Genomic DNA, 57,671 nt, shown 5'->3' with positions numbered 1-57,671 from the left:
TCCAAATTTCGGAGATGAAAGAGGAATTGCCGATACCTTACACCTAGCGGACCTGAAAGTACCCGTACTTATCCAAGGCTATCCAGATGAACTTAATAAGCTTAATGTAGCAAATCGCCGAGATTCTTGGTGTGGCAAGATTTCCGTTTGTAACAACCTCTATCAATACGGCATCAAATATTCAATCACTACCAAGCATGTCGTCCATCCTACCGACCCTTCGTTTTTGGCGGATCTAAAGCAGTTTCTGGGTGTCTGCCGTGTGGTAAAAGGAATGAAAAATGTGCGTATCGGAGCAATTGGAGCAAGACCAACTGCCTTTAATACTGTACGATACAGCGAAAAAATCCTTCAGAAAAATGGCATCTCTGTAGTTACCTGCGACCTGTCTGAGATACTAGGTTATGCCAATAAATTGGACAAATCTGATCAACGCGTAAAAGATCATTTGGAGAAAATCCACAACTACGCTTCCACAGGTAAAACTCCTAGCGAATCTCTAATTCAAATGGCCAAGCTGGATGTTGTACTGAATGATTTTATGACCGAAAATCAACTGGATGCTAATGCCATTCAGTGTTGGACTTCTTTGCAGCAAAATTTTGGATGTAATGTCTGCACCAGCTCCAGCATGTTTAGCGAGGGAATGATTCCTAGCGCCTGCGAGGTAGATGTCACAGGAACGCTCAGTATGTATGCCATGCAATTGGCATCTGGCTCCCCTAGTGCATTAGTGGATTGGAACAATAACTACGCAGATGATGATGAGAAATGTGTGCTTTTCCACTGTGGAAATTGGGCAAAATCATTTCTGCCAGACATTGAAATTAGCAATGCCCCTATCCTAGGCACTACTGTAGGAGTGGAAAATACCTACGGAGCTTTGGATGGACGCACCCCGGCTTCCCCATTGACTTTTGGTAGAATCAGCACGGACGATACCAGTGGAATCATGAAAGCTTATGTTGGTGATGGGGTATTAACCGATGATGAATTGAAAACATTCGGAAACCGGGCTGTGGCCAAAATTCCTAATCTTCAAGGTTTGATGAAACACATCTGTAGAAATGGCTTTGAACATCACGTCGTAATGAATGCATCACACACATCCGAAGCACTTAAGGAAGCATTTGAAAACTATATGGGATGGGAAGTATACCATCACGAAGGGTAGTTTATCATCCAAGAATCCTTCCTTCAATTGAGACCAAACTTTTCATACTAATGAAAACCAGTTTAGCACAAACTGCTAATTAATAAGAACCGAACATGACAGATAAAGATTTGAAACTGAAGTCTGTATTTCTGAGAAAAAACCTTCTCAAGTACATTTATAAAGCAAAGGCTGGACATACAGGCGGAAGCTTGTCTTGTGTGGACATCCTGAATGTACTATACAACAGAGTGCTTAATGTAAAGCCAAACGACTTCAAAAACCCAGATCGGGATCGCTATATCCAAAGTAAGGGACATTGTGTAGAGGCTCTCTTTGTGACCTTGGCAGATCGTGGTTTTTTTCCAGAATCTGATTTGGAAACCCTATGTCAATATCGATCCCATTACATCGGCCACCCCACCAAAAAGGTGAATGGTGTAGAGCAAAATACCGGAGCATTGGGGCATGGATTACCTATTTGTGTGGGAGAAGCAATAGCAGCTAAACTGGATAAAAAAACGCATAGAATATTTACGCTTTTAGGAGATGGGGAATTGCCTGAGGGCTCAAACTGGGAAGCATTTCTATCCGCTTCCCATTACAAGCTGGATAATTTATACGCCATTCTGGACAACAACAAACAGCAGATTACCGGGTCCAATCAAGAGGTGATGAATACAGATTCCCTCCGGGACAAATTGGAAGCTTTCGGTTGGTCAGTACGGGAAGTAGACGGACATAACTTAGCTGAACTGGAGGAGGCGTTAAATACCGGTCCTTTCGAAGTTGGTAAGCCCAATTTCATAATTGCCCATACCATTAAAGGTAAAGGAATCAGCTACATGGAACGCGTACTAAAATGGCACCATGGTGTACCAAGCCCGGAGCAGTACGACTTAGCATTATCAGAATTAGACGCGGCTGAAGCATTAATCTAGCGAATCATGGAATTAGATAAAATAATAGAGACTGACCTGAAAATGGGAAGCGCAAACCAGGAGGTTTTCGCTGATACATTGGAATCATTAGCCGTCATAGATAAATCGATCATCGTGGTGACAAGTGACTCTCGTGGTTCAGGAAAACTCGTTCCCTTCGGTCAAAAATTCCCTGAGCAGATTGTAGAAGTAGGTATTGCTGAGCAAAATCTTGTGGGCGTAGCTGCTGGCTTGGCATCTGCAGGAAAGAAAACATTTGCCATTTCTCCTGCTTGTTTTCTTACAGCGCGGGCTTTAGAACAGATCAAAAACGACGTAGCCTATTCCGACAACCCAGTCAAACTGGTCGGAATCAGTGCAGGAGTAAGCTACGGGGCACTAGGAACTACTCACCACAGTCTACATGATTTTGCCGTGCTTCGAGCGATCAATAATATAATCATTGTCGTACCTGCTGACAATTTCGAAACGGAACAAGCTGTACTATTAGCCGCGAAGCTAGATCAACCGATTTATCTCCGATTTGGCAAAAAACTCATGCCTTTTCTATCTGAGGAAAACCAAGAGTTTGAATTTGGAAAAGGTCGAATTGTACGTGAAGGAAATGATCTCACCATCATCGCAAACGGTGAAACTGTCTACCCTGCATGGCAGGCTGCAAAAGCTTTAGAAGAAAAGCATGATGTCGCTGCCAAAGTAGTAAGTATGCATACAATTAAGCCATTAGACACAGCACTTTTGGATGAATTGGCTGCTGAAGGCAAACCGATTATCACGGTGGAAGAACATATGGTAAACGGAGGATTGGGTGAAGCCTGCGCTTCCTACCTTTTCCAAAAAGGAGCCAGAAACCGATTCCATATCATCGGAATACCAGATGAATACACCGTAACAGGTTCACAGGGAGAAATCTTCAAGCACTACGGCATATCCCGAGATGGTATTTTGGCAAAGGCCGAAGCACTTCTGAAATAACAACAACCCACCCAAAATGACCTATTTCAAACCCATAAAAATTGTATGCCTGCTTCTCCTCACCACTATGTTATTCAGCTGCAAAGAACAGAAGTCTGAAAAGCAGGATCAGCGTAAAAAAGTGGCCGTAATCGTATCCTCACTCAATAACCCATGGTTTGTAGTGCTGGCAGAAACTGCTGCCAACCATGCCATAGAGCTAGGATTTGAGGCTACTATTTTTGATTCCCAAAATAATACCGCACTGGAGACAGATCACTTCGAAAATGCGATCTCTTCAGGCTACGACGCTATACTTTTCAATCCCACAGATGCGGATGGCTCGATCGCAAATGTGAGAATTGCCAAAAAGGCTGAAATCCCTGTGTTCTGCATGGATCGGGAAATAAACGCTACGGACGCAGCAACCAGTCAAATTCTCTCAGACAGCTATGCGGGATGCGTAGCTATAGGCAAATACTTCGTGGAGAAGCTGAATAAAAGTGGAAAGTACGTAGAAATCTTAGGCTTGGTCGGAGACAATAATACCTGGAGTCGCTCGAAAGGATTTCACTCTGTAGTCGATAACTATCCTGACCTACAAATGGTCGCTCAGCAAAATGCTGACTTCGACAGAAACAAAGCCATGGAAGTAATGGAATCTATTTTACAGGTACACCCAGATATCAAGGGAGTCTTCTGCGGAAATGACGGAATGGCCATGGGAGCTTACCAGGCTTTGGTGGCTGCAGGAAAAGCAGAGCAAGTCATGGTTTTTGGCTTTGACGGAGCAAGCGATGTGATCACCTCCATCGAGCAGAAAAAAATCCTTGCTACGGGAATGCAATTCCCAAAGCTAATCGCTAGAACAGCCGCCAATTATGCATTGGAGTACTTCAATGGCAAACGGGATTTCGCACAAAAAGTCCCTGTGACTGTAGAAATGGTCAATCAAGAAAATGTACATGAGTACGAAGCCTACGGAAGCGATGAATAATAAAGCTATAAAATATGGCATTGGAGTAGTTGCATTGGCTCTTGTGGGTTATAATTCAATCTATATCCAGCCCTTGGACCAAAAACTGGCAGAAAATCAGCAAACGGTTTTCAATGCGAAAGCCTATGTTGATGGCATCTGGAATCAGGATCTCGCAAAGGCTTACCAAGATTGCTCTGATATATCGCAACTAATTGACAGTTTCAATCAGGACGTTAATAGCACATTTGAGAAAAATAGTCATGCCTTAGGTATTGGCAATATTGGCTATTTCCGGGTGAAAGGAGAAGGCATAGTCAGCGCTGTAAATGAAAACAATGTGCTGCTTCAAGTAGGCAGTTCTAGAATAGAAATTGAAACGGAATTCATTTTTGGAAATGCGCTCCGTGATGCTTCAGGATTGGTCAAAATCAATGATTACGAAGATACTGCGGATTTCAACAGCATCTCTGAGGCAATGAACGACAGGATTCGCCAAGAAGTAATACCAAGTTTCAGATCCAAAGTAAAAGAGGGAGATTCAGTGAAATTTGAAGGAGCTATTGAACTCAACAAAGTTCATTTGAATCTAGATCAACTCGAGGTTATTCCATTTACTCTCCAAATCTCCTCATAGCATGACGGCACTACTGGAAGTAAAAGAAATAACCAAAAAGTTCTCTGGAGTTACTGCCCTCAGTAATGTCAATCTCCGTCTGGAAGGTGGAAAAGTAACCGCATTAATCGGTGAAAACGGCGCAGGAAAATCTACCCTTTTGAAAATCATGTCAGGTATTTACACTGATTTTGAGGGACAAATTCTCTTTAAAGGCCAAGAAATTAAATTCTCCAGACCTAAGGACGCTCAGGAAATGGGAATTGGAATTATTCACCAAGAGTTAAATCTGATTCCTTACCTGACGGTAGCTCAAAACATCTTCTTAGGAAGAGAGTTGGTCAATGCATTTGGCTTTTTGGAGCGCGAGAAAATGATCAACAAGACTAAAGCTTTACTTAACAGACTCAAACTGGAAGTAGAACCAACAGCCTTGGTAGGCACTCTGAAAGTTGGCCAACAGCAAATCGTAGAAATCGCCAAAGCCCTGCTCACTGAATCTGAGGTAGTTTTTATGGATGAGCCTACTTCAGCCATCGGGGAAAGCGAAGTGGAAGTTCTCTTCGAAATCATCAATAAACTAAAAGCAGAGGGTAAAGCCATTGTCTATATCTCACACAAACTGGATGAGCTTTTTGCGTTAGCAGATGATTTTGTGGTTCTGAGGGATGGGAAAGTGGTCGGTCAAGGGGGAGTTTCAGAAATATCCCGTTCCCAACTCATCAATATGATGGCAGGGCGTGAAGTGAAAGTGGTCAAAAAATCCACCAAAAACTGTACAGAAGAAAAAGTCTTAGAAGTCAAAAACCTTGGCTTACTCAATCCTGAAAATCCCCAACGTCCTTTACTAAAAGACATTAGTTTCGATTTATGCAAAGGAGAAGTCCTGGGAGTTTATGGATTGATGGGAGCAGGACGGACAGAGCTCTGCGAAAGTCTCTTTGGGCTTAACCACCGCAAATTGACAGGCTCTATCCTACTTAATGGCCAGAAAACAGGCTTCAAAAGTCCCATTGAAGCAATTGATGCGGGTATGGCTCTGGTACCTGAAGACCGCAAAAAAGATGGGATTGTAGCAGGAATGTCGGTTTCAAAAAACCTAAGCCTTACCGTGATCGAGAAGGTCAGCAAATTCGGATTTCTGAGCGATGCCTTACATACCAAACTCTATGATAAACATGTCGCTTCCCTGAAAATCAAAGTTCACAACGAAGATCAAGCAATCAAAAATCTGAGTGGCGGAAATCAGCAAAAAGTAATATTAGGTAAGTGGATAGAGCGAAACCCCACCGTGCTCATGCTGGACGAACCTACGCGTGGAATAGACATAAATGCCAAAAATGAAATCTATGAACTTATCGCCCGACTAAGTGCCTCTGGCATTTCCATCCTAGTTATTTCTTCTGAAATCCCCGAAATACTGGCTATTTCAGACAGAATATTAGTCATGTCTGAAGGAGAAATCACCGCCGAGTTTTCGAGTGAAGAAGCCACCGAAACTAACATAATGAATGCCTGCATCCCTGAAAACATGAATCAATGATCTCTTTGAAGAAAAACTTTAACATAGCCCAGTTTCAGTCACTTATCGCATTATTCGTATTATGCTTGGCTTTGGCATTGCTTACAGACAATTTCATGTCTACCGACAATTTTTGGAATGTCATGCGCCAAATCTCTGTGAACGTATGCATCTCGGTGGGAATGACACTGGTTGTTTTAACTGCCGGAATTGACCTTTCTGTAGGTTCTATCTTGGCATTTTGCGGAGCAGTGACGGCAGGTTTATTGAAAAATGGACTCAGCATTCCCTCATTAAATCTGTTTATTGGATTCACAGTTTTAGGTGCAATAGTAGCCGGATTTTTAATCGGCGGAGGCTTAGGATTTGTTAATGGATATGCGGTCACCAAATTCAAAGTTCCTCCTTTTGTCGCTACGCTAGCCATGCTCACCATGGCCCGTGGATTCACCATGCTCTGGACAAAAGGCCATCCCATCACAGGACTGGGAGGTAGTTTCGGTTTCTTAGGGACGGGATGGTTCTTAGGAATACCTATGCCGGTATGGATCTCAGGTCTAGTGGTAATCACAGCAGTTATTCTTACGAGCAAAACCCGATTTGGAAGATACATCTACGCTATAGGTGGAAATGAAAATGCTTCCCGACTCTCTGGAATTCCGATTAACAAAGTCAAAATCTGGGTGTATTCCATTGCTGGATTGCTTGCAGCCGTTGGTGGGGTGCTGGTAACAGCTCGACTGGATTCCGCACAGCCAAATGCCGGAATAAGTTATGAATTGGATGCAATTGCCGCAGTGGTGATTGGTGGTACTTCACTTTCCGGAGGCAGAGGAACAATCTGGGGAACAGTCCTCGGCGCAATCATTATAGGCGTGCTGAACAATGGTCTGATCCTCATGAATGTTTCTCCTTTTTGGCAGCAGGTAATCAAAGGGATGGTGATACTACTAGCTGTCATTATCGACAAGTCGAATCAAAAGAGTGAGTAATCGTCCATATAGGTCAGATTATGAAACGGTTTAACAACAGAAATTAGAAACATGTCTTTCATATTAGCAATAGATCAAGGAACCAGCAGTACCAAAACCATCATCTTCGATGAGCATGGTAATGCTGTGCACAAGGAGACAGAACTTCTCAAAACCCACTACTTGGAAGGAAACCGTGTAGAGCAAGATCCTGAGGAGATCTACCAAAACATTTTAACCTCAGTGGGTAAATGTCTGGGTGGCTTTGTATCCAAAAAAGGAGATTTGAGCAAAATTAAAGCCTGTGGGATTTCCAATCAGCGAGAGACCTTTGTGCTTTGGGACAAAACAGGCAAACCACTCTATAATGCAATTGTATGGCAGTGCAAGCGTTCGGTAGCCATCTGTGAAAGCTTGGAAAAAGAAGGGTTGGGACCAAAAATCAACGAGAAAACCGGATTGATCATTGATCCTTATTTCTCGGGAAGCAAAGTAATCTGGCTCTATGACAATGAGCCTAAAATCAAAGAAGCAATCGATAAAGGAGAAGCCTATTTTGGAACGATTGACACTTGGTTGCTTTATAAATTAACCAAAGGTCAATCTTACCTAACAGATTATACAAATGCTTCCAGAACCCAGTTTTTCAATCTAAAAGAGCTTTGCTGGGATCAGGAGTTATTGGCGGATTTCGGTTTATCCAAACTGAATTTACCAGAATTAAAACCCTCCTCTTTTCACTTTGGCACCACCAATTTGGAAGGCCTATTGGATCATCAAATCAGCATTTCGGCAATGATTGGGGATTCTCATGCCGCTGCATTTGGGGAAGGATGTTTTGAACCAGGCAGTGCCAAAGCCACGCTGGGAACGGGCAGTTCAATTCTGATGAATATTGGAAAGGAACCAAAAACTTCTCAGAATGGAATGGTCACTACGATATGCTGGAGCACAGAAAATCGAGTGGATTATGCGCTGGAGGGAATAATAGTCTCTGCCGGTGCCACGATAGAATGGATAAAAAATCAACTGGGTCTTTTTGAAAACGCATCAGAACTGGAGCAAATATGCCTTTCCCTTTCCGACAATGGAGGCGTCTATATTGTTCCGGCCTTCTCGGGATTGGGAGCACCTCATTGGGACATGAATCGCAAGGCAACCATTGAAGGCCTATCCTTCGAATCATCCAAAAACCATGTAATCCGTGCAGCTGTGGAATCTGTTCCTTACCAGATCAAAGATGTGATCGTAGCCATGGAAGCCGATTCCGGCACACCCCTCACAGAGCTAAAAATAGATGGAGGGATCACTTCAAACAAGTTTGTGGTACAATTCCTAGCTGACATACTTCACCGCAAAGTTTCCAACATCGCGATTGCCGATGTATCGGCTTTGGGTGCCGCTTATTTGGCAGGCCTAAACTCCAAAGTCTATGAAAGTATAGACCAGCTTAAATCCTTTAATCAAAGTTCTACTAGCACTTTACCTGGAGAAAACTCGGAGAAAGTAGCTGGCTATTATGAGGGATGGAAAAAAATAATTGGCAAAAAAAACTCCCAAACCTGAAATCCCCATGAAATACCTAGCCAAAATACCTTTTCTACTTATTGCCTTACTCCTCCTTGGTTTTTATGAAGGAATGGCTCAAAAAAAGAAATTTGAGAAAACTCGGGTTTTGGTTACCAGTGATGGAGAAATAGATGATCAATGTTCTATCGTCCGTTTCCTGTATTATGTGAATGAATGGGATGTAGAAGGCATAATTACCTCCAGTTCACAATATCATGCGCATGACCACAATTGGCCTGGAGATAATTGGATTGATCCTTATTTGGATGCCTACGCCAAGGATTATCCAAACCTGGTAGAGCATGACCCTGATTTTCCGAGCCCAGAATTTTTACGCGAAAGAACGCTCTTAGGCAACGTGAAAACTGAAGGTGAAATGACTGAAATCACTCCCGGTTCAGAGCTTATAGTGAAAGTTTTGTTGGATGAAACAGATGATCGCCCTATTTGGATTCAAGCTTGGGGCGGGACGAATACACTAGCCAGAGCTTTGAAAAGCATCGAAGAAAACCATCCTGACAAAATGGAATATGTAGCTAACAAGATGCGTCTGTATCTGATCTGGGAGCAGGATGTGACTTATCAGGAATACATTCGTCCGAATTGGGGGAAATATAATATCCCGACCATCATCGCGGATCAGTTTGAGGCAATTGCCTATCGATGGGCTCAGGTGCAGCCTACAGAAATGATTCCTTATTTTGAAGGACCATGGATGATAGACAATATTCTTCAAAACCACGGTGCTTTAGCTGCACTTTATCCCGCTATGGAAAACGGTGACTTCCGCTCTGAAGTTGATTCCCCAGCGTTTTTACATACCATTCCTACAGGCTTGAGAAGTTTGGAATCACCAAACTTTGGAGGTTGGGGAGGGAGATTTGTAAAAGTCCGTGACAATACCTGGTTGGATTCAGTACCAGTCTCTGGCTATGAGTATCCAGAAGGCAGATGGTACGGAAGTAATGGTTGGGGAAGAGCAAGTTTACGTGAAGGGTCCAACTCTACGGCAGCACAGCGCAGCACTTATTTCAAACCTATGTGGCGCTGGTCTGATGCGATGCAGAATGACTTTGCCGCTCGGGCAGACTGGAGCGTAAAGTCCTACGCTGAAGCAAATCATCCTCCAATCGTCTACACTAAAAGCAAGCTGAATCAGAGCGCCAAACCTGGTGACACCATCAAACTAAGTGTAGCTGGAAGCAAAGATCCAGACGGAGATAAACTCAGCTATCATTGGTATGTTCATACCGAGCCAAGCACTCTTGCAAATGCAGGCGGGCAGGTAAAACTGACAGACGCTGATCAAGCGCAATCTTCTTTTAAAGTACCACAAGGAACTGGAACCATCCATTTAATCTGTGCAGTGACTGATAACGGTAGTCCAGCACTGACGCGATATACCCGAGTAATAGTAACTGTGAAACCTTAAAACCTAATGTACCAGCAGCTTAAATGTGAAACATAACAGCCATGAACCTACTTATCCATTTTCCTAAATCCATACTCCTAGCTATTCTAATCAGCAGTTTAGGTTCTGATCTTATTGCTCAGGAAAAGACAGAAAAACCACGTGTCATCGTAACAAGTGATGGGGAAATAGATGATGAGTGCTCTTTGGTTCGCTTTCTCCTTTATGCCAATGAATGGGATATTGAGGGGATCATAACTTCAAGTTCCCAATACCACTGGCATGGACACAAATGGGCTGGAGATGACTGGGCTGTACCCTACTTGGATGCTTACGCCAAAGTACAACCCAATTTACTTAAGCATGATAAGGATTATCCTACAGCAGAATTCCTCAAGTCCAGAACCTTTCTAGGCAATGTAGAGACAGAAGGCGAAATGGAAAAAATCACAGCGGGATCTCAGCATATCGTAAAAGTATTGTTGGATGAATCTGACGCAAGACCTATTTGGATACAGGCATGGGGTGGGACAAATACTATTGCTCGAGCATTGAAAACTATAGAGGAAGATCATCCAGAAAAAATGGATGCCGTAGCCAGTAAAATCCGATTTTATTTTATCTGGGAACAAGACGATACTTTTCAGAAATACATTCGCCCTGTCTGGGGCAAATACAATATTCCCACGATTATCTCAGATCAGTTTATTGCCATTTTCTATCATTGGAAAAAGTATTTGCCAGAGGCAGAGCAGAAACACCTTGCTGCAGATTGGATGAATGAAAATATCCTGGAAGCACACGGCCCACTTTTGTCCATGTATCCTGCTCATGAAGAAGGTGATAAGGGATTTGACAAGGGAGATTTTAGATCTGAGGGAGATTCTCCAGCTTTTTTACACATCATACCTACAGGCTTGCGCAGCATGGAATCTCCAGACTATGGCGGATGGGGTGGTAGATATGTGAAAGTCCGAGAAAATACTTGGCTAGATCCCGTGTCGGATTCCTCATATACTTACCCTGAAGGCAGATGGTATGGAAACTCAGCATGGGGAAGAGAGCGACTCAAAGAAGAAATCCCCAACGATCAAGAACTCACAGACTATCTGGAACCACTCTGGCGATGGACTGCTGCGATGCAAAATGATTTTGCAGCACGTGCAGACTGGACTATTAAGTCCTATGATGAAGCCAATCATGAGCCCATAGTTAAGCTGGCTCACAGTGAAGACTTGCTTCTAAAAGCAGGATCAAATGTAAAACTTAGCGCAACGGGATCATACGACCCAGACGGAGATAAACTTAACTACAGCTGGTGGCAGTATCAAGATCCAGGAACTTACTCAGGAAAGGTGTCAATCAATCAGTCAAATGAGCAAGACGCAAAACTAACAGTACCAAAAGATGCCAAACCGGGACAAACGATCCATGTGATCTGTGAAGTCACGGACAATGGAAGCCCTGCTTTAACTAGGTATAGACGAGTGATTATTAAAGTAAAATGAAGAAAGAAGAGACCCTAGAGATCCAATTAAAAGCCAATTCGGCTCAGAGATATTTTCCTTTTTAACTAATAACCCAAACCTAAATAACCATGAAAAGACAGTTGATTTTTACGCTAGTCCTACTTCTATTTTCGGTAAATATTTTTGCCCAAGCACCATGGGATAGCCATGGCAAACTCCAGGTTGCAGGAAACGGTCACTATATAGAACACAAAGACGGCACGCCATTTCTTTGGATGGCTGATACTGGATGGGGTATGTTTCAGCAATTAACTCGCGAAGAAGTAGATCGATATCTTGATAACCGACAGCAACTCGGCTTCAATGTCATCCAATCTGTGGCGTTCTGGTATCCTCACGGAGGTGGGTTAAAAAATGGCCCGCACAATGCTGCAAATGCTTATGGTCATCGTCCATTCACCGGTGGAGAAGACAACCCCAACACTGCGAAACCGCTAGTGGTGTCTGGGGGATCTCCTGACGCACCAAACGATTATTGGGATCATGTAGACTATATCATCGAGGGGATCAAAAAAAGAAATATGTATGTAGCCCTCCTCCCAAACTGGGGACGTGCCTATATCACAGATCAATTTAGCGGTGCTCATCAAGAGTTTACAGCGCAGGAGGCTAAAGAATACGGTGTTTTTTTAGGAAAAAGATATAAGACAGAACCTCACATGTTGTGGGTTCTGGGTGGAGATGCGAAAGGAAAATATTTTGCAGTTTCAGATACGATCTCAGATAAAAATGTGGACAGACGTTCCATTTTCCGGGCAATGGCAGAAGGGATAGCCAATGGGGTCACTGGCAAAACAGTTCAATGGAACAAAGCTGATCAAGCATGGAAGGACGTTTTTTTCACATATCACCCTGATGGGGACCCAAGTGACAACTCATCTACTTGGTTTCATGAAGATGCTTGGATCACAGCCAATGGGGTGGAAGTATGGACACAGGTCAATGAAGTATATCCAACTATGGCAAGGGAATACAATCTGGACAATCCTAAGAAGCCAAGTCTATTCCTGGAGGGTTCCTACGAATTTGGAGCTTACGGTCAAGAGTGCGGATATATTACACCTCTCCGTTTGCGTCGACAAGTATACCATACATTTTTTGCTGGAGGAGCTGGTCACACTTATGGAGCAGGCCCTATTTGGGCAATGCGCGGCACTCAAGGGAACTACAATTGTGGCTTTACCTGGGAACAGGCTTTGAATTTCCCTGGAGCAGTTCAGTTTGCGCAGCTGGCAAAAAACTTACTTATCGAAAATAATTGGTTTGAATGGATTCCTGACCAAAGAATCCTACAAGGAACTGAAAGTGACAACGAAAGCCTAAAAGCAGCGGTCAGACTCTCTTCCGGCAAGAAAATTCTGGTCTATTTCTCTGACAATTCAGAGGCAACAGTCAAAAACACCCTAGATAAAGATGCTGAAGCAAATTGGTTTGATCCGATGGAAGGGCGTGAAAGTACGGCTGAATCATTCCAAACTGGTGAATCTCGAATAATCACGCCACCAACTGGTTGGGAGGACGCAATCCTCATTCTAACATCAAACTAAGCCTCATCAAAGCATCAAACCCATAAAATAATGAAGAAGTATTTTAGATATTGGACGATTTTAGTCGGAATCCTACTCCACGGACAGATCGATCTTTTTGCCCAAAGAAGCACAGAAAAAGAACGAATCATCGTCCTGACAGATATAGAAAATGAACCTGACGATGCGATGTCCTTGGTTCGCTTTCTTACATACTCCAATCAATGGGATGTGGAAGGACTAGTGGCCACCACTTCCATTCATCAGCAAAATGAGATTGCAACCTGGAGAATACTTGAAATCTTGGATGCTTACGGCAAAGTGCGAGACAACTTAGAAAAACATGAAGAAGGCTATCCCACCGCTAACTACCTAAGAACAATCGTGAAAGAAGGCATCCCAAAATATGGAATGGAAGCAGTAGGTGAAGGAATGGACTCCGATGGGTCTGAACTAATCATCAGGACTGTGGATAAGGAGGATGACCGACCTGTTTGGGTTCTTGTTTGGGGAGGACCAAATTGTCTCGCTCAAGCTCTATGGAAAATCAAAGAAACCAGAAGTTCTGAAGACCTCGCAAAATTTGTAGCGAAACTCCGTGTCTACACGATATCCGACCAAGACAATAGCGGCCCTTGGCTGAGAAAGACTTTCCCTAACCTGTTTTATATAGCAAGTCCTGGGATCCACGCACTGGGAGCTTATCATTTCGCAACTTGGTCAGGCATAAGCGGAGACAAATTCCACGGCAGGTTTGCTGGGGGAAACTTTGAGATAGTTGACAACCCTTGGTTGGATGAGCATATTCGAAATAAAGGACCATTAGGAAAAGAATATCCTCATATGGAATTCCTCATGGAGGGAGATTCCCCGAGTTTTATGCATTTGATTCATACCGGCATGGAAAATCCGGAGCGACCAGATTACGGAAACTGGGGAGGTCGATATGAATTTTACCAGCCAAGAACAGAAAGTTGGTTTTCTGAGCCGGAAACACGTCCACTTTGGACAGATGCCATGGATGAAGTGTACGGTGCAGATGGAAATTGGCATACGACGAATAAAGCAACAATCTGGCGCTGGAGAGAGGCCTACCAAAATGATTTCGAAGCTAGAATGGACTGGACAATCAAGGACTACAAGGATGCCAATCATCCACCAGTAGTCAAACTGAAAACTCCAGAATTCATATTGGCAAAAGTTGGCGATAGAATCGAACTCAGTGCCGATGAGAGCAGCGATCCAGATGGGGACGGTTTAAACTACCACTGGTTTCACTATGGTGAACCTGGAGAGTACACGCTAGCGAGCGGGCGAACTGCTACTCCCTTAAAAATTGAAAATGCAGATACGGCAAATGCATTCTTCATAGTTCCTAAGCCTGGGAAATTTGGAGAAATGCACATTATTCTGGCAGTGACAGACCAAGGGTCCCCTGCCCTAACGCGCTATAAAAGGATAATTGTCAAAGTGAATCCTTAGGTGTGTCACACATCAAAATGCCTAACTATTAAACCTATTGAAATTTAAAAGCAGTGAGAGCTGGACACAGTAAAAAACCACTTTCGATTTGTAGTCAATTAATAATTAACCCAAACCTATTTTACATGAAGCCTAACCAATTGATTTTCTGTGTGGCAATGGTTGCACTACTTTTTTATTCTCCCCATAAAACTAGGGCCGAACAACAGGAAAATGAAAGTAATTCATACAAACCTAGAATAATCAATACCACCGACCTAGGAGCTGATCCAGATGACGAGCAATCTTTAGTTCGTCAGCTGGTCGCTTCAAATGAATTTGACATTGAAGGACTAATTGTAGCTACAGGATGCTGGAAAAAAACGCAGGACAATACAGCTATGTTAGATGTGATTTTGGATGCTTATGAAGAAACTTATCCAAACCTTTCTATTCATGCTGCTGGTTTCCCAACACCTGAATACCTTAAATCCATTGCTGTAATGGGGCAAGATGGCTATGGTATGAGCGACGTGGGTGCAGGCAAAGACAGCCCAGGATCTGAACTCATCATAGTAGCAGCAGACAAGGATGATCCTAGACCTCTCTGGCTGATGGGATGGGGCGGAATGAATACCATTGCTCAAGCGATTTGGAAAGTAAGTGAAACCCGTAGCCCAGCAGAATTGAAGAAGTTTTTGTCAAAGCTCAGATTGTATGATGTCTTAGGGCAAGACGATGCCGGTGCTTGGATTGCCAAAAACTTCCCGGATGTATTCTATATCCGAGCAACGGGTGTCTATGGCTGGCAGCCTCCGAAAAATGGTGATTATCAACGCAATGACATCCAAAGTCACGGCCCTTTAGGTAGTGTCTATCCAGATACACAATGGGCAATGGAAGGAGACACGCCTGCATTCATGCATGTCTACCCCAATGGACTCAATGACCCTGAGCAGATTGATCAAGGTGGCTGGGGAGGTCGTTTCAGTTTCACGAAAAAAGCTGGGATACGAAGTATGTCAGAGGTTCCTAAAATTCAGGAAGACGGAGAAACACAATATGACCCTTACTTGATGTATGGAAATACAGATGAAAAAGCCGAAGCCATCAAAAAATGGAACAAAGGATATAACAATGATTTTGCGGCTCGGATGGACTGGAGCATCAGTAGTAACTATGCAGACGCTAACCACCATCCCACAGCCATACTCAATGGAGATAAATCCCGAAAGGTGCTGAGCATGTCAGCTTCTTCAGGAGAAAAAATCACATTGAGTGCTGAAGGCTCGCGAGATCCTGACGGTGATACTTTGAGCTACAAATGGTCATTCTATGCTGAGCCAAGTACGTATAAAGAGTCAGTGGAAATTCAGAATAGCACTTCTTCCAAAGCTACTGTCCAGATTCCCGCGAATGCCTCCGGAAGATCTATTCATGTAATCTTGGAAGTCTATGACGATGGAGAGCCTAATTTATACGCCTACAGAAGGATGATTATCGAGGTGGCAGGTTCGCCTACTACTGAAAACCTAGAACCAGATACAGGTAGTCCTTATTTTCCATTCCCACATACGGTGTTGGTGACTAAAGTTCGCCATTTCGACAACATGTGTTGGAAAATCGCCGCTGCAGGTGGCACTTGGTATTTTGAGAATGGCGAGACCGAAGGCAAAACAGGTTTTAGTAGTGCTTTTGATCAGGCAGGAAACGACTGGATAGGCAATGATGCCGATCGAGGATACAACAAGTCCTCCAATGCAGGTGGTAAACACGAATACCGAGGCTGGCCAAATTTCGGCGAGGGAAACTTTAATCATCCACAGCGTAAAAGCAACTCCACCTCATGGTGGGTGGATGAAAGTGGAAAGAAAATAGCTTTTGAGGACAGCCTTTCTGGTGATCACCTGATCATGAGAAGCTCCAATCCTTCCTATGAACTGGAGTATCATTTTTTCCCATCTCATGCAGCAATCAAAATCATCAGAGCTGATGATAAGTATGCATTTCTATTTGAAGGGCCAGTTGGGGGAGAGCAAGAAGCCTCTGTGGAGAAAGACTATTACGTATTAAAAGATGGCGTACACCGAGAAATCAAATCAGGAGGTCTAGGCTACTTAGAACCTGAATTTGGAAATAAATTCCCCTCTCCATTTTTCTACTTAGCAGACAGCGACTCTAAGGACAAGCAAGTATTCTATGCCGGAGTTCGCGACGTAGGACCAATTACGGCAGGTGATGAAGGATGGAGACAGGGAGAAAACATGGTGATTTTCAGTTTTGGAAGAGATGAAGACAAGCGTGCATACTCAGGCACAGAAGCTATATGTGTTTTTGGTTTTACTGAAAAAACAGAACACAAGGAAATCAGCAGTTTTATCGAGTCAAAAATTAAATCTCCTTTCAATTAAAGATCATAAATCCATCTTGGAAATAGATCAAACATGAATGAATACAAATTTTAACCATCCCAATAACCTTTAATATTAACAACAAACCCAACAAACCTATGAAATCAACCCAGACTATGAAGGCTAACTTCTTTGTTATCCTTCTCACATCATTGATCGTGATTGCCCCGCTCAAGCACTCACAGGCAGAAATTCAACAGAAAGATAAATTAATTCTGGCTGATTGGTTACGAGACTACATTCCTTCTCAATACCCTGGAGTAGAAATAATAGACAACAAAGATTGGTACCAGGCAGTGATCCCAGCAGTAGATGTTACTATTAGTTGGGCGTTTTTGCCGCAGGAACAATTGAAGCTGAAAGGAGTGACAGGCCACTACGAAGGTAAAGCGCTTTACGTTTCAGAGTCAATCAATGACAATTGGACTACAATCCCGACCATGGAATTGACAGAAGGCGCAGGCTATTTCATCCCAGGCTATACTGAAGCTAGCATGGGGGATCTCGAAGTGGCCAAGCTTTCAGTTCTGCAGTTTAGAGGTACAGGTGCCAGAAAATTTGTGGAAAGGATGCAGAAAGATTGGTTGTTTGAAAATACTCCAGAGTACGAATCATCCATGACTAGGTGGTTAAAAGACTACACAAAATCAGAATTTCCTCAAAATGATTTCCTGCAGCACCATGGTTGGTATCATGTAGAAATACCAGAATATGACATTAAATTAAGTTGGGGACAAATGCTTCAGGATCACATGGATCTAGGTGTTAGTGAGGGACTTAATGAGAACCAGACCATATTTATAGCCAAAGAGGATAAAACTGATTGGGTAAAGAATACTTCCATTCAATATTACGAGGGCGTTGGTTACTATGTTCCTAATTACAAGTCTGCGAGCATGGGCAAATTTGATGTAGGACGTCTGGCAGTTATCCATTTTAACGGAGCGAACACGCGTCCATTTGTAGAAAAAATGCAAGAAGTGTACTCAAAAACGCCTGACAAATCAGAGTTGAACTTCGCTCTTTGGCTAGTGGACTATGTGAAGGCAAAACACCCAAACAATCCTATCACCTATCATGGAGCTTGGTATCAAAGCGTATTTCCTAATGATGAACTGACGGTAACCTGGGGCTCTATGTCCAATTCTCAAATGGAGTTGAAAGAACTTCACGGACTTTTTAAAGGCAAATCTATATTCATAGAACAACCTAAAAGCCAAGGCTGGGAGTCCATTCCCAATGTTAACTTTATTAGCGGAGTGGGATATAGTATACCCAGCTATGATGAAGCCACGATGGGACACTTTGAGGTGGGCCTAGTAGCGGTTATTCAATACAGTGGTGGAAAATCTGATGATTTCACTAAAAAGATGGCAGAGGCTTGGCGGGCAAAAAAGGTCGCAGATATACCAAATCTACCATTCAGACAGTGGCTCTATGAATATATCCCTACTCAATATGCCAGTGCTAAAATGATTGATCATAAGTACTGGTTACAAGGCCATATAGGTGGAGGTCTAGTGGCAAGCTGGGCACTTTTTGATCAGGAAAATGTAACCCTCAAGGACATTGAAGATCACAATTTGACAGAAGGGAAAACCATTTTTATAGAGAAAAGAGGTAAAAATGAATGGGCGAAAAACCCTGAGGTAACCTACTACGACAATGCAGGCTATTTAATCTCAGGATATAACTCGGCTACGATGAGCAGCTGGAATGTCCAAGATTGCAATATAATTCAGTTTGACGGTGAGCCTGGGAAATTCACCGCACAAATGGCCAAAGCCTGGGGAAAAACCCACTGACCCTGTTCAAAACAACAGGTTTTGCATAGGGTAATTTTACCGCAAAAATGATAGGTATAGAAGAGATATTATTATCCGCAATAATTCCAGCATCCATTAATTCTTTGTTCACCTGACCGGAAGACCGAAAACAGGTGACCGAAGTAGCCTAAAATCTAGAGTTTAGCTTATCTTAATATTATTTAATCTCTTTATGCTGAAATAGCACATATACATAAGACAGACATCAAAATTAAAAATACACAGTCCAAAAATATCCTAGTTCAACACAACGATCATTAACATCAACTTAAAAAAAATAAATAGTGACTGGATGAATAACATAAAACAAAACCGATCAGTCCACCGAGCACTATTTACATTTAAACATAAATAAATTTAAAACAATCAAATCAAACCAAGAACACCATAATAATTAGTTGTTAGGTAATAGAATAAGTAAAAAAAAGGAAGACATGAATCATTTTATATGTCTATTTAATAATAATATAGCACTAGAAAAAGTGATTTAATTATGCACTTATCAGCAGCCAACAGATGCCTCATTGTCCATTTAAATATCATCATGAAACGCTAGCGGAAGTCGATCGATTTCCACACATAGTAGAATTTGGATTGAGAAATAATAATTCTGTCACCTTAGATTCCTTTGAGGTGAGAAAGGCTAACTATTTACAACTCTATTATATAGTAGACGGAAAATTTGATTGGATTATTAATGGCAAAAATGAGACACTATACCCAGGTGATTCTGCACTAATTTTACCAGGTCAAGAAATAGGCGGAGCACATGGGTATTTTGGCATTGGCACACTTTATTGGATCTACCTTAAGGTAGAAAAAATTGATTCGGAGGGGTGTTTGGTTCTAGGAAAATGGAGCAGAATAAAAAAAAGTGAATGGCAAATTATTGGTAAAATTCTCGAATCAAATCAAAAACCTGTGATGCGAGCAGGTGAATTTTCCTCTATGTTTCAGGTAATGCAGTCAGAGATTGAAAACAGTGAAATAGGTAGTTTTACACGGGTGAATTACATCTTAGATTCTGTCCTAATCCTACTCTGCAGACAGGTCACTAGACAGGCAGTATCTAGACGTGATTTCCCAAAATCCTTCACCAACTTAGAAGAAAGTTTGAGAAAAGATCTTTCTCATAAATGGACCGTTGAGGAGATGGCGGCTTTGATGGGATTAGGCACGACTACCTTTACAGAAAAGGTTAAAAATTACACCGGATTCCCTCCTTTAAACTATTTAATCAATATTCGAATTTCAGAAGCCATTCGCTTGTTGAAACTGAAGGATATAAACATTACAGATATAGCATTGGAGACGGGCTTTTATTCTTCTCAGCATTTTTCTACCACATTTAAGAAGCTTACGGGCCATACACCCAAAGAATACCGGAAGAGATATACATCCAACTAACCACACTATCCCACGACTATGGAATGTATTATTACGATAGAAATCGGAACAAACGCAGTTCGGATCCTGGCAATAGATCTGAAAGGCAATGTCATTGCTAAATCTAAGGGCTCTTACCCTACTTTTCACCGGGAGCCAGACTATAGCGAGCAGGACCCTGACCAGATGTTCATCACCATGCTATATGTGTTGAAAAACCTCCTAAGCGAGCAGATTCACCCTAAAAATCATACCGTGATTTCTATCTGTTTCAGCGCCTCCATGCATAGTGTATTGCCGGTAGATAGACATGGAGTTCCAATAGGATATGCAATTACCTGGGCTGACAATAGAGGTAAAAACGAGGCGCTTGAGTTAAAAAATTCCGGAATAGGACAGAAAATATACGAAGCCACAGGAACTCCTATTCATCCTATGTCACCTATGATAAAAATAGCCTGGATGAAGCGATACGACTCCAAGCGATTCGAAAAAACCGACAAATTCATCACCATCAAAAGCTACATAATTCAGCAACTTACTCAAGACTATCTGCTTGATTATAGCTTAGCATCTGCAACTGGCTTATTGAACATCCACACGCGAAAATGGGAAAATAACGCGCTGGATTTTGCTGGGATAAAGGCAAAACAGTTACCAGATTTGGTCCCTGTTTTTCATCCACTCAACAGACTACGAAGTGAATATCAAAAATCACTGGGGTTGCCCAAAGGAGTTAAAATCATCATTGGTTCGAGCGATGGGTGCCTCGCAACTTTGGGAGGTGGAATATGGGAAGAAGAGAAAGCAACCATTACAATTGAAGATAGCGGTGCAGTGCGAGTTGTCGGAAAAAAGCCTTTAAATGATCCTCAACAACGAATTTTTAGCTACTTGCTGACTGGCAAATACTACGTTTCGGGTGGACCTACTAATAATGGAGGTATTGCTTTCGAATGGTTCACCAAACATTTTGGAGATTTCAAAGAAGCCTATGATATAGAATATGCCATGAAAGGACTGATCACGGAAGCATCCAGAATAAAGCCTGGTTCCGATGGGTTGCTTTTCCTTCCCTATCTTCTAGGTGAGCGAGCTCCGATTTGGAATGCAAACGCTAGGGGCTCCTACTTCGGAATTAACATCAAGCATGAGCGTCAGCACTTTATTCGAGCTACTCTCGAAGGAATTTTGTATGAGATTTACAGTATTGGAAAAACCCTAGAAGACCATAAAAACTTCAATTCCCTGACTACAAATGGCAGCTTTGCCTCTATTCCATTTTGTACACAAATACTGGCAGATCTTTTCAACAAGCCTGTAAGTGTAGGCAAAAATCCAGATAGCATTGCCCAAGGCGCATTTTTACTTAGCGCTACAGACCTAGGAATTTTCAGCGACTTGGAAGACGCCGCCAAGTCAGTAGTAATGTCCACTACTTTTGAACCAAACTACCAAAACAATACGGCTTACATGAAATATTTTTCAATTTTTGAGCGCTTAAGTTCCAAATTACATGAGGAGTTCGCAGATATCGCAAGATTACAAAGTGAACTTTAGCCAACATATTATTCCAACGCACTATATAATTTACTGTAAACAAAAAACTATGTTTTGAATTCATAATTTCAATCAACTGTATTACCTAGTTTTTACCCCCCCCCAAGGCATCTATAATGTTTATTTAAATAGCTTCATTCACCTATTGTGGATGAAGCTATTTTTTTGTTCAAAATCCTACGGAGGTTATTTTTGGAAGTATCGATAAATAGTAATTTTTAACTTGTTATCAATAAGAATAACTCAACCTATTAAACCTAGTTACAGAAGTTATTTTATTAAATACAATAAAATATACTTCTGTAACTACTTGGTCAATGGAAGAAGTTAATTATCACTAACCAAAACCCATAATAATGAAAAAAAATTACCTGATATTCGGTATAGCGATATTTTTGCATACCGGAGGTATAACTCATGCACATGAGATGTATACCTCACTCGGAACACCTACAGGAACTGCCTTAAATAGCATTGAATTATACTCAGAAACTCCCACTTCTATAATAGTCACGGGTATTGTATTTGATGAAACAGGCATGCCTCTTCCTGGAGTTTCAGTTATTGTAAAAGGTTCGTCTACAGGAACGGTAACTAATGCAGATGGAAAATATTCTGTAGAGGTTGAAGATGAAAACAGTATACTTACTTTCTCATTTATAGGCTATTCTACTACAGAAGTCATCGTCGGGAACAGAGCTGAAATCAATGTAAATCTAGAAGTAGATGAAAAATCGTTGGAAGAGGTTGTAGTTACAGCTCTTGGTATCAAAAAGGAATCCAAGAAATTAGGCTATTCTGCGACCTCTGTTAACACAGATGAATTGGTTAAAAACAGAACTACCAACGTGATGGAATCACTGGAAGGCAAGGTAGCAGGACTAAATATCACTCCTCCTGCAGCAGGTGCAGGGTCTAGTACACAAATCAGACTTCGAGGACAATCTGCCTTTGCAGGAGCTAATAATGCTCCCCTCATCGTAATCAATGGCCTACCTATGGATCAAGGTGCGCGTGGAGTAAATGGAAATGGGCAACAGCGCGACAGAGGTGATAATCTACAGAATATCAACCCGGACGATATTGAGAGCATGACTGTACTCAAAGGAGCTACAGCAGCAGCAATCTATGGAGCTAGAGCTGCAAATGGCGCCATTATTATTACAACCAAATCAGGGGAGAAAGGTCAAGGAATCGGCGTAGACTTCACCACTAGCTATACTTCTTCTACTCCACTAAATTTTCTGGATGAATTAATCCAAACTGAGTATGGAATTGGTACTGGAGGTGTGAGACCTAAAACGCAAGGCGAAGCCCAATCTTACGGGCAATTTGGATTCGGAGAAAGGCTAGACGGGGCACCAACGATCAATTTTGATGGACAAATGAGACCTTATTCTGCCAATCCATACCAGTTATATGATTTTTTACAAACTGGATCAAACTGGACAAACACCATTGGGATCTCTGGTGGTACGAGTAAAGGGAGTTTCCGTGTTTCATTTTCAAATGTGGATGCGACCGGCATACAGCCAATGAATGAATACGTCAAGCGTATATTTAATGTGGGGATTAATCATAGTTTATCCGATAAACTATCATTTCAATTAAATATAAACTATGCGAATGAGCATAACCTTAACCCGCCTCAAATAGGTACGCAGGGAGATGGGGCGATTAACTTTTTTAACCGTATGGGAATTTCCACTCCTTATGAAGCATACAGAGAAAGTGCTGTAAATCCTGAAACTGGCGCGGAGTTTCGTACAAATGGGTTTTTAGGCACTATAAACAACCCTTTCTACCCATTGCAAGGGAAGCAATATTTCGACGAGAAAAGAATTAGATTACTCGGCACAGCGACATTGAGGTATCAAATCACCGATTGGCTATATGCTCAAGGCAGGTTGAATTACGATGATGGCAATGCTTTCGCGGAATGGAACAGATTAAATGGCACCGGTTCCACTACTTTATTCCAAGGTGATGGCACTTATCGTGGATCATATAATCTTTCCCAAACTACTACTTCTGATATCAATGCTGACTTTTTGGTAGGAGGAAATAAGCAATGGGAAAAGTTTTCGGTGGACGTTAGTTTTGGTGGCAATACCTGGCGTACAAAATATCAGAACATGAGTCAGGATGCGAGTAATTTTGTAGTAGCTGATCTATATTCGATTGCAAACGGGACGATAAAAAATCAGAGCTATGGTTTCTCCGAGAGTCGTGTAAACTCACTTTATGGCTTAGCTGAATTTGGTTATAACGGCATCCTTTACCTGAATTTCACAGGTAGAAACGACTGGTTTTCTGTCCTCAACCCCCAAAACAATTCCAAGTTCTACCCATCCATTTCAGGTAGTTTTATTTTCTCCGAACTCATGCCAAGTGCCAATTGGCTTTCCTATGCCAAATTGAGAGGATCATGGGCAGAAGTAGGAAGTGCTAATGGAGTAGGAACCTATGAGGGTTTGCTAACCTATAGTATAAATCAAAACCAATTTAATGGGCAGACACTAGCTGGAGTAAACGGAAGTTTCGCTCCGAATTCTAATCTGCAGCCATTTACTGTTACTGAAAAGGAAATCGGATTGGAAATGAGGCTGTTTAACAATCGCCTATTATTGGACATAGGAGCGTTTGAAAAAATAACGACCGACCAAATCTTGGATGTGCAACTTTCCAATGCCTCCGGCTATACGGATTCAAAACAAAACACAGCTTCTTTAAAAAATAGCGGATTAGAATTCTTGATTGAATATTCTCCTATAGAAACCTCCAATTTCAGATGGACGAGTTCTTGGAATAGCGCATACTTGACTACTGAAGTATTAGACGTGGGCAATGAGAGCGGAACTATGCTAGTAGTATCTTTTAACGACACAGGAAATGAGTTTCTAGGGCAATTAAGATACACAGAAGGCCTCCCAATGAACCAACTGTATACCAGAACCTATCTTAGGAATGCAAATGGTGACATTCTAGTAACCAATCAAGGCAGATTAAGATCCACTAATAGCACTACACCAGGTGGAGAAGACACGAATGGTTTTTTGCCAATCGGAAGCTCAATACCAAAGCATACAGGAGGGTGGACGAATACGTTTACCTATAAAAAATTGAGTCTAGGAGTACATATTGACTACAAACTCGGCGGTATGGTCATGTCATCGACACATCTAAACATGCTTAGACAAGGTCATTCTCAGCTTTCCTTACAAGGACGCAGAGAGGGTGAAAATGGATTGATTTTCCCTGGCGTATATGATAATGGAGAGCCTAATACCACTGTGGTTACCAATTTACAAAGCTTCTATGCTGATTACAGAAACCAGCAGATTGGAGATCCATTTATTTTTAAATCGGACTTCGTGAAACTTAGAAACGTTTCCATTTCCTATAACCTCACAGAGGCTGTTAGTAATGTGCCATTCATGAAGTTTGTAAAAGGTCTTTCTGTCTCTGCGGCTGCAAGGAATTTAGCTATCCTTTATAAAGACTTCCCAGGATTAGACCCTGAGGCAGTGCAGTCATCCGGTGACTTTAGAGCAGGTTATGAAAACTCCTCATTGCCTACCACCAGAAATTTCAATTTGAGCTTAAATGTTAAATTCTAATATTATGAAATCGATAAGATACTATATCCTCGCTATTTCTGCCATTATTTCCCTTAGTGGATGCGATAAGGATTTTATAGATATAAATACAAATCCGTACGCAGTAACGGACATTGATCCGGCCTTGCTCTTCGCAGGGGCTCAACGAACTCCCTTGGGAGGTTATGCAGCTGAACACACGATTGTACAACAATTCGTCAATCCATATAATCAAGGAGCAACATTAGGCTTCAACTTTAATGAAGATATTGACGGGTTAAGTAATGGTAAATGGAATTTGTCCTATCCTGGACCTATCAAAAACATGAACCAAGCGATTGCTCTTTTAGGGAAGGACACCGATCGCACCAACCTGCTAAATATGATTAGAATTTGGAAAGCTCAAGCATTTATGGGACTGGTGGATTCCTATGGAGATGTACCCTATTTCGAAGCAGGAAATGCAGTAATAGACGGGGTATTTTTCCCTGCATACGATGACGATGAAGCCATATACATTGATCTTCAGAAAGAACTGTCAGAAGCCATTGCAGGATTGAATTCCGGAGCTGACTATGTACCCGAAGATCTTTTCTTTGGCAATAATAGTGAAAGCCCCGCGGGTAGTGCGCCTGCGCAAGTAGAGCAATGGAAAAAGCTAGGAAACTCTCTTCTCTTAAGGCTAGGAATGCGATATAGCAAGATTGACCCCTCAAAAGCTCAATCGATCGTCTCCCAAGCTTTCAATGCGGGTGTGATGACTTCAAATGAAGACAACGCCTATGTCAAGTACGATGGAACCTTATATGCACAGGGCGACAATAATAACTTGCGAAATTTTTCCTATTTCAACTATGCTGCTGAGCCTTTCGTTAATCAACTCAAATCAACTAATGATCCTCGTGCTCCATATATCATAGCTACTTTTGAGGACCCCGCCGCAGTAGCCAACGATCTAAATCCTGATACAGATTTAGAAAATCAATTTGGCGTGCCTATAGGAGTCATTAGTACAGTTCTAGCTGATCCGAATGGTGATTACAGAGGATCGAGAGGTGGTGGTCTTAACTATTCACAAATGAATATCTATTCGGTTGCAGCCCCTGATGCTCCTGACTTTTGGGTGACTTATGCGCAAACTTCTTTGCTACTCGCAGAAGCAGCCCACAGAGGATGGGTAACTGGTTCTGCCCAGACGTATTATGAAAATGGAATTAGAGCAGATTTGAAGAATTATGATCGTTATCCACAAACAGATCCAATTACTGCTGAGCAAATTACGGCATATTTGGAGCATCCTGATGTCGCCTTCAATTCGACTAATGCCTTGGAACTGATAAACACTCAATATTGGGTGGTAAATATCAGAAATGGTACAGAAGCTTTTGCGAATTTTAGAAGGAGTGGCTTTCCAAGCTTAAGTCCAAACCTAGCCAACAATAATTTGAATGGTGGCTTTGTACGAAGATTTTCCTATCCTGACGAAGAAGGCTCCACCAATACCAAGAATTATACCGCTGCTGCAACAGCAATCGGAGGGGATAATTTACTATCCAGAGTATTTTGGGATGCCCAGTAAAAATAGGCGCATCAATAAAGTAAAAAGATTTAAATCTAGCTGGGGATCCGGCTAGATTTTTTTCTTTTAGCTCTTCTTATCATTTCTGTAAATCTGAGTGACAGGAAGTTCTTTAAAACAAAAGAAACAGAACTTCTTTGAAAGCATTATGGGATGAAAGCTCCAAATTCAATAAAAAGGGTGGGGGCAAATTTGTATCAACCAGACCCTTGGGAAATAGATTTAAATCCACAACCCGCATCAAAAATCTTTTAAAACAAAAAAGCCGATCATTTCTGACCGGCTTCGTAGTAGCGGGGATTGGACTCGAACCAATGACCTTCGGGTTATGAGCCCGACGAGCTACCAACTGCTCCACCCCGCGATATATTTTTAAAGCTTAATGCTTCTTTATTCTTATCTAAATCTGCCCTTGTGGCTAATTGTGATACAAAAGTAGGTGTTTATTTTTGTAATGCAAACTAGAGATAAGAAAAATATTATTACTCCGCTATCAAATTTCAACATGTGAGTCCTAATTCAATTGGAATAATTTTCTAGAAAATATGAGCAGACATTTGTCAGTCAATCGATTACATCAATGATTAGATGGCAGACCTTTAAGACGTTCTTGAAGCCAAATTTTATTTCGCCAAAACTCCAAAAACGTCTGGAGTCTCTAAAAATCAAGTACCTTTGTAAAAAATTTCTACAATGGATTTACCAAAACATCAGGCAGGCTTCGTCAACATCATAGGAAAACCAAATGTGGGCAAGTCTACATTGATGAATATCTTGGTAGGTGAGCGGCTTTCTATCATTACATCCAAGGCTCAGACTACTAGGCACAGGATTATTGGATTGACGAATGCTGATAATTACCAGATTGTATTTTCGGATACTCCTGGAATGCTCAAGCCACAATACGAGCTGCAGAAGAACATGATGAGCTTCGTAAATATCTCGCTTGAAGATGCTGACATCATTCTTTTTGTCACAGATCTTTATGAGACAGATGCGGATATTGAGCATGTGATAGAGAAAATCAACGAGTCTGGCGTGCCTGTTTTACTAGTTATCAATAAGATTGACTTAGCAAAACCAGGTCAGCTGGAAGAAATTACTGCTTATTGGACTTCAAGAATCAAGTCTGAGCTAGTCATTCCAATTTCTGCCGGAGAAAAATTCAATACGGATAAAATCATGCAGGAAATTCTCGACAGACTTCCTGAGCATCCGGCATTTTATGATAAAGCGGAACTTTCAGATCGATCTGAGCGGTTCTTTGCCTCTGAGATTATCCGCGAAAAAATATTTGAGAATTACAAAAAAGAAATCCCATACAGCTCTGAAGTCTCAATAGAAGACTTTAAAGTGAAAAAAAACATCATTAGTGTCCGTGCTATTATTTATGTAGAGCGAGATAGCCAAAAAGGAATAATCATTGGAGACAAAGGTGCTGCAATAAAGAAAGTAGGGATACAAGCCCGTGAAGAATTGGAAAAGTTCTTCGGCAAGAAAGTCTTCCTTGAAACCTTTGTGAAGGTGGAGCAAGACTGGAGAAAAAATAAATTGAAACTGAAAAAATTTGGGTACGACCCAACCTGATCATGGCAAATATAGTAGCGATTGTAGGCAGACCTAACGTGGGCAAATCCACTCTTTTCAACCGTCTGGTAGAAGAACGAAAGGCGATTGAGGATAACATGAGTGGCGTGACGCGTGATCGTCACTACGGACATGCGCAATGGGCTGGTAAATTCTTTTCAGTAATTGATACTGGAGGATATGTTACTGGCTCAGATGATATGTATGAGGCAGAGATCCGTAAGCAGGTAAAGCTTGCTATCGAAGAAGCTGATGTGATTTTATTTATTGTTGATTGTCATACGGGACTTACAGACCTGGACAGTGAGTTCGCAAAAGAACTTCGATCCAGTAAGAAGCCGATCTATGTTGTTGCAAACAAAGCTGACAATCAAGAAAAAAGCTTCGCTGCACATGAATTTTATGCATTAGGAGTGAGTGACTTTGAGGTCTACCCTGTTGCCTCTGCAAGTGGAAGTGGTACTGGAGAGCTTTTGGACGCCGTAATCACCCACTTTGAAGACGAAGGAATCGAAGATCCTGATGCTGATACTCCAAAGATTTCGATTCTTGGAAGACCGAACGCAGGAAAATCTTCCTTCTTGAATGCCTTGATAGGCAAAGACCGTTCTATAGTAACGGATGAAGCAGGAACCACAAGAGATTCTATCCACACGCGCTATCAACTATATGGGCAAGACTTCATCATTACAGATACTGCTGGAATCAGAAAAAAGTCCAAGGTCACTGAGGATGTAGAATTCTATTCGGTCATGCGTTCATTAAGGACTTTGGAAGAATCCGACGTAGTAATGGTAATGGTGGATGCTACCAGAGGAATGGAAGCACAGGATATGAATCTGATTTCTCTTGCAATTAAAAATAATAAGGGCGTAATGATCATGGTTAATAAGTGGGACTTGATCGAAAAAGATCATAAAACCATGGGTAAGATCAAGGACGATATGTTGGAGAAATTGGGTGAAAACAAGTGGATCCCGATCATCTTTACTTCTGTGCTTGAAAAACAACGAATTTTCCAGGCAATTGAGCTGGCAGTGAAAGTCTACGAAAACAAAACTCGTCGTATTGCCACCTCTAAATTGAATGATGTAATGCTTGCTGAAATCGAAAGATACCCGCCACCAGCATGGAAAGGGAAATACATCAAAATCAAATATTCCACACAGCTTCCTACAAAAAACCCCGTGTTTGCATTCTTTTGTAACCTACCTCAATACATCAAATCCCCATACACAAGGTACCTTGAAAATAGGCTTCGGGAAAACTTTGATTTCGAGGGAGTTCCGGTAAAAATTATTTACAAAAACAAATAAAAATATATTTGCATCCCTATTGTTTTATTGATCAAAACTGTAATACATTTGCAGAGTAATTAAGAAAACCACAAAAAATGAAAAAAGTATTTGCAATTTTCGCAATCGCTAGCATGTTCGCTGTAGCTTCATGCGGTAACAAAGAAGTTAAAGAAGAAACTGTTGAGACTATCGAGGTAGTTGAAGAGCCAGTTGTAGAGGAAGAAATCATTATCGAAGCTGATACTACTGTTGTAGTAGAGACTGCTGAGGTTGTTGAGCCTGCTCAATAATTCTTCCCTTCCTAAATGTATTGAGCCCCGCATGTCGGGGCTCTTTTTTTTGTACTTTTCGAAATGAGCGGTTCAGATCAACTCAGACAAATCCTTTCTAAAAGAATCCCCTCCCCTGCTGTCAACTATGCCGTGGATCTTTGGGAAAAAGAACAGTTTTCATTTCAAACCACTGCTTCGCGAAAAACAAAGTTGGGAGATTTTAGATTTCGCTCTGACAGAACGATCCAAACGATCACTATCAACGCTGATCTCAACCCCTATCAGTTTCTCCTTACATACATTCATGAAGTTGCTCATCTTCACGCCTATGTACGATATGGCCGAACTATCGCACCCCATGGAATGGAATGGAAATCTACTTTTCAACGATTAATGTTCCCTATCCTCTCAACGGAGGTTTTTCCTATCGATCTACTCATTCCTTTGCGCAAGCACATCAAAAACCCTAAAGCAAGCTCATCAACTGATCTTTTTCTGATGAAAGAAATGAGTAAGTACGATGACAAAAGCGCTAATCTAGAAATCATATTTCTCTCTGATATCAAACCCGGAAATCGATTTTTCCTTTCTGGAAGAGAATTTGAAAAGGGAGAAACCCGAAGAACTCGTGTATTATGTGAGGAAGTGAGTTCTGGTAGAAAATATTTGATAGCCCAAATGGCTAAAGTGAAACCAAGCGCTTAATCCCGTTCCTCTCCTATTTGATTGTCTGGCTGTGAAAAATCCTTAGGCTGAGGCAATTCAGAAAGTGAATTTATGCCAAAGTATTCCATGAATTTCCGGGAGGTGCCATATAACATAGGCCTCCCAACGCCTTCTGACTTTCCCTTGATATCAACTAGTTCTTTTTCTAATAGCTTTTGAACTGAGTAGTCACTATTTACTCCCCGAATTTGTTCGATATCACCCTTGGTTACTGGTTGCTTATAAGCAATAATAGACAATGTCTCAAGCTGCGCAGTTGACAGTCGCTTCTGAGATTGCTGTCGAAGCAGGATGCTGATAGATGTTTGATAGGCGGGCTTTGTCAGAAATTGATATCCTCCGCCTGATTTCTCCAATTGAAATGAAAATTCCTCTGAAAGATATTTTTCGATCAAATCACCAATTGCCTGATCAATATGCTCCATTGGGATCTCAGCCTCGAACATTTCTGACAGGCATTTTTTTATCTCCTCCTTGGGTAAAGGATCTGGAGCACAAAAAATCAATGCTTCAATATGCCTATGGAGAAAATCCAAAACTTACTTTTTAGCGAGTTTTGCTTCGATAGAATGCATCGTATGTGGCACAGCCATCAATCTTTCTTTTGCGATAAGTTTTCCTGTATCTACACAAATGCCATAAGTACCGTTTTTGATACGGATCAACGCATTTTCCAGATTATAGATAAACTTTTGCTGTCTAGCTGCCAGTTGGTTCTGACTCTCACGCTCAAGTGTATCTGCGCCATCTTCCAGTAATTTGGAGGTAGAAGCTGTGTAGTCAGTGCCACTATCATTTTTCTTACTCAATGACTCTTTCAAGGCGTGAAGTTCCTCTTTTGCACTTTGAAGTTTCTTTAATATTATCCCCTCGAATTCTTTTAATTCTTCCTGGGAATATGCGGTCTTTTCTTCCTTGCTCATAGCCAACTAATATTAGGTAACAGTATTGGGACGGTTCATTTTAGAAATAGTTCCCTAAAATACATTTACGGGTTGGATTTACAAGGATTCAGGACACAGCTTTTACTTGAAAATTTCACCCCAGAATTATATTCATAAGCAAGAGGCATGATAGTCATACGATGACAAAAACATGCACTATATACCTCAAAAGACACTTAAAAGTGAAATCGAACCTTAAGAAATATTTCAAAAAGCTGATAATCAAAACACTACAAACCCAATCTTGTAAATCACTATTTAGTTTGTAGAAAAATTTTAACAATAGAAACATCTGAAAGGATATATTCAATTGTGTATTTCCTGTTGAAAAATTAATATATAGGATCAAATTATTTGACCTTGGATAGATCAAGTAAAATAAAAAACCGTCATGCGACGGCTTTTCCTTCTTGTAGCATTTTCTGCAGTCGTTTCTGCAGAACCATAGGTTCAGCATCAATCCGATATTTCATATTCAGGTATTGGCCAACCTCTTTGAGGTCTTTGCCATGTTGCAGGTGAATTGTCTGCAAAGCTTCGGTAATAAGGTCTTTAGCCATGATTTTGGGGTGTTAGTCTCTTAAGATACTATTTTCTAAGATTGAAACTCAAAAAACCTACTATTAAAATTACAATCTTGTTGCCACGGTAATCGATTTTCGAACTATTTTCAGCTTTCCAGAGAGGTCATATAATTCTACCAGCAGTATGTAATAACCAGGCCTCACGATTTTCCCCTGACTATCTGTACCGGTCCAAGTAAACAAACCTGACACACCCAATAACTCATTTTGAGCTAGGGATGCCATCAGCTGACCTGTAGTAGAATAAATCCGAAAACTCCCGATCCACCCAGCTTGATCAAGCTCGTAACGAATAGAGGTAAAAGTATTTCCATTGCTTCCTTCCGGGTCAAAGACTTCTGGGTCAATTAGAATCAACTCTCCTTCCAATTCTCCGGCAATCAACTGAGAATTCTTTCGCCCTGGAGTGGCATATTCCTCAATTGCTGAGGCGGAGTGCCAATTTGCGGATAAAGAAGCTGGAGATTCCGTCGAAAGCCGCTCTAGAGAAACACCTTTCGGATCCCTTAACAATGGGTGATGGAGATCTTCCGAGTAAGAAAAAGCCTCAGCCAAAACTCCAGCTGAATCCAATAAAACCACAGTTCCACCAGCTATTGGATAGCTAGGAAGGGTTGCTATTTTTATGAATTCTGCGAATGTAGATTTGGGGTAATCTAGCTTCAATTGTTCTGGGTTGGTAGTGATCGCTAGAAAGCCTCTGGGTGGAATAATAACTGAAGATTCGCTGATTTTTTTCATCTGATCTGCTCCTCCAGTTTCATCAAGATTTGCAAGTTTCCAATGCTTCAGCTCCAAATAATTATCTGTGATGTTGACCAACTCTACAAACTTGGGTGAACCTGTCCTCGGGTTAAAGAGTAGTTCATTGATCAACACATCGCCATTCTTGGCCTCCACAGGCAATATGATCTCCAAAGGCTCGATTTGGGCATATGCATTCCCCGAGCAATCAGACAAATTATTTATGCTTAGTTTATAAATTGTATTGACAGCAACTTCCGCAACGAAGACAATATGAACTTGGCTGGAACTTGGCTGAAAAATAGAATCAATCTCAAAATTTGGATTCATTAAAAAACCTGAATTATCAAATCCAGAAAGGATTGGCTTTGAAAATGTTAGCAAAAGACTTTTCGAAGTGATGAATTCATAAGAGTTAAGAACTGGTTCTGTCTCGTCAGGAGTCAAATCAAATACTGAATTCTGCCTTCCCGGAGTGCCCCGAAGCGGGTCAATTGAAGCTCTCAACAAATCATTTTGCTCACAGGCATAAAATGGATTAGCTACTTCTAGGCTGTATCCACCATTCGCAAATTCACTTCCACCCCAGCTCTTCGTCGCATAAGAAATTATGTCAATTACATTTCCATGATCATCTTTCAATTGCAATTGATCGCCCGAATTCAATAATGTTGGCCAAGATTTGACACCTATAACTACACCATATTCTTTCAATTGTGAAGCTTGATTTTCTGGTGCCAAAAGAAAAAACTCATTTGGCTGAATCCATGCCTCCTGCAAAACCACAGTCGATCTAGAATTGGAGTAGGACAACCCTTCTAAACGAATAGGATATTCCCCAGCATGAAAAATCTCTACATATTCAACATTCGGCAAGTCAAGATCAGCTTTTGGAGCTGGCATGATTTCATTGATCACAAGGGTTTTGTAGGGGATAATAGTCGGATCAAAAAACTGAAAGGAAATCAAAGTATCCTTTAGAAAGTTTCCTTCCAAATCCGGAACCTTGGAGACTTTCAACTCATAACTTCTCCCATGTTCAAGCTTTTCATCGAAACTTAAATACACCAAGGAATCTGACTTCCTAGTCACAAATAACGGTTCTGATTCATTCAGGCTGTAGTTAAATGCAAACTCAGAAAAGACTGGATCTACCCCTTCATCAAACTGAATTTCAATTTGTCTTTCATCAAACCCACGGACATTTCTAATTTTTGGTTCAATATTATCCACTAAAAATTCTCCAAACTCAAAGTCATCCATCAGCCATTTTGCGCAGCTCCCCGACCCAGGTCCATAACGGATTTCTATCATTAGGTAAATATCCTCGGCACCATGATACTTCTCTGGTAATTCCACCTCAAACAATCTGAATTCCTGATCCTCATTCCCAAATTCATTTGCTCCAACAAGAATTTCTCGAACTGAATAATTCCCCATCAGCTGCTCTCCCCATCGAAATGAAACCAAAGCAGGTCGATCACCAGTTCCGTTTTTGACCGACCTTGCCCAAAACCGAACTTTAGGATCATCAAATTCTTGAGGAGAAAGACGAATAATCACTTCACCGTCAAAAGTAGAGATTGGCTGAACAGCTAAAGCTTTACTACCATTTTTCCCCAACCCATTTGCTTGATAAATACGGGAAGAAGTACTTCTGACTTCATTAGCATACCAACTTGGCAAAAACGCATCGGGGTAGCTTTGAATAGAAAATTCAGATTCAAAATCCTGAACTTGATTACTGTCCGTAGTCAGGTTTGCTTCTGATTGAACAAAAGCAGAAAAATAGAACAATTGCCAAATAAAAAATAAGCCAATCATAATAAGTCAATTAAAAAGTCTAGACTAAATATACTTATCAAAACGATCTCAAACTACAGGCTTTGTTGGGATTTATTCGATTTTGATTAAAATTTTTGGAATACAGGCCTGAAAATGAATTAGTAGCCCTTACTTTTGTGCTTCAAAAATTTTCAACAACTACTTTTAAGCAGAAGCAGATGAAATTAGCAGTGGTAGGAGCTACCGGCTTGGTAGGCTCAGAAATCCTAGAGGTGCTCGCAGAGCACAACTTCCCTTTTGACGAACTTCTATTAGTCGCCAGCGAGCGATCAGTAGGTAAACAGATTCCATATAAGGGTAAACCTTACACTGTCATCGGTCTTGCTGAAGCTGTTTCATTGAAACCTGAGGTAGCTATATTCTCCGCTGGTGGAAGCACTTCTACTGAGTGGGCGCCAAAATTCGCTGAAGTTGGTACGATCGTGATTGACAATTCTTCTGCATGGAGAATGGATCCTTCTAAAAAATTGATCGTCCCAGAAATCAACGCCAAAGAACTTTCCAAAGAAGATAAGATCATAGCAAACCCAAATTGCTCTACCATTCAGATGGTATTGGCACTGGCTCCTTTGCGTGAGCGCTACGGCATCAAAAGAATTGTAGTTTCTACTTACCAGTCGGTGACAGGTACAGGAGTAGCAGCAGTAGAGCAGATGATGGCTGAACGCGCTGGTGAAAAGGCTGAAATGGTCTATCCTCACAAAATTGATATGAACGTACTTCCTCACATCGATGTGTTCCAGGAAAATGGATATACTAAGGAAGAAATGAAGATGATCAAGGAGACAAAGAAAATCTTCAGTGACGATACTATACAAGTAACTGCAACAACAGTGAGAATCCCAACAATGGGCGGACACTCAGAAGCGGTAAACGTGGAATTCAAGGAAGACTTTGATTTGGCTGAAGTACGTGAGCTACTTGCGGCTGCTCCAGGAGTCATTGTACAGGACGACGTGGCAAACAACATTTACCCTATGCCAATCACTGCGCATAAAAAAGACGAGGTGTTCGTAGGTCGCTTGAGAAGAGATGAATCTCAGGCTAATACGTTAAACATGTGGATTGTGGCAGATAACCTTAGAAAAGGCGCTGCGACCAACGCCGTTCAAATCGCTGAATACGCGCTCGCAAACGGCTTGATTTAATGGATTTGACCCAGTATCATCGGGCCGACTTCCAACAATTTGTGCAGGATCATCTTAGGGAAGATCCTGCACTTTTACTTTTTAGATATCAGGGCAAAACTGATTTCGATTTAAAAGCCGCAGTACAGCAAATCTCCGCACGACAAAAAGCTGCTAAGAAACTTCCCGCTTGGTCTGCAAACCCGAGGATAATTTTCCCTCCTTCAATATCTCTGGAGCAAAGTTCCTCCGAACAAACTGCCGAATTCAAAGCTAGAAATAGAAGCGGTCAATTGATGATTGACCTCACTGGAGGATTTGGAGTAGATAGTTATTTCCTGAGTAAAAACTTCGAGAAAGCAATTTATTGTGAGCACCAAGATGATTTGGCTGAGATTGTAACCCATAATCTAGAAATCCTTGCTCGAAAAAAATTCGACATCATAAAAGGAGATGGCTTAGATTTTTTGGCTAAATCTGAGAAGCATTTTGACCTGATTTATGCCGATCCAGCTCGCAGGGGAAAAGGCAATCAAAAGCTCTATAAACTTCAGGATTGCGAACCCGATGTGGTCAGTGTCTGGGAAATGATGAAAAGCAAAGCAGATTCAATTCTCCTGAAATTATCACCCATGTTGGATATCTCGCAGGCAATCTTAGAGCTTCCTGATATTCAAAAAGTGCAGGTGATCTCCGTCAAAAACGAAGTGAAAGAATTGCTTTTACATTGGAGCAAAAAAGGCGTTGAATCTCCGTTAACAATCGAAGCAATAGATCTAGGAACTGATGAAAGTAGTTTTTCATTCGAGCAAGGCGGAGAAGAAATAAGCAATTCTACTTTTGGAGAAGTGGAAAAGTATTTGATCGAGCCGCTTTCAGGAATTTTGAAAGCCGGAGCTTTTAAGAGTTTTGGAGAAAGGTTTGGTCTAAAAAAACTAGACCCGAACAGTCACATCTATACTTCCTCAGAATTTCAGACAAATCTTCCAGCTAGAGTATTCGAAGTGATTCAAGAAGCACAGCCTAAGAAAGGGGAAATCAAAAAGCTATTTCCATCTGGAAAGGTGAATGTAATCACTCGCAATTATGCCAGTGGATCTGAAGGACTGAAGAAAAAACTAGGGGTAAAGGACGGTGGTGAAGATTATTTGATCGGAACAAAAACCCTGCGTGGATTTAAGGTTTTTTGGTGTAAGCTTGCTAAGTCAGAATAAGAATCTTTTTATTGGCATAAGCATTTCAAAGCCTCAATAACTCTTAGGATTTCGAACTTTGCGAAACCTTTGTGCACTTTGTGGTTAAAAACAAAAAAAGTGAAGGATTACTCCTTCACTTCTTCATAATCGACGTATTCACCGCCTTTGATATCATGATTCTTTTTTTCTTTCTGCTTCTGAGGGACAAAATCTACGATTATCTCATCCTTTGACGCAGAAGCATGTCGCTGAGCGCGCTGTTCTTCCTTTGCCACCTCACTTACATGCTGAGCAAATTTGGCCAATTTGCTTCTAAGAAAATATCGGATTAGTTGGCCTAGTAGCCAACCAACTCCGAGAACTATTACAAGAAATTTCCACACAATAGGTTAAAATTTTATTCTTTAATTCAATTTAAAGTTTCCCTATTCAGCCTTTTGAATTTAGACTTCAGCTTTATTTATCTACTCAAATACAGATTCCGCTCTGCGTAGATTTTCAAGAAATAATCATCCATCAAATCGTCGATAAAGTAAATCGCTTCACCGGTAGATTTCATTTCAGGCCCCAATTCTTTGTTTACTTTCGGGAATTTGTGGAAAGAGAAAACTGGTTCCTTGATCGCATAACCCTTTTTGTAAGGCTTGAATTCAAAATCAGTTACTTTTTTCTCTCCCAACATCACCTTTACGGCGTAGTTTACATAAGGTTCTCTATACGCTTTGCAAATAAATGGCACCGTTCGCGAAGCTCTTGGATTTGCTTCGATAATATAAACCTTGTCATTTTTGATTGCAAACTGGATGTTGATCAAGCCTACAGTTTTTAGTGCAAGGGCAATTTTCTCAGTATAAGTCTCGATCTGACGAATCACCAAATCCCCCAAGTTGTACGGAGGAAGCACCGCGTAGGAATCACCAGAGTGAATTCCAGCAGGCTCGATGTGCTGCATGATCCCGATGATGTACACATTCTCACCATCACAAATCGCATCAGCTTCAGCTTCAATTGCACCTTCCAGGAAGTGATCTAGCAGGATCTCATTATTCGGAATATCTCTCAAGACATCCACTACATGCTGCTCAAGTTCTTTTTCGTTGATCACAATCTTCATACCCTGTCCACCTAGCACGTAGCTCGGGCGAACCAAAAGCGGGAAACCAATTGTCTTACAAAGTTCAAGCGCTTCGTCTGTATTATGAATCGTTCCAAACTCAGGATAAGGAACATCAAGATCTTTCAATAAACTGGAGAATCTTCCTCTATCTTCTGCCAAATCCAAGGCTTCAAAGCTAGTTCCGATGATCTTGATTCCGTATTTATCCATTTTCTCAGCAAGCTTCAGAGCAGTCTGACCACCCAATTGGACGATCACACCCTCAGGCTGCTCGTGAAGAATGATTTCGTAAATATGCTCCCAAAACACCGGCTCGAAATATAGTTTATCAGCAATATCAAAGTCTGTAGAAACCGTCTCAGGATTACAATTAATCATTATCGTCTCGTAGCCGCATTCTTTTGCTGCCAAAACTCCATGAACACAAGAGTAATCGAATTCTATTCCTTGCCCAACTCGATTTGGTCCTGATCCAAGAACTACTACTTTTTTACGGTCTGATTTGATGGACTCATTTTCAGTTCCAAAAGAAGAGTAATAATATGGAGTCTTGGCTTCAAATTCTGCCGAGCAAGTATCCACCAATTTATAAACTCGCTTGATGCCCATCTCTGTGTAGCGCTTATCGAAAACTTCGCTTTCTAAGCAATCAAGCAAATGTGCGATTTGACGATCCGCATAGCCTTTTCGCTTTGCCAAATCCATCAATTCCACAGGAATGGTTCCTATTTTAAATTTCTCAATTTCTCTTTCTAAATGAATCAGCTCCTCAATTTGCTTCAAGAACCACTTATCTATTTTAGTTAAATCGTGAATTGTACGGAAAGAAATTCCAAGTTTGAATGCGTCGTAGATATGGAAAAGCCTATTCCAGCTAGGATTAGCCAAGGAATACAAAATCTCTTCTTGATTACGTAGTTCTTTGCCATCGGCACCAAGACCATTTCTTTTGATTTCAAGGGACTGACAGGCTTTCTGAAGGGCTTCTTGGAAGTTTCTTCCTATGCCCATCACTTCACCTACAGACTTCATAGAAAGGCCTAGTCTTCTGTCGGAACCCTTGAATTTATCGAAGTTCCAACGAGGAACTTTCACAATTACATAATCTATGGAAGGCTCAAAAAATGCTGAGGTTGTTCCGGTAATGGAGTTTTTCAACTCATCCAAGTTATAACCGATTGCTAGTTTTGCCGCTACTTTCGCAATTGGGTATCCAGTTGCTTTCGAAGCCAAAGCAGAAGATCGGGAAACTCGCGGGTTGATCTCGATACCTATGATTTCAGAATTGTTAGGACTCACTGAGAACTGCACGTTACAGCCTCCAGCAAAATTCCCTATGCTATTCATCATCGTAATCGCATAGTTCCTCATGCGCTGAAAGGTCGTATCAGGTAAGGTCATCGCAGGTGCCACCGTGATAGAATCACCAGTATGCACACCCATCGGATCAAAGTTCTCAATAGAACAGATCACTATCATGTTGCCGATATTATCACGCATCACTTCCAGCTCGTATTCTTTCCAGCCAAGGATACTTTGCTCAATCAGCACTTCGTGAACTGGAGAGGCTTGAAGACCTGCTACTAGTGCCCCTTCAAAATCTTCTTCCTTTTCCACAAATGCACCACCAGCACCACCTAGGGTATAAGAAGCTCTGATGATTAATGGAAAGCCTATTTCTTGGGCGATTTCTTTTCCTTGAAGAAAGGAAGTAGCCGTAGCACCTTTACAAACGCCAACGCCGATTTTTTCCATCAACGCTTTGAATTTTTCACGGTTTTCAGCAGTATCAATCGCATCGATATCCACACCGATCATATTCACCCCGTATTTCGCCCATACACCACCTTTTTCGCAGTCTATTGCAAGGTTCAATGCAGTTTGCCCTCCCATAGTCGGAAGAACTGCATCGATGTCTGGATGATCTTTGAGGATTTGTACGATGGATTTCTTTTCCAAAGGAAGCAAATAGACATTGTCGGCCGTGACAGGATCAGTCATAATGGTCGCCGGATTCGAGTTAATCAAGGTAACAATGATCCCTTCTTCACGAAGAGACCTAGCTGCCTGCGAACCTGCGTAATCAAATTCGCAAGCTTGACCTATGACGATGGGACCTGAACCAATGATGAGAACGTGCTTTATACTGCTATCTTTAGGCATTAGAGAGGGATTGATGAGAAAGTATTGCTTAAGTCCAAATTGGGGCAAAATTAGAAAAATATTCTGAAGGGGCACGGTAAAATCAGAAAGAAATCCAAAAACACCATTGAATTTACTGCAAATTTCACTTACAATTATTTCGTTTTTGGCAAAGAATTGAATCGGATTTATTGGTAAACCAACAAATGGCATTTATTATTGTCTAATCATTAAGATCAAGAGGAATTTAATTTTCATCTCATTTTTTTGATAAATCCAAAATTGTAAAACATCCTACAGATGCATAAAAGAATAATTACGCTTGGCGAAATCATGCTCAGACTCTCCACTCCCGGCCATGAGCGTTTTGTAAATACCCAATCTTACGAAGTGAATTATGGAGGAGCTGAAGCAAACGTGGCTGTATCTCTTGCCTTCTGGGGACAATCAGCCGCTCATGTCACTTCATTCCCTGATCATGACATTGGAAAAGCAGCGGTAAATACCCTGAGGTTTTCGGGAGTTGACACTTCTTTTATTAGATTCAACGAAGGCAGAATGGGAGTTTACTTTGTAGAAAATGGAGCTATGCAGCGCTCCTCAAAGATCATCTACGATAGGTTTGATTCTGCTTTTGCACAGGTGAATGTGACCGATTTTGACTGGGAAAAAATATTTGAAGGAGCAGATTGGTTTCACTGGACGGGTATTACTCCTGCCGTTTCGCAGGCAGCAGCTGACCTTTGCAAAGCTGCCGTACAAGCCGCGTCAAGACTAGGAGTGAAAATCAGTGCGGACATCAATTACCGAAGAAATCTATGGCAATATGGTAAAGGCCCGATGGATATAATGCCTGAATTGATAGAACCTTCACACCTGATTATTGCAGGTTTGACAGATTTCGAAAACTGCATGGGAATCACCGACAACGACTATTTGCAAGCCTGTGAAAAAGCTAAGTCAATGTGTCCCTCTTTAAAATATGTATCAACTACGCATCGGGATTCTATCAGTGCTTCTGAAAATAACCTTAGCGGAGTACTGTGGAACGGAGAATCTCTGCTCGAATCCAAATCTTATGAGATGACACATATCGTGGATAGAATCGGAGGTGGGGACGCATATATGGCCGGCTTGATCTATGGCTTACTCAGCTCAGACGATCAGAATGCACTAGACTTCGCAGTGGCAGCTTCCGTACTGAAGCACTCTATTCCTGGAGATGCCAATTTCGTCTCCATTGACGAAGTAAATCAGCTGGTGGAAGGAAAAAATGTTGGTAAACTTTTACGATAATTATAAGATGAGATTTTCAAACAGTGAAATGTTAAAAGCAATGAGCGAAACAGGAATGATTCCTGTATTCAACCATGTAGAAATAGAAGTAGCAAAAGGCGTACTCGACGCTTCCTATAAAGCAGGTATTCGGGTTTTTGAATTCACCAATCGGGCAACAAACTCGCTGGAGGTTTTCAAGGAGCTCTATGAATACGCGGGCAAATACTCAGATATGGTGATGGGTATCGGCACTATTTTCACCACCGAAGATGCCAATGCTTTCATCGAGGCCGGTGCTGATTTTATCGTTTCTCCGGCTTTGATCCCTGAACTGGCGGTTTATTGTAATTCCAAGGATGTCTTTTGGATCCCAGGATGTGCTACCATGTCGGAGATTTTTCAAGCCAAAAAGCTCGGTGCTACCTTAGTAAAAGCTTTCCCAGGAAATGTCGTAGGATCGGCATTCGTAGCCGCAGCTAAGTCCGTCTATCCTGAGCTTCATGTCATGCCAACCGGCGGTGTAGAGCCAACTGAGGAAAATCTGAAAGAATGGTTTGAAGCTGGAGTCTATTGTGTAGGAATGGGATCTCAGCTTTTCAAGAAAGACTGGATCAAAAATCAGCAATACGATCTCTTGGAAAATAAAATAGCAGAAACGCTGAAAGTGATTAAAAGCATTCGGTAAAAATCATTAAGTGGTAAGGAGTCATGAAAAACTTCTTGCCACTTACAAACTTTACTTTTTTGGATGAGTGACCAATTCATAATACTGCTCCAACAAGGGCAAACCAAAATTTCGTGACTTCATCTCGCTGATCTTACGGAAGCCCATTCTTTCATAAAGACTTGCAGCAGCATCTAACCCAGCAGTAGTGTACAAATAAGCAGCATCATAGTTCCGATCTAGATAGAACTCCATCCACTCCTTCATTAACCTACTTCCGATTCCAAAACCTCGAAACTCTTTTGCCAGGATAAAATATCGCAACTGTGCTCGGTTTGCAGGTCTATGCATCAGCAGCACAAAGCCAACCAATTTTCCTTCACTTTCTACTACCCAAACTTTGTCTCTTTTCAGATTGTAGGCGCGATAGAATTCTAGCAAACTTTCCATCACATAGGCTTCGAAACCTATCCCAAGATCGTGCTCTTCCGAATAGACCTTGCCATGCAAAGCCGCTACCTGCCCGAGATCACCAGGTTGAAGGGTATTTCGTATTAAAAAATCAGGTAGCTTATGCATCCAATTAAAATAGGAAATAATGGTGGAAACTCCTCTAGCTCTATGATAAAAAAAGCCACCCTTGTGAGGTGGCTAAATATTATTCTTCAGTGTAGTTGAAACTATCCACCTGCTCCTTGATCCAGTCATGGTACTTTTCGGTACGGAATTCTACCCATTCCTTTTTGTACTTGGAATCTTCGATCAGAAACTTAAATGCTGTATTTGCTTTTGGCTTGGTCAGCGAGCTCACCAAATCATCGGCTAGGTTTTTTTCTTTGACGCGACGGTCAATAAAATCCTGCATCATCTGATGCTCCTGAGCTGGCTCCATCTGGGTAAACTCGGCGTAATTATCCGGGTTTTCCTCGATTTCATCCAAAATATCTTCTTCATCAGGCGTCAGATCATAATTGTAATAATCCTCATCATCCGGCATGTGATGAATCCTTTTCTTGTCGATCTGATAGAAGCAGATCATTCCTTTGAGTAATTGTGTTGAGATAAGGTCTATCTCCTTTTCAGTGAGGGAAAGCATTGATGGTTTACAAAATTTTCAGAAAAATAGTGAAAGTCAACTTGTGATCAAATTCTAGTATTACTTAAGCTATCGAAGCGCCAATATAATGGGATTTAATTACTTGAATCAAGAATTTTTGAAAGCATTTTGACATCAATTTCGTGACCTCCTGCAAAAGTCAGCTTTTTCACTTCCTGGCCTAGATTTTTGGTCAATTCTTGCTGTATCTCAATACTTTCCGGTGTGATAAATTCATCCTTATCCCCCAAAACCAAGGTAAGTTTTGTATCCGAAAATTTGTCCCGTGCATCCTCCAAAACCATATCCTGAGCAAATCCACCCGCCCAAAGCACCAATTGATCCACTTGACCACTCCATCTGCTTGCCCAGCGTGTAGCAGTCGCTGCTCCCTGAGAGAATCCCAGTAAATTAATTTTTGGCTTTTCTTGAAACTGGGAAAGCAAGCTTTCCATCAATAAGTCTAAGTAATTATGATTGTTTTGAATAGCTATTTCCCGCTCATGCTTGGTCATCCAATTCGCTCCAACTCTCCCAGAAAAACCATTGAGATAGCCGTAATTCGTACCTTCTGGAGCTACGAAAAGCAGATCATCCGAGTCAAATCCTTGAAACTTTCTTATAAAAAACTCAGCCAGTTGCCCATAGCCATGCAACACCAACCAGATTTCCTTTTCCTGAAAGGTAGGCTCATGTGAAACGGAATACTGTGCCTGAAACTGAAAACTGATACTTTTCTTCAAAACTTAGGCATTCAGATCGTCAAACTTAAACGGCAAAAGCGTCTGAATCCCAGGAAATCGAAGTACGCTTCCATCAGGATTCTGGATTAGGATGGAGATAGGCCGATTAAACCGCATCTCCATTTCGTTGATCGTCTGCCTGCAAAGCCCGCAAGGTGACACTCCCGCCCAGATCTCATCTCCTTTACGACGGGCTACAATCGCTATTTCCTTCACAGCTAAGTCAGGAAAATTAGCTCCTGCATAACCTAACACCAATCTCTCTGCACATACTCCGACGGGGAAACTCACATTTTCCTGATTGCTGGACTGAAGAATCTCACCCGATTCCAGTCGAACTGCTGCACCCACATGGAAGTCAGAATAAGGCGCATAGGCCTTTTCAGACACTTTTCTCGCCCGCATCATCAGCTGCTGCTCTTCAATAGTCAGTTCTTCCCAGGCAAGTTCTTCAAACTCAGCTTCTATTTTTATTTTCTTACTCATCGTTGGCTAAATTGGAGTTTTCCTAACGATTAAGGTAAGGAATTGTTCCTTTTAATATTCTCACTCCAATTTTTTACCCTTAAATATATTTTCCATTTTAGACCAAGTAACTCAACAACCCATGCATACCATTCTGATTTTAGGAGGCGGGAAATCTGCCATTTTTCTGATTGATTTCCTGGCGGAAAGTTGCCAAGCTAAGGACCGCAAATTGATTTTGGCAGACATCAATCTAGCGTCTGCTAAGGAAAAACTTAAAAATCAGCCAAATACTGAAGCCCGTCAGCTTGATATTGAAGATTCGGATGCCAGGCAGTCCTTGATCCAACAAGCCGATGTAGTGATTTCCATGCTGCCAGCTTTTATGCATCCCATCGTAGCGAAAGATTGTCTGGAATCCGGAAAACATTTTTTCTCGGCTTCATATGAATCTGAACAAATGCAGGAAATGAAAGCCGAAATCGAAGCAAAAGGCTTGTTCTTCCTGAACGAATGTGGCCTAGATCCTGGAATCGACCACATGTCTGCCATGCAAATTATCAACTTTGCAAAATCAAAAGGCGAGGAAATCATCTCTTTCAAATCCTATTGTGGTGGGCTTCTAGCACCGGAATCAGAAGACAATCCCTGGAAATACAAATTCACCTGGAACCCAAGAAATGTAGTGCTTGCCGGCCAAGGCACATCCAGATACCTAGAAAAAGGGGATTTAAAGTTTGTTCCTTATCATCAGCTTTTCAATCGGCTCGAGACAATCCAATTTCCAGAACTTGGAGATTTTGATGGCTATCCCAATCGGGATTCCCTGAGCTACAGAAAGGTATATGGCTTAGAAAATATTGATACCATGCTCCGCGGCACGCTGCGCAGAGATGGCTTCTGCAAAGCTTGGAATGTATTCGTCCAGCTGGGAATGTGCGACGATAGTTTTCAGATGAATTTACCTGAAAGCACCACGATGAAGCAGTTTCTCAACTCTTTTTTACCATATGACAAAGAGCTATCAGTAGAAGAAAAACTCGGCAACCTAATCCCGGATTTTGATTTTCCCACCTGGGAAAAAATCCAGTGGCTGGGATTTTTTGGCAACGATTTACTACCTAAAACAACCGGCTCTCCCGCAGCAATTTTACAGGCGATTTTAGAGAAAAACTGGAAGCTGTATCCAGAGGATAAGGACATGATCGTGATGCAGCATCTCTTCCAAATCAAAACTGAAGAAGGGATCAAAGAAATCAGGTCGAGTTTGGTTTGTTACGGGGAAGATGCGACTTACACGGCTATGGCAAAAACTGTGGGACTTCCGCTGGCTATTGCTGTAGATTTATTTCTAGATGGAGGGATTGACCTAAAGGGACTCCATAGACCTGTGCTTCCAGAAATTTACACCCCTATTTTAGACGAGTTAGCCAGAAGAGGAATTCGTTTTAAGGAAGAAGAGCATTTACTTTAAGCTTTGAAGCCAAGCAAAAAGCCGGAGACTAATCTAGCATAGCTTTCATGTGGTGTTCCATCTTCATTTTTAAAGAAAATGGCTGAAGTTTCAAGCTCTTTTTGAGTTCTGGAAAAAGCACAAATTTCCCGTTGTATTCTTTTTCCAGGCCTGTCTTGCAGTGTGAATTTTCTTTCGGCAAACAATCCTTTTTCTCCTGCTTCTTTCTGAAAATCCTGCATTTGCCTTGGCGGAAGAATAAGCCAGAATCGCCCATCTTCTTTCAAAAGCACATCCACTTTTTCCAGTAAATCGCCAAAGGAAAGCTCGTCCGTGTGCAAGGCCCTATTGCGTTGTGCATCGGGTGATTTCAGGTGATCTGGAAAATAAGGCGGGTTGCTCACGATCAGATCAAATGTCTGCTCAGGCTGAAAGTCCTGAAACCTCCCCTCCCAAAGCTGCATACGATCAGAAAAAATATTTGCACGGAAATTCCCCAAAGCCTGAGCGGCAGCTTCAGAATCTATCTCAACTGCCTGAATTTTTGCTTCTGAAAACCGCTGGGCGAGCATCAAGGCGATCACTCCAGTCCCAGTTCCTACATCCAAGATTTCTCTCGGAAAACTAGCATCAGCCAAAGCTCCAAGCATTACCGCATCTGTGCTGATTTTCATCGCACAGCGATCCTGATTGACCCGAAACTGCTGAAACTGAAACCAGGAATTGGCCATTAGGCGCGTGCCTTGCTGAAGAAACTCAGGTTGAATCGAGGCTTGTCATCCATCACATTCAGATCATCCTCAGATACCCGCTTCACACTCTCAATCGTATAGAAAGCTTTCTCATCAACGCTTTTGACTTTCGCGATAAATTCCGTCAGACTATCTCTTTTCATCACGGTAAAAAGCAGATTGACCTTCCCAAATCGCCCTTCTCCACCGACATTTGTAAAACGGAAATCCCGCTCCTTCATGTACTCAATCAGTTCTGGTAGAGGCTGTGGCGTGATCACTCTCACGAGTACCCTTCCCAGTGCCAATTTCTCCTCAAAATACATCCCCACATAAGTACCCATACCAAATCCACCGGCATAAGCTACATAGGACATAGGGTTATCTATGTTTTGAAAAATCTGCCCGATAGCAAGAAGCCAGATCAAGGCCTCAAAAAAGCCTAAAACTGGCGCAATATTCCTTTTCCCATTCATCATAAACATGATCCTCAGCGTGTTAATAGACACATCACATACTCTCGCAAAGAAGATGAGCAAGGGCATAATCAGGTAATCAAACAATTGCTCGGAAACGCCTAGGGTGTGAAAGAATTCTTGCATAGCAAACAGGGTCTTGATTTGAGCGCAAAATTACACCCTATTCCACGAAGGACGAAATAATATTTGGAATTAGATTTTGCGATCTCTTCCGGCCGACATCCCAAAAAAAGTAAATGCCAAAGCAAAGAATAACAGGAAGAAGATCAGCACATTCCAGTTGTCAAAAAGATCCAGCGACACCCCAAAAAGAAAAGGACCAAGTGCCGCCAAATAATACCCCGAAGACTGCACCATGGCCGATAGTTTGGCAGTAGTCTGATCCTCAGCCGTACGCAAAGCGATCAAGGTGTAAGCGATACTCAAACTCGAACCCATACAAAGGCCTACAATTCCCAGCGAAGCATAAGTAACCAACTCATTCTCTATAAACAATCCCAAATAACCCAGCACATAGGCTACTCCCACAGTCAAAACTACACCGCTTTGCTCCCTGAGTTTGATCAGGAAATTTGGGGCAAAATAAGAGCCCAGAAGCGATACTACCTGCATCATCGAAGACACAAATCCGGCTTGAGCAGGAGTCCAACCTCGGGAAATCAACATATCGGGAAGCCAGGTCACCATGGTAAAATACATCACGGACTGACAGCCCATGAAAATCGTGATCTGCCAAGCCAGCTTAGATCTCCACACGTTCTTTGCAGGATCAGTGACTTCCTGAATACTTGCCTTCGGGCGTTGCAGCTGTGGTATCCACACAATCATCGCCAGCACCATAAATACAGCCCAAAAGGCCAAAGACCCACGCCAGCCAAAACCCCAATCCACCGCAATCGGCACACTCATTCCCACAGCAATTGCCGCAAAAAGCGACATCATCGTCGCAAGCAAGGCAGTCATCAAGCCCAACTTCTCCGGCAGCCTCACTTTGATCAGAGGAATCACCAGCACATTGGCGATCACTATCCCTACCCCAGTCAGCGCAGTACCAAAAAGCATCAATTCAATTCCTCCCAACACACGAAGAATTACTCCAGTAGTGAGAATAGCAACTCCCAAAAACACGGCTCTTCCCATTCCCAGCCGCTTTCCTATCCCGGGAGCAAAAAGCGAGAATGTCGCAAATGTCAATAAGGGAAGCGTGGTGAGAAATCCCGCCAAACCATTGGACAAACCCAAGTCTTCACGGATAAATGGAATCAATGGCCCAACCGACGCAATCGAGGTGCGCAAATTGATCGAAACCAAGATAATCCCAGTGATTAGAAGTGATTGAGAGGAAAGAGATTTATTCAAGACTGAGGTGTAAAAATCGAAGGGTTTTTCGAATGAATTTAACGACTAGTTAAGTGGGGCAAAGCTAGGGAAATTAAGATGAATTAGCCTTCCGAAATAATGTAGAAAGTGAAAGATAAGGTCTTACCAAAATGATTGGGATCAAATTAGGCAACTCCCCCTTTCTCAAAGGGGGCTAGTGGGATTTTCCAAATTATCAAAGAACTGAGATTCCCTCAAACAAAAATTTGCGCCTTAGCGCCTTGGCGGGAGATTTAATGTTTTGCCAAAACCTTCGAGGTTTGAAAAAAACCTCAAAGGTTACCTGTCTGCATCAACCCCAACTTCCTATTAATCTCCGAAATCTCAATCCCCACTTGCTGTAGCGTCAGCGGCTCCTGCGGAAACTCATCACTCATGTAGTACTCAAACTTCCAGATCTCCCGAATCTCCTCCGCCGACACTTGATAAGGTGTGTAAATTGGATTTAGCGAGCGTAGCAAAAAGCTTCTTTCCTCAGCCTGAAAACTCAGCATCTTAAAACTGATCCCTTCACTTGCTGTCACCACCACGCAGGGAGTTTCTTTGGCAAGTCTCCACTCAGACAAATACGATCCGATCACATAAGCCCCATCCGCAATTGGCAGCATGCTGTCTCCCTCGGTTTGGAACATGCGATACTTTTTGTCTTTTGACAAATTGGGAAGATTGAAAACCGGCAGTGTACTCAAATACTCCGGATCTCCGAAGCCTCCCAAGTAGCCTGCTTTCGCCTTTATCGGCACAAGCTCGATGTTATCCTCATTACTTGAGCTAACGGTGGTGGCAAGAATCCGAACTTTCGAGCCGCTCAGAAACACATCATTTCCAGCTTCCAGGTCACGGATCTTCAGCTCACTGAGTTTGGATAGATCCACCCGCAGCAGTGTATCCACACTCATCCGAAAATAATCCGCACAGAGTAGCAAATCCTCGATTGCCGGCGACTTGCTATGCCCATTTTCATGCGCGTTCAACTTGGCGCGAGTCATGCCAAGATTTTCAGCCAGCATGTCCTGACTCAATTTGCGTCGCTTTCTGAGAAATTTCAGATTGCTACTCCAGAAAAAGCTTTGACTTCCCATTTTATTTTGATACAATTAATGACAACAAAATGATACTAATACTATCAAATATAGGGAGAAATCTGAGAAATGGAAAGGCATATTGTGCATTTGGATCTAGACACGTTTTTCGTGTCTGTGGAGCGGTTGAAAAACGAAGCGCTAAAGAACAAACCCGTCATCATCGGCGGTAGCTCCGATCGTGGAGTCGTGGCGTCCTGCAGTTACGAGGCTAGGAAATTCGGCGTGCATTCTGCCATGCCGATGAAGTTGGCGCGGAGACTTTGCCCTTCGGCATTTTATGTCAAAGGCGATTACGATAGCTACAGCAAAAGTTCTCGTCTCGTCACCGAAGTAATTCAAGAGCAGGTTCCGCTGATGGAAAAGGCTTCTATCGATGAATTTTACATCGATATGACGGGAATGGATCGCTTTTTTGGCTGTGAGAAATTCACTAAAGAACTTCGGGAAAAGATCGTCCGAGAGTCGGGGTTGCCGATTTCCTGTGCTTTGGCAGTAAACAAACTCGTATCCAAAGTAGCCACTCATGATGCCAAACCAAACGGACAAACGATGATTCCTTTTGGCGGAGAAAAAGGTTACCTCGCGCCACTTCCCATCCGAAGAATGCCAGGCGTGGGCGAAAAAACCTCTGCACTCTTGGAGCGAATGGGTGTAGAAAGTATCAAGCTGCTGAGCGAGATTCCTCCACGCATGATGCAAAACCTCTTGGGAAAATCCGGAATAGATCTCTCACGCAAAGCCAACGGAATCGACGAATCACCCGTCATTCCTTACACAGAGCAGAAAAGTATCGGCACGGAAAACACCTTTGAGTCGGACACCATCGACATGGCTTTTCTGAACAGTCAACTCGTGCGGATGACGGAAAAGGTTGGCTTTGAGCTTCGCCAAAAACACAAACTCTGCGGCTGCATCACGGTAAAGCTTCGCTATGCCAATTTCGATACGGTCAGCCGTCAGTGCATCATCTCTTACACGAGTTCGGATGAGGTGCTTTTGCAACGAGCCAAGGAACTCTTTGCGAAGCTCTATGAAAAGCGGATGCTCGTGCGGCTTGTCGGCGTGAAAGTATCTCATCTCGTGCAGGGACATCAGCAGATCGACCTTTTCCAAGACACCGAAGAAGGCGTAAATCTGTATCAGGCTATAGACTGGATCAAGAATCGCTACGGCGAAAAAAGCCTCACCCGCGCTATCACCCTAACTCCCGCTTAAGATGTTCATCAACTGTAAAACCTGGTTCAGCTACCGCTACGGCACCTTCAGCACGGAGGCGCTCGTCGATGCCGCGTCCGAGCGTGGCCTGTCCTCCCTTGGCCTCACCAATATCAACAGCACGGCCGACATGTGGGATTTTGTGGATTTCTGTAGGGTAAAAAACATCAAACCCATCGCAGGCACCGAGATCCGAAATGAGGATAAATTCTGCTATCTGCTCTTGGCGAAAAGTGATGCCGGATTGCTGGAAATCAACCGCTTTCTCTCTCAGCACATCCAGGAGGAATTGGCCTTCCCTGAGCGTCCAGATTGTTTTTCGGAGGTCTTTGTCATCTATCCTTTTGGGAGCTTTGCTGCGCAAAATCTAAAAGAACATGAATTCATCGGCGTACTAGCAAGCGAGCTGAATCGTCTCAAAAAACATGAAATTGAAGCCTTTCCCAGGAAATGGGTGATTCGTCATCCGGTAACTTTCAAGGACAAAATTGCCTTCAATATCCATCGACTGCTTCGCGCTATCGGTAAGAATACGCTGATCAGCAAATTGGGAGAAAAAGACTTTGCTTCCCCCGATGAAATGTTCGTGCCGGAAGCCGCGCTCATGAGTGCTTTCCGAAATTTTCCGGGTATGATCAGCAACACACTTCAGCTGATCGATCAATGCGAAATCAAGACGCAGCTCCATACCGACAAAAACAAAAAGCACTACAGCGCCAGCGGGGAAGACGATAGAATTCTCCTCGAAAAACTCGCTATGGAAGGTTTACAGTATCGCTACGGGAACAACCCTACCGCGAAAGCCCGTGTGATCAAGGAACTGAAAATCATCCATCAACTGAATTTCAACGCCTATTTCCTGATTGTCTGGGATGTGATTCGCTATGCGCAAAACCGTGGTTTTTACTACGTAGGCCGAGGAAGTGGCGCCAATTCCATCGTGGCCTATTGCCTGAAAATTACGGATGTGGATCCTATCAAACTCGACTTGTACTTCGAGCGATTTCTGAATCCCCACCGGACTTCTCCTCCGGATTTTGACATAGATTTCTCCTGGAAAGATCGGGACGAGGTCATCGATTATATTTTCAAGCGCTACGGGAAGGATCACGTTTCCTTGTTAGGAATGTACAGCACCTTTCAGCGAAGAGCGGTAATCCGTGAGCTGGGGAAGGTTTTTGGCCTGCCAAAAGAAGAAATCGACCAGCTCGTCCGTGGCAAAGGCCAACCGATGAACGAGGACAAAATCCAGCGTACGATTCTGAAATACGGTCAGTTGCTGGAGAATTTTCCCAATCACCTTTCCATTCACCCGGGTGGAATGCTGATTTCCGAGAAACCCATCTATCAATACACCGTCAATGAACTGCCACCGAAGGGATTTTGCACGGCACAGATCGATATGTTTTTGGCGGAGAAAATCGGCTTGTTCAAACTCGATATTCTCAGTCAGCGGGGATTGGGGCATATCAAGGAAGCCATCGCGCTAGTGAAGCGCAATCGGGGAATTGACATCGATATCCATCGGGTCGAGGAATTCATGAGTGATCCGAAGGTCGCCGAGCAAATCCGAAAAGCCGACACCATAGGTTGCTTTTATATCGAGAGTCCAGCCATGCGACAGCTTCTCACCAAACTAAAATGTGACGATTACCTCACGCTGGTCGCTGCCAGTTCGATCATTCGTCCCGGCGTGTCACAGTCGGGCATGATGAAGCAGTACATTGAGCGCTTTCATGATCCGGCCAAAACCGTCTACCTCCACCCAAAAATGAAGGAACTGCTGGAGGAAACTTACGGCGTGATGGTCTATCAGGAAGATGTGATCAAAGTCGCGCATCACTTTGCTGGCTTGGATATGGGCGAGGCGGATATTCTCCGCCGTGCCATGTCCGGGAAGTACCGATCGCACAATCGCTTCAATGAGATCCGAGAAAAATATTTTGCAAACTGTACCAAACTTGGGCATGATGATACCGTCGCAGCGGAAGTTTGGAGGCAAATGGAATCCTTCGGAGGCTATTCATTTTCGAAGGCTCACTCGGCTTCTTTTGCAGTGGAAAGCTATCAAAGCCTCTACCTGAAGACCTACTTTCCGATGGAATTTATGGTTGCTGTGATCAATAATTTCGGAGGGTTCTATGCCACGGAATTCTACTTTCACGAGCTGAAGCGTACCGGAGCGAAAGTAAATCCGCCTTGCGTAAATCGCAGTGAATACCTCACGAATATCAGTGGAGATCAGGTTTTCGTAGGACTGATCCACGTGCAGCAACTGGAAGCCAAACTCTGTACGCTGATTCTCGAAGAACGGCAAAACAATGGCCCATACCTAAGTTTGGAAGACTTCATCGAGCGCACACAGTCTGGCCCCGAGCAACTGAATATTCTGATCAGCGTGGGTGCTTTTGGATTTACAGGTTTGGGGAAAAAGAAACTACTGTGGAAAGCCAACTTCGCCCAAAAAAGACTGACTGCCATTCCGGATTCCCCCGCGCTTTTCAAGGAAGCTCCCATGGATTTTACGCTGCCGGATTTCCCAGATTACCCGCTGGAAGATGCCATTGATGAGATCAATGTGCTGGGCTTTGCCCTGACGGATATGTTCCGGCTTTGTGCCAATGATGGTAAGGGAATGACTTTGGCGGATCAGCTGCCACACTTACTTGGTAAGAACGTGGAAGTTCTCGGACAGCTTGTAGTGACCAAAGATGTGCGAACCATTCATCGAGAGCACATGGCTTTTGGGACTTTTCTGGACCCCAAAGGCGACTGGCTGGACACGGTTCATTTCCCTCCTTCGCTGAAGCGTTTTCCTTTTCAGGGCAAGGGCTTTTACAAAATGCGAGGCAGAGTAGTGGAAGACTTTGGCACCTTCGCCGTCGATGTGCAGGGCATGTGGAAAGTGGGCCTGAAGGGGAAGAAGGAGGTTAGTTAAACACTCAATTGCAAATCAATTTCAGGCATTTCATCATAAGTTCTGCCATTTAAAGTTCTGCCTGTCTTCTTTTTATTTTTCCCTCCCCACTGCTTGAAAAAGAAAGCAACATCTGCATCTTCACACTGTTCTTGGATTTCAATTACCCAATCTGGATTCATCGGCCTTGGCTTATGACCACTTTCACCACCCACAATTACCCAATCAATATTCTCCAAATTCAAATTTGAAAGCGGTCCTATCAATGGTTCAAGAGACAAAAACTTAACCTTTGCAGAAGTTTCTCTCAAATAATCGATCCTTCCTTGAACCTTTTGTTCTTCAACCGACACTCCCATCCAAATATTATGAGACCACTTTAATTCCTGATGAACTTCATACAATCTTTCCGCTCTTTTGGTAAGAACTTGAAATACATGTTGAGGATTCTCATTCATTACCTTAAACACTCTCTTTATGAATTCCAATGGCACTTTATCATGAAACAAATCACTCATTGAATTCACAAAAACTACTTTGGACTTTTTCCATGAATAGGGAGTATTCAAAGATTCTTCATGAGTTCTTACTTCAAAATTATCCTTGTATTTCTCAATACCCATCGCTTGTAGCCGCTTTGACATTATCTCTGCATAACAGAATTTGCATCCCTGAGAAATCTTATCGCACCCAGTGGTAGGATTCCAAGTCATTTCAGTCCATTCTATACTTGATTGTGCCATTATTTAAAAAAAACTTTAGCTGTATATGTAATTTTACTTGTCTTTACTCCACTTTTATCGAGTAGATAAACTTCGGATGCATCATGAAGATTAATCAAAGCATCCTTGTAATTAGGTTTTATGTAATTTGTTTTATGATTATGCGCAAGATAAATATCTTCTAGGCTAAGTCCATTGTAATCATTTTTCTGTGAGTAAAGAGATTTTGCCAATTTATTGATCGAGTGAATATTCATTTCAGCATCAAGAACTGGTTGAATATTCAAATTTGCACCAAAATACGGAATGCCATCTTCCTGAAAATCACTATATTTTGACATGATTTCCTTTGCCCTTGTAATTGCTAATTTAACCTTAGAGATAAAAAATAAATAATGGCTTGTTTGGTCTCGATCAGGAAAGTTTATTCTAAAATATAACGTCATATAACCTTTATCCTCAAATATTTTTTGAAATGTATTTATGATGAATACTTCCCTTTTTTGAGGTGATAACTCCTTTCGATAAAATTCTCGAATTTCCCCCAAGTATTCTCCGAAGATCTCTACCATATTTTGCTCAACCCTACTATTTACTAGAGCGGCTCTAATCCTATTAAAATTAAAAAGCATAAACAAATCCGATCCCCAGCTTTTAATTGTATGCATTAGCATCTCTTGAGTAAACCCATACCCCAGAGGATCTATAAAGGTTAAAGATGGTAAGTTTTCTTTAAAAGCATCTTTTATTATATCTATGTTAGCTGAATCATTATACACTATAGGCTTATATTTCAGGTCATTATAGTAAGCTAAATTTAGAATATTGCTTGACAAGTCACTTACAAGTTTTTTATCCTTATCATTAAATATCGTCTGGACGTGTTCATTATAGTCGACAAATGTCCCCTTACTACTGTAAATACTATTGAGAATTTTAATTGGGGTTGACGGTGTTCCGTCTTTATAAAGTCCTGGCCCTGAGAACAAATCTAAATACAATATTTTTTGAACCGTTCTGAATTTTTGTCCTTTCAAAATTATAGCAGCCCATGCTTTGAAATATTCATTTAGTATTTCTGATTTAATCTCTGACGCTTCTCTTTTTTCCTTAAAAAAATTTGACAAACTAATCCCAGGCATCGGCTAATAGGTTTATTTTATTTTGTAAGTATTACGAACGTAATATGCCTATTTCAACTTCCTAATCAATACCCTGCATAGGGTATTTTTCACCAAAACCTGACCATTGCTGTCACTTAAATATCAAAACCGAGTTTCTCACAAATTCTAGTTTGTCTTTTGGAATATCATCCACCAAATAAAATATTCCAATAACTCTCACTTCACCTGCTCCTTGATCCAACCGGTAACGAGTTCAAGCGCTTTAGGTGAAATGGTTTGCTCTATCTCCACATATTCGCCAATCATCCCAGTCTCTGCTTCCTGAAACAAGTGATTCAGTCCAGGCAATTCCACAGTGGTCACATTCGTATTTCCTCCTTTTGCCAGGCCAGCTTTGATCGCTTCCAAGTTCTCTTTAGCTGGGACTTGGAGATCTTTTGATCCATTAATTGCCAAAACTGGGCAGCTTACTTTCTCCAATATCGGAGCAGGATCATACCTGATGAAATACTGCATCCAAGGGTTAGTCATTTGAGCCATCTGAGCATTGACAAATTCATTCTCAGTCATTCCACTTGGCACGCTCGCCGCTGGAATATTTCGGAATACCTGCGTCATGTGATTTCTGATTTCTCCCTTCATTTCTTCTTCTCCCTGTTCTTTGAGGATGATTTCAAACACCTTCCTACTGAGCATTTCATTTTCTGCCAGCTGATTGGGAGTCATACCGGATGCTTTACCGATCAGCTCTTGCTGTGCCAGAAGTAGTTTATCTCCCCGAATTCCGGTACCCGCTAGCATCACGATAAAGTCAATGTCATCTGAATCTGCAGCAACCATCGGCGCGATAATTCCACCTTCACTATGTCCCATCAGGCCGATCTTACTTTTATCGATCTCAGGTCGAGACTGCAAATACTGTACAGCCGAAGCCACATCTGTAGCAAAATCTACTGAAGTTGCCGAACTGAAATCTCCAGTAGAAGCTGCCGTCCCCCGATCATCAAAGCGCAAAACAGCGATACCATTTCGAGTTAGGTAATCCGACAAAACCAGAAATGGCTTATGCCCCATCAATTCCTCGTTACGATTCTGCGGACCTGATCCAGAGATCAACACTACGGCCGGGTAAACTCCATCTTGCTCTGGCAAGGTAAGCGTACCTGCCAAGAGTATTTCAGCTTGTTTATTTTCAAAAATCACCTCTTCAGAACGGTAAGGAAAAGGCTTTTTAGGCTCCTGAGGTCTATTGGAACCTAATTTCTCAATCTCCTCTCTGGATAGATTCATTGGGAATGACTGACCTGCCTGATTGAAAACACCAATGATAATATTGTCATCTCCCAGCGTCCCTTCGTATTTAATATTCGCGTTGGTAATGGCAATTTTAAGTGTGTTATTTTCAAAACTGGTGGAAGACACCGGAATCCCGAATGCTCCTTGATCTGGACTATCCATCGTGGCGCTGTAGCCAGTATCAGTTTTCTTCACATTGAATACTAACCGAAGCTGAATCCCCTGCACTTTCAAGGCGCCATTCCACTGACCAGTGATCTCTTGGGCAAAACCCGTCATCGTAATCAAAAGTGATAGAGCAAGTAGTGTAAATCTTTTCATAGCGGTTTTTTAATAGTTGAGATGATGATAAAAATCAATATGTATATCCGCAATGACACCAGTGACCAAATAAGTTCTTATTGACAGTTGGTGACAATTACTTTAAAGAGCATTTAACTCATTATAAATT

The 57,671-nt window shown here is 42.0% G+C and carries 46 protein-coding genes and 1 tRNA gene (1 of these 47 running past the window's edge); 29 read left to right on the top strand and 18 right to left on the bottom strand.

What is annotated here, in order from left to right; translation table 11 throughout:
* The 18 genes from LV83_RS09515 to LV83_RS09425 form a co-directional block, all read left to right on the top strand.
* Positions 1-1,174: the 3' portion of an L-fucose/L-arabinose isomerase family protein gene (locus LV83_RS09515; RefSeq protein ID WP_111611322.1), read on the top strand. Its footprint begins 242 nt before the window's first position; only the last 1,174 of its 1,416 coding nucleotides appear in the window; its start codon lies off the left edge, out of view; its stop codon occupies positions 1,172-1,174.
* A 95-nt stretch (positions 1,175-1,269) separates the two neighbouring features.
* Positions 1,270-2,094 carry a transketolase gene (locus LV83_RS09510; RefSeq protein ID WP_111611321.1) on the top strand — a complete coding sequence of 275 codons (825 nt, stop codon included), beginning with the start codon at positions 1,270-1,272 and terminating at the stop codon, positions 2,092-2,094.
* A gap of 6 nt (positions 2,095-2,100) precedes the next feature.
* Positions 2,101-3,069, top strand: a complete 969-nt coding sequence (locus LV83_RS09505; RefSeq protein WP_111611320.1) for a transketolase family protein — start codon at positions 2,101-2,103, stop codon at positions 3,067-3,069.
* A gap of 16 nt (positions 3,070-3,085) precedes the next feature.
* Positions 3,086-4,045: a D-ribose ABC transporter substrate-binding protein gene (locus tag LV83_RS09500; RefSeq protein WP_111611319.1), complete on the top strand. Its 960-nt coding sequence runs from the start codon at positions 3,086-3,088 to the stop codon at positions 4,043-4,045.
* Complete coding sequence (locus tag LV83_RS09495) at positions 4,014-4,661, top strand: DUF2291 domain-containing protein (RefSeq protein WP_158530556.1); 648 nt, start codon at positions 4,014-4,016, stop codon at positions 4,659-4,661. The genes LV83_RS09500 and LV83_RS09495 overlap by 32 nt, the downstream gene beginning before the upstream one ends.
* A 1-nt stretch (position 4,662) precedes the next feature.
* Positions 4,663-6,183 (top strand): sugar ABC transporter ATP-binding protein, encoded by a 1,521-nt coding sequence (locus tag LV83_RS09490; RefSeq protein ID WP_111611317.1) that lies wholly within the window; start codon positions 4,663-4,665, stop codon positions 6,181-6,183.
* Positions 6,180-7,154 carry an ABC transporter permease gene (locus LV83_RS09485; RefSeq protein WP_111611316.1) on the top strand — a complete coding sequence of 325 codons (975 nt, stop codon included), beginning with the start codon at positions 6,180-6,182 and terminating at the stop codon, positions 7,152-7,154. Before LV83_RS09490 ends, LV83_RS09485 begins: the two co-directional genes overlap by 4 nt.
* A gap of 51 nt (positions 7,155-7,205) precedes the next feature.
* Entirely contained in the window at positions 7,206-8,699 is a 1,494-nt protein-coding gene (locus tag LV83_RS09480; protein ID WP_111611315.1) for an FGGY family carbohydrate kinase, read from the top strand.
* A 7-nt stretch (positions 8,700-8,706) separates the two neighbouring features.
* Entirely contained in the window at positions 8,707-10,134 is a 1,428-nt protein-coding gene (locus tag LV83_RS09475) for a DUF1593 domain-containing protein (protein ID WP_111611314.1), read from the top strand.
* A gap of 41 nt (positions 10,135-10,175) precedes the next feature.
* Complete coding sequence (locus LV83_RS09470; RefSeq protein WP_111611313.1) at positions 10,176-11,621, top strand: DUF1593 domain-containing protein; 1,446 nt, start codon at positions 10,176-10,178, stop codon at positions 11,619-11,621.
* A gap of 89 nt (positions 11,622-11,710) precedes the next feature.
* Positions 11,711-13,189: an apiosidase-like domain-containing protein gene (locus LV83_RS09465; RefSeq protein ID WP_111611312.1), complete on the top strand. Its 1,479-nt coding sequence runs from the start codon at positions 11,711-11,713 to the stop codon at positions 13,187-13,189.
* A gap of 30 nt (positions 13,190-13,219) precedes the next feature.
* A complete protein-coding gene (locus tag LV83_RS09460; protein WP_111611311.1) occupies positions 13,220-14,650 on the top strand; it encodes a DUF1593 domain-containing protein in 1,431 nt (476 codons plus the stop codon).
* Positions 14,651-14,775: 125 nt separating this feature from the next.
* Positions 14,776-17,040 (top strand): DUF1593 domain-containing protein, encoded by a 2,265-nt coding sequence (locus LV83_RS21520; protein ID WP_211320474.1) that lies wholly within the window; start codon positions 14,776-14,778, stop codon positions 17,038-17,040.
* A 98-nt stretch (positions 17,041-17,138) separates the two neighbouring features.
* On the top strand, positions 17,139-18,845 hold the full coding sequence (locus LV83_RS09445) for a hypothetical protein (protein ID WP_111611310.1): 1,707 nt from the start codon (positions 17,139-17,141) through the stop codon (positions 18,843-18,845).
* Positions 18,846-19,382: 537 nt separating this feature from the next.
* A complete protein-coding gene (locus tag LV83_RS09440) occupies positions 19,383-20,273 on the top strand; it encodes an AraC family transcriptional regulator (protein ID WP_111611309.1) in 891 nt (296 codons plus the stop codon).
* An 18-nt stretch (positions 20,274-20,291) separates the two neighbouring features.
* Entirely contained in the window at positions 20,292-21,812 is a 1,521-nt protein-coding gene (locus LV83_RS09435; protein WP_111611308.1) for a gluconokinase, read from the top strand.
* Positions 21,813-22,168: 356 nt separating this feature from the next.
* Positions 22,169-25,432 carry a SusC/RagA family TonB-linked outer membrane protein gene (locus LV83_RS09430; protein ID WP_211320473.1) on the top strand — a complete coding sequence of 1,088 codons (3,264 nt, stop codon included), beginning with the start codon at positions 22,169-22,171 and terminating at the stop codon, positions 25,430-25,432.
* Between the two features lie 4 nt (positions 25,433-25,436).
* Entirely contained in the window at positions 25,437-26,990 is a 1,554-nt protein-coding gene (locus tag LV83_RS09425; protein ID WP_111611614.1) for a SusD/RagB family nutrient-binding outer membrane lipoprotein, read from the top strand.
* Between the two features lie 291 nt (positions 26,991-27,281).
* Here LV83_RS09425 and LV83_RS09420 read toward each other — a convergent pair.
* Positions 27,282-27,354 (bottom strand) — tRNA-Met (locus tag LV83_RS09420).
* 329 nt (positions 27,355-27,683) lie between these two features.
* On the opposite strand from LV83_RS09420, the gene era reads away from it, so the two are divergent.
* The 4 genes from era (at position 27,684) to LV83_RS09400 (ending at position 30,852) form a co-directional block, all read left to right on the top strand.
* On the top strand, positions 27,684-28,577 hold the full coding sequence (gene era, locus LV83_RS09415) for a GTPase Era (protein WP_111611306.1): 894 nt from the start codon (positions 27,684-27,686) through the stop codon (positions 28,575-28,577).
* 2 nt (positions 28,578-28,579) lie between these two features.
* Positions 28,580-29,893 carry a ribosome biogenesis GTPase Der gene (gene der, locus LV83_RS09410; RefSeq protein ID WP_111611305.1) on the top strand — a complete coding sequence of 438 codons (1,314 nt, stop codon included), beginning with the start codon at positions 28,580-28,582 and terminating at the stop codon, positions 29,891-29,893.
* Positions 29,894-29,970: 77 nt separating this feature from the next.
* Positions 29,971-30,165, top strand: coding sequence for a hypothetical protein (locus LV83_RS09405; RefSeq protein ID WP_111611304.1), 195 nt, complete (start codon positions 29,971-29,973; stop codon positions 30,163-30,165).
* 63 nt (positions 30,166-30,228) lie between these two features.
* Positions 30,229-30,852, top strand: coding sequence for a SprT-like domain-containing protein (locus LV83_RS09400; RefSeq protein ID WP_111611303.1), 624 nt, complete (start codon positions 30,229-30,231; stop codon positions 30,850-30,852).
* Here the strand turns inward: LV83_RS09400 and scpB are convergent.
* The 4 genes from scpB to LV83_RS09385 all read right to left on the bottom strand — a co-directional run bounded on the left by scpB (position 30,849) and on the right by LV83_RS09385 (position 34,969).
* Complete coding sequence (gene scpB, locus LV83_RS09395) at positions 30,849-31,409, bottom strand: SMC-Scp complex subunit ScpB (RefSeq protein ID WP_111611302.1); 561 nt, start codon at positions 31,407-31,409, stop codon at positions 30,849-30,851. The two genes, LV83_RS09400 and scpB, sit on opposite strands and share 4 nt — an antisense overlap.
* 3 nt (positions 31,410-31,412) lie before the next feature.
* Positions 31,413-31,796, bottom strand: a complete 384-nt coding sequence (locus tag LV83_RS09390; protein WP_111611301.1) for a TraR/DksA family transcriptional regulator — start codon at positions 31,794-31,796, stop codon at positions 31,413-31,415.
* A gap of 410 nt (positions 31,797-32,206) precedes the next feature.
* A complete protein-coding gene (locus tag LV83_RS21405) occupies positions 32,207-32,377 on the bottom strand; it encodes a hypothetical protein (protein WP_158530554.1) in 171 nt (56 codons plus the stop codon).
* Positions 32,378-32,446: 69 nt separating this feature from the next.
* Complete coding sequence (locus LV83_RS09385) at positions 32,447-34,969, bottom strand: lamin tail domain-containing protein (protein ID WP_111611300.1); 2,523 nt, start codon at positions 34,967-34,969, stop codon at positions 32,447-32,449.
* A gap of 179 nt (positions 34,970-35,148) precedes the next feature.
* On the opposite strand from LV83_RS09385, the gene LV83_RS09380 reads away from it, so the two are divergent.
* Both LV83_RS09380 and LV83_RS09375 read left to right on the top strand, forming a co-directional pair.
* Positions 35,149-36,138: an aspartate-semialdehyde dehydrogenase gene (locus LV83_RS09380; RefSeq protein ID WP_111611613.1), complete on the top strand. Its 990-nt coding sequence runs from the start codon at positions 35,149-35,151 to the stop codon at positions 36,136-36,138.
* Complete coding sequence (locus LV83_RS09375) at positions 36,138-37,331, top strand: class I SAM-dependent methyltransferase (RefSeq protein ID WP_111611299.1); 1,194 nt, start codon at positions 36,138-36,140, stop codon at positions 37,329-37,331. The genes LV83_RS09380 and LV83_RS09375 overlap by 1 nt, the downstream gene beginning before the upstream one ends.
* Positions 37,332-37,438: 107 nt before the next feature.
* Here LV83_RS09375 and LV83_RS09370 read toward each other — a convergent pair whose 3' ends face one another.
* Both LV83_RS09370 and carB read right to left on the bottom strand, forming a co-directional pair.
* The gene (locus LV83_RS09370; RefSeq protein WP_111611298.1) at positions 37,439-37,696 is read right to left on the bottom strand and encodes a DUF4834 family protein; all 258 of its coding nucleotides are present in this window, start codon (positions 37,694-37,696) and stop codon (positions 37,439-37,441) included.
* Positions 37,697-37,773: 77 nt separating this feature from the next.
* Positions 37,774-40,593 carry a carbamoyl-phosphate synthase large subunit gene (carB, locus tag LV83_RS09365; RefSeq protein ID WP_111611612.1) on the bottom strand — a complete coding sequence of 940 codons (2,820 nt, stop codon included), beginning with the start codon at positions 40,591-40,593 and terminating at the stop codon, positions 37,774-37,776.
* Between the two features lie 279 nt (positions 40,594-40,872).
* On the opposite strand from carB, the gene LV83_RS09360 reads away from it, so the two are divergent.
* Positions 40,873-41,868, top strand: a complete 996-nt coding sequence (locus LV83_RS09360) for a sugar kinase (protein ID WP_111611297.1) — start codon at positions 40,873-40,875, stop codon at positions 41,866-41,868.
* 40 nt (positions 41,869-41,908) lie between these two features.
* Entirely contained in the window at positions 41,909-42,535 is a 627-nt protein-coding gene (locus LV83_RS09355) for a bifunctional 4-hydroxy-2-oxoglutarate aldolase/2-dehydro-3-deoxy-phosphogluconate aldolase (protein ID WP_245947030.1), read from the top strand.
* 51 nt (positions 42,536-42,586) lie between these two features.
* Here the strand turns inward: LV83_RS09355 and LV83_RS09350 are convergent, their stop codons facing one another.
* The 4 genes from LV83_RS09350 to LV83_RS09335 all read right to left on the bottom strand — a co-directional run bounded on the left by LV83_RS09350 (position 42,587) and on the right by LV83_RS09335 (position 44,839).
* Positions 42,587-43,093 carry a GNAT family N-acetyltransferase gene (locus LV83_RS09350; RefSeq protein ID WP_111611296.1) on the bottom strand — a complete coding sequence of 169 codons (507 nt, stop codon included), beginning with the start codon at positions 43,091-43,093 and terminating at the stop codon, positions 42,587-42,589.
* A 79-nt stretch (positions 43,094-43,172) separates the two neighbouring features.
* On the bottom strand, positions 43,173-43,610 hold the full coding sequence (locus LV83_RS09345) for a UPF0158 family protein (protein WP_111611295.1): 438 nt from the start codon (positions 43,608-43,610) through the stop codon (positions 43,173-43,175).
* 95 nt (positions 43,611-43,705) lie between these two features.
* The gene (locus LV83_RS09340) at positions 43,706-44,353 is read right to left on the bottom strand and encodes an alpha/beta hydrolase (RefSeq protein ID WP_111611294.1); all 648 of its coding nucleotides are present in this window, start codon (positions 44,351-44,353) and stop codon (positions 43,706-43,708) included.
* A 3-nt stretch (positions 44,354-44,356) separates the two neighbouring features.
* Entirely contained in the window at positions 44,357-44,839 is a 483-nt protein-coding gene (locus LV83_RS09335; protein ID WP_111611293.1) for a cytidine deaminase, read from the bottom strand.
* Positions 44,840-44,960: 121 nt separating this feature from the next.
* Here LV83_RS09335 and LV83_RS09330 point away from each other — a divergent pair, with 121 nt between their 5' ends.
* The gene (locus tag LV83_RS09330; RefSeq protein ID WP_111611292.1) at positions 44,961-46,292 is read left to right on the top strand and encodes a saccharopine dehydrogenase family protein; all 1,332 of its coding nucleotides are present in this window, start codon (positions 44,961-44,963) and stop codon (positions 46,290-46,292) included.
* Here the strand turns inward: LV83_RS09330 and LV83_RS09325 are convergent.
* From LV83_RS09325 to LV83_RS09310, 4 genes are all read right to left on the bottom strand, one after another.
* A complete protein-coding gene (locus LV83_RS09325; RefSeq protein WP_111611291.1) occupies positions 46,289-47,002 on the bottom strand; it encodes a tRNA1(Val) (adenine(37)-N6)-methyltransferase in 714 nt (237 codons plus the stop codon). The genes LV83_RS09330 and LV83_RS09325 overlap by 4 nt on opposite strands.
* Positions 47,002-47,604 (bottom strand): DUF2179 domain-containing protein, encoded by a 603-nt coding sequence (locus tag LV83_RS09320; protein WP_111611290.1) that lies wholly within the window; start codon positions 47,602-47,604, stop codon positions 47,002-47,004. The genes LV83_RS09325 and LV83_RS09320 overlap by 1 nt, the downstream gene beginning before the upstream one ends.
* Before the next feature lie 69 nt (positions 47,605-47,673).
* Entirely contained in the window at positions 47,674-48,840 is a 1,167-nt protein-coding gene (locus LV83_RS09315; protein ID WP_111611289.1) for a CynX/NimT family MFS transporter, read from the bottom strand.
* 293 nt (positions 48,841-49,133) lie between these two features.
* Positions 49,134-49,943 (bottom strand): XRE family transcriptional regulator, encoded by an 810-nt coding sequence (locus LV83_RS09310; RefSeq protein ID WP_111611288.1) that lies wholly within the window; start codon positions 49,941-49,943, stop codon positions 49,134-49,136.
* A 69-nt stretch (positions 49,944-50,012) separates the two neighbouring features.
* Between LV83_RS09310 and dinB the strand changes: the two genes are divergently transcribed.
* On the top strand, positions 50,013-51,161 hold the full coding sequence (dinB, locus tag LV83_RS09305) for a DNA polymerase IV (protein WP_111611287.1): 1,149 nt from the start codon (positions 50,013-50,015) through the stop codon (positions 51,159-51,161).
* A 1-nt stretch (position 51,162) separates the two neighbouring features.
* Entirely contained in the window at positions 51,163-54,099 is a 2,937-nt protein-coding gene (locus LV83_RS09300; protein ID WP_111611286.1) for a DNA polymerase III subunit alpha, read from the top strand.
* Here LV83_RS09300 and LV83_RS09295 read toward each other — a convergent pair.
* The 3 genes from LV83_RS09295 to LV83_RS09285 form a co-directional block, all read right to left on the bottom strand.
* Entirely contained in the window at positions 54,096-54,821 is a 726-nt protein-coding gene (locus LV83_RS09295; RefSeq protein WP_111611285.1) for a DUF5131 family protein, read from the bottom strand. The two genes, LV83_RS09300 and LV83_RS09295, sit on opposite strands and share 4 nt — an antisense overlap.
* A complete protein-coding gene (tcmP, locus tag LV83_RS09290; protein WP_111611284.1) occupies positions 54,821-55,942 on the bottom strand; it encodes a three-Cys-motif partner protein TcmP in 1,122 nt (373 codons plus the stop codon). The genes LV83_RS09295 and tcmP overlap by 1 nt, the downstream gene beginning before the upstream one ends.
* A 198-nt stretch (positions 55,943-56,140) precedes the next feature.
* On the bottom strand, positions 56,141-57,541 hold the full coding sequence (locus LV83_RS09285) for an alpha/beta hydrolase family protein (protein ID WP_111611283.1): 1,401 nt from the start codon (positions 57,539-57,541) through the stop codon (positions 56,141-56,143).
* Positions 57,542-57,671: the final 130 nt, after the last annotated feature.

The sequence above is a fragment of the Algoriphagus yeomjeoni genome (genome assembly GCF_003259505.1).
GTDB lineage: Bacteria > Bacteroidota > Bacteroidia > Cytophagales > Cyclobacteriaceae > Algoriphagus > Algoriphagus yeomjeoni.
Note: the sequence above shows the minus strand (reverse complement) of the source record. Positions and strands in the feature narration are given on the sequence as shown.

Bases quoted from the DNA above. Each gene is read 5' to 3' on its own strand.
- LV83_RS21520 (WP_211320474.1), top strand. From the start codon at position 14,776: ATGAAGCCTAACCAATTGATTTTCTGTGTGGCAATGGTTGCACTACTT.
- LV83_RS09465 (WP_111611312.1), top strand. From the start codon at position 11,711: ATGAAAAGACAGTTGATTTTTACGCTAGTCCTACTTCTATTTTCGGTA.
- LV83_RS09485 (WP_111611316.1), top strand. From the start codon at position 6,180: ATGATCTCTTTGAAGAAAAACTTTAACATAGCCCAGTTTCAGTCACTT.
- LV83_RS09355 (WP_245947030.1), top strand. From the start codon at position 41,909: ATGAGCGAAACAGGAATGATTCCTGTATTCAACCATGTAGAAATAGAA.
- LV83_RS09400 (WP_111611303.1), top strand. From the start codon at position 30,229: ATGAGCGGTTCAGATCAACTCAGACAAATCCTTTCTAAAAGAATCCCC.
- der (WP_111611305.1), top strand. From the start codon at position 28,580: ATGGCAAATATAGTAGCGATTGTAGGCAGACCTAACGTGGGCAAATCC.
- era (WP_111611306.1), top strand. From the start codon at position 27,684: ATGGATTTACCAAAACATCAGGCAGGCTTCGTCAACATCATAGGAAAA.
- LV83_RS09470 (WP_111611313.1), top strand. From the start codon at position 10,176: ATGAACCTACTTATCCATTTTCCTAAATCCATACTCCTAGCTATTCTA.
- LV83_RS09505 (WP_111611320.1), top strand. From the start codon at position 2,101: ATGGAATTAGATAAAATAATAGAGACTGACCTGAAAATGGGAAGCGCA.
- LV83_RS09285 (WP_111611283.1), bottom strand. From the start codon at position 57,541: ATGAAAAGATTTACACTACTTGCTCTATCACTTTTGATTACGATGACG.
- LV83_RS09320 (WP_111611290.1), bottom strand. From the start codon at position 47,604: ATGCAAGAATTCTTTCACACCCTAGGCGTTTCCGAGCAATTGTTTGAT.
- LV83_RS09440 (WP_111611309.1), top strand. From the start codon at position 19,383: ATGCCTCATTGTCCATTTAAATATCATCATGAAACGCTAGCGGAAGTC.
- LV83_RS09435 (WP_111611308.1), top strand. From the start codon at position 20,292: ATGGAATGTATTATTACGATAGAAATCGGAACAAACGCAGTTCGGATC.
- LV83_RS09385 (WP_111611300.1), bottom strand. From the start codon at position 34,969: ATGATTGGCTTATTTTTTATTTGGCAATTGTTCTATTTTTCTGCTTTT.
- LV83_RS09375 (WP_111611299.1), top strand. From the start codon at position 36,138: ATGGATTTGACCCAGTATCATCGGGCCGACTTCCAACAATTTGTGCAG.
- LV83_RS09425 (WP_111611614.1), top strand. From the start codon at position 25,437: ATGAAATCGATAAGATACTATATCCTCGCTATTTCTGCCATTATTTCC.
- LV83_RS09300 (WP_111611286.1), top strand. From the start codon at position 51,163: ATGTTCATCAACTGTAAAACCTGGTTCAGCTACCGCTACGGCACCTTC.
- LV83_RS09335 (WP_111611293.1), bottom strand. From the start codon at position 44,839: ATGAGTAAGAAAATAAAAATAGAAGCTGAGTTTGAAGAACTTGCCTGG.
- LV83_RS09360 (WP_111611297.1), top strand. From the start codon at position 40,873: ATGCATAAAAGAATAATTACGCTTGGCGAAATCATGCTCAGACTCTCC.
- LV83_RS09325 (WP_111611291.1), bottom strand. From the start codon at position 47,002: ATGGCCAATTCCTGGTTTCAGTTTCAGCAGTTTCGGGTCAATCAGGAT.
- LV83_RS09475 (WP_111611314.1), top strand. From the start codon at position 8,707: ATGAAATACCTAGCCAAAATACCTTTTCTACTTATTGCCTTACTCCTC.
- tcmP (WP_111611284.1), bottom strand. From the start codon at position 55,942: ATGCCTGGGATTAGTTTGTCAAATTTTTTTAAGGAAAAAAGAGAAGCG.
- LV83_RS09310 (WP_111611288.1), bottom strand. From the start codon at position 49,943: ATGGGAAGTCAAAGCTTTTTCTGGAGTAGCAATCTGAAATTTCTCAGA.
- LV83_RS09405 (WP_111611304.1), top strand. From the start codon at position 29,971: ATGAAAAAAGTATTTGCAATTTTCGCAATCGCTAGCATGTTCGCTGTA.
- dinB (WP_111611287.1), top strand. From the start codon at position 50,013: ATGGAAAGGCATATTGTGCATTTGGATCTAGACACGTTTTTCGTGTCT.
- LV83_RS09430 (WP_211320473.1), top strand. From the start codon at position 22,169: ATGAAAAAAAATTACCTGATATTCGGTATAGCGATATTTTTGCATACC.
- LV83_RS21405 (WP_158530554.1), bottom strand. From the start codon at position 32,377: ATGGCTAAAGACCTTATTACCGAAGCTTTGCAGACAATTCACCTGCAA.
- LV83_RS09380 (WP_111611613.1), top strand. From the start codon at position 35,149: ATGAAATTAGCAGTGGTAGGAGCTACCGGCTTGGTAGGCTCAGAAATC.
- LV83_RS09500 (WP_111611319.1), top strand. From the start codon at position 3,086: ATGACCTATTTCAAACCCATAAAAATTGTATGCCTGCTTCTCCTCACC.
- LV83_RS09350 (WP_111611296.1), bottom strand. From the start codon at position 43,093: ATGCATAAGCTACCTGATTTTTTAATACGAAATACCCTTCAACCTGGT.
- LV83_RS09460 (WP_111611311.1), top strand. From the start codon at position 13,220: ATGAAGAAGTATTTTAGATATTGGACGATTTTAGTCGGAATCCTACTC.
- LV83_RS09510 (WP_111611321.1), top strand. From the start codon at position 1,270: ATGACAGATAAAGATTTGAAACTGAAGTCTGTATTTCTGAGAAAAAAC.
- LV83_RS09445 (WP_111611310.1), top strand. From the start codon at position 17,139: ATGAAATCAACCCAGACTATGAAGGCTAACTTCTTTGTTATCCTTCTC.
- LV83_RS09480 (WP_111611315.1), top strand. From the start codon at position 7,206: ATGTCTTTCATATTAGCAATAGATCAAGGAACCAGCAGTACCAAAACC.
- LV83_RS09490 (WP_111611317.1), top strand. From the start codon at position 4,663: ATGACGGCACTACTGGAAGTAAAAGAAATAACCAAAAAGTTCTCTGGA.
- LV83_RS09295 (WP_111611285.1), bottom strand. From the start codon at position 54,821: ATGGCACAATCAAGTATAGAATGGACTGAAATGACTTGGAATCCTACC.
- LV83_RS09330 (WP_111611292.1), top strand. From the start codon at position 44,961: ATGCATACCATTCTGATTTTAGGAGGCGGGAAATCTGCCATTTTTCTG.
- LV83_RS09495 (WP_158530556.1), top strand. From the start codon at position 4,014: ATGAGTACGAAGCCTACGGAAGCGATGAATAATAAAGCTATAAAATAT.
- LV83_RS09390 (WP_111611301.1), bottom strand. From the start codon at position 31,796: ATGAGCAAGGAAGAAAAGACCGCATATTCCCAGGAAGAATTAAAAGAA.
- LV83_RS09345 (WP_111611295.1), bottom strand. From the start codon at position 43,610: ATGCTTTCCCTCACTGAAAAGGAGATAGACCTTATCTCAACACAATTA.
- carB (WP_111611612.1), bottom strand. From the start codon at position 40,593: ATGCCTAAAGATAGCAGTATAAAGCACGTTCTCATCATTGGTTCAGGT.